General features: G+C 55.9%; 54 protein-coding genes, 1 rRNA gene and 1 pseudogene (1 of these 56 running past the window's edge). 27 read left to right on the top strand and 29 right to left on the bottom strand.

Translation table 11 applies throughout. From position 1 onward, the window contains the following. Window positions 1-119 carry the beginning of a CDP-alcohol phosphatidyltransferase family protein gene (locus F6Y09_RS11450; protein ID WP_152207073.1) on the bottom strand. Its footprint begins 439 nt before the window's first position, so 119 of the gene's 558 nt are visible here — the first part of the coding sequence; the start codon lies at window positions 117-119; the stop codon falls past the left edge of the window. 27 nt (window positions 120-146) lie between these two features. Beyond that, entirely contained in the window at window positions 147-1,460 is a 1,314-nt protein-coding gene (locus F6Y09_RS11445) for a DUF2066 domain-containing protein (protein WP_246180502.1), read from the bottom strand. A 198-nt stretch (window positions 1,461-1,658) separates the two neighbouring features. On the opposite strand from F6Y09_RS11445, the gene purM reads away from it, so the two are divergent. The 3 genes from purM (at window position 1,659) to F6Y09_RS11430 (ending at window position 4,311) form a co-directional block, all read left to right on the top strand. After that, window positions 1,659-2,723, top strand: coding sequence for a phosphoribosylformylglycinamidine cyclo-ligase (purM, locus tag F6Y09_RS11440; RefSeq protein ID WP_152207072.1), 1,065 nt, complete (start codon window positions 1,659-1,661; stop codon window positions 2,721-2,723). After that, entirely contained in the window at window positions 2,720-3,400 is a 681-nt protein-coding gene (purN, locus tag F6Y09_RS11435; protein WP_152207071.1) for a phosphoribosylglycinamide formyltransferase, read from the top strand. Before purM ends, purN begins: the two co-directional genes overlap by 4 nt. Window positions 3,401-3,525: 125 nt before the next feature. Then, window positions 3,526-4,311 carry a DUF3108 domain-containing protein gene (locus F6Y09_RS11430; protein ID WP_152207070.1) on the top strand — a complete coding sequence of 262 codons (786 nt, stop codon included), beginning with the start codon at window positions 3,526-3,528 and terminating at the stop codon, window positions 4,309-4,311. Here F6Y09_RS11430 and F6Y09_RS11425 read toward each other — a convergent pair. From F6Y09_RS11425 to dcd, 3 genes are read right to left on the bottom strand one after another with little or no spacing between them, the layout of a single operon-like run. Further along, entirely contained in the window at window positions 4,308-5,585 is a 1,278-nt protein-coding gene (locus F6Y09_RS11425) for a valine--pyruvate transaminase (protein WP_152207069.1), read from the bottom strand. The two genes, F6Y09_RS11430 and F6Y09_RS11425, sit on opposite strands and share 4 nt — an antisense overlap. A 45-nt stretch (window positions 5,586-5,630) precedes the next feature. After that, window positions 5,631-6,230, bottom strand: a complete 600-nt coding sequence (locus F6Y09_RS11420) for a YjaG family protein (protein WP_152207068.1) — start codon at window positions 6,228-6,230, stop codon at window positions 5,631-5,633. Window positions 6,231-6,274: 44 nt separating this feature from the next. Then, window positions 6,275-6,841, bottom strand: a complete 567-nt coding sequence (gene dcd, locus F6Y09_RS11415) for a dCTP deaminase (protein WP_152207067.1) — start codon at window positions 6,839-6,841, stop codon at window positions 6,275-6,277. A 447-nt stretch (window positions 6,842-7,288) separates the two neighbouring features. On the opposite strand from dcd, the pseudogene F6Y09_RS11410 reads away from it, so the two are divergent. The 5 genes and pseudogenes from F6Y09_RS11410 to F6Y09_RS11390 all read left to right on the top strand — a co-directional run. Next, window positions 7,289-7,582 (top strand): annotated as a pseudogene (locus F6Y09_RS11410) (outer membrane beta-barrel protein); the annotation flags it as partial. 113 nt (window positions 7,583-7,695) lie between these two features. Next, window positions 7,696-8,295 (top strand): paraquat-inducible protein A, encoded by a 600-nt coding sequence (locus F6Y09_RS11405; protein ID WP_152207430.1) that lies wholly within the window; start codon window positions 7,696-7,698, stop codon window positions 8,293-8,295. A gap of 29 nt (window positions 8,296-8,324) precedes the next feature. Next, entirely contained in the window at window positions 8,325-8,948 is a 624-nt protein-coding gene (locus F6Y09_RS11400; RefSeq protein WP_152207429.1) for a paraquat-inducible protein A, read from the top strand. After that, entirely contained in the window at window positions 8,938-10,614 is a 1,677-nt protein-coding gene (locus F6Y09_RS11395) for a PqiB family protein (protein WP_152207065.1), read from the top strand. Before F6Y09_RS11400 ends, F6Y09_RS11395 begins: the two co-directional genes overlap by 11 nt. Next, window positions 10,611-11,207: a PqiC family protein gene (locus tag F6Y09_RS11390; protein ID WP_152207064.1), complete on the top strand. Its 597-nt coding sequence runs from the start codon at window positions 10,611-10,613 to the stop codon at window positions 11,205-11,207. The genes F6Y09_RS11395 and F6Y09_RS11390 overlap by 4 nt, the downstream gene beginning before the upstream one ends. A 17-nt stretch (window positions 11,208-11,224) precedes the next feature. Here F6Y09_RS11390 and apbC read toward each other — a convergent pair whose 3' ends face one another. Then, on the bottom strand, window positions 11,225-12,325 hold the full coding sequence (gene apbC / locus F6Y09_RS11385) for an iron-sulfur cluster carrier protein ApbC (RefSeq protein ID WP_152207063.1): 1,101 nt from the start codon (window positions 12,323-12,325) through the stop codon (window positions 11,225-11,227). 144 nt (window positions 12,326-12,469) lie between these two features. Between apbC and metG the strand changes: the two genes are divergently transcribed. Genes metG through nth form a run of 8 tightly spaced genes read left to right on the top strand, consistent with a single transcriptional unit; the run spans window position 12,470 to window position 20,628 of the window. Next, a complete protein-coding gene (gene metG, locus F6Y09_RS11380; protein ID WP_152207062.1) occupies window positions 12,470-14,506 on the top strand; it encodes a methionine--tRNA ligase in 2,037 nt (678 codons plus the stop codon). Between the two features lie 17 nt (window positions 14,507-14,523). After that, on the top strand, window positions 14,524-15,105 hold the full coding sequence (gene rsxA / locus F6Y09_RS11375) for an electron transport complex subunit RsxA (RefSeq protein WP_152207061.1): 582 nt from the start codon (window positions 14,524-14,526) through the stop codon (window positions 15,103-15,105). A gap of 12 nt (window positions 15,106-15,117) precedes the next feature. Further along, on the top strand, window positions 15,118-15,696 hold the full coding sequence (gene rsxB / locus F6Y09_RS11370) for an electron transport complex subunit RsxB (protein ID WP_152207060.1): 579 nt from the start codon (window positions 15,118-15,120) through the stop codon (window positions 15,694-15,696). Continuing rightward, complete coding sequence (gene rsxC, locus F6Y09_RS11365; RefSeq protein ID WP_152207059.1) at window positions 15,696-17,513, top strand: electron transport complex subunit RsxC; 1,818 nt, start codon at window positions 15,696-15,698, stop codon at window positions 17,511-17,513. The genes rsxB and rsxC overlap by 1 nt, the downstream gene beginning before the upstream one ends. Window positions 17,514-17,546: 33 nt before the next feature. Then, on the top strand, window positions 17,547-18,599 hold the full coding sequence (gene rsxD / locus F6Y09_RS11360) for an electron transport complex subunit RsxD (protein ID WP_152207058.1): 1,053 nt from the start codon (window positions 17,547-17,549) through the stop codon (window positions 18,597-18,599). A 2-nt stretch (window positions 18,600-18,601) separates the two neighbouring features. Further along, on the top strand, window positions 18,602-19,228 hold the full coding sequence (rsxG, locus tag F6Y09_RS11355) for an electron transport complex subunit RsxG (RefSeq protein ID WP_152207057.1): 627 nt from the start codon (window positions 18,602-18,604) through the stop codon (window positions 19,226-19,228). Between the two features lie 25 nt (window positions 19,229-19,253). After that, window positions 19,254-19,970 (top strand): electron transport complex subunit E, encoded by a 717-nt coding sequence (locus F6Y09_RS11350; protein WP_152207056.1) that lies wholly within the window; start codon window positions 19,254-19,256, stop codon window positions 19,968-19,970. Window positions 19,971-19,983: 13 nt separating this feature from the next. After that, complete coding sequence (gene nth, locus F6Y09_RS11345; protein ID WP_152207055.1) at window positions 19,984-20,628, top strand: endonuclease III; 645 nt, start codon at window positions 19,984-19,986, stop codon at window positions 20,626-20,628. A 96-nt stretch (window positions 20,629-20,724) separates the two neighbouring features. Here nth and rpoS read toward each other — a convergent pair whose 3' ends face one another. The 16 genes from rpoS to F6Y09_RS11265 form a co-directional block, all read right to left on the bottom strand. After that, a complete protein-coding gene (gene rpoS, locus F6Y09_RS11340; protein ID WP_152207054.1) occupies window positions 20,725-21,729 on the bottom strand; it encodes an RNA polymerase sigma factor RpoS in 1,005 nt (334 codons plus the stop codon). A gap of 284 nt (window positions 21,730-22,013) precedes the next feature. Beyond that, window positions 22,014-22,823, bottom strand: coding sequence for a peptidoglycan DD-metalloendopeptidase family protein (locus F6Y09_RS11335; RefSeq protein ID WP_152207053.1), 810 nt, complete (start codon window positions 22,821-22,823; stop codon window positions 22,014-22,016). A gap of 282 nt (window positions 22,824-23,105) precedes the next feature. After that, window positions 23,106-24,077, bottom strand: a complete 972-nt coding sequence (locus F6Y09_RS11330) for a DUF368 domain-containing protein (RefSeq protein ID WP_246180500.1) — start codon at window positions 24,075-24,077, stop codon at window positions 23,106-23,108. Continuing rightward, entirely contained in the window at window positions 24,074-24,730 is a 657-nt protein-coding gene (locus F6Y09_RS11325; RefSeq protein WP_152207052.1) for a protein-L-isoaspartate(D-aspartate) O-methyltransferase, read from the bottom strand. Before F6Y09_RS11325 ends, F6Y09_RS11330 begins: the two co-directional genes overlap by 4 nt. Continuing rightward, window positions 24,730-25,479 carry a 5'/3'-nucleotidase SurE gene (gene surE / locus F6Y09_RS11320; RefSeq protein ID WP_152207051.1) on the bottom strand — a complete coding sequence of 250 codons (750 nt, stop codon included), beginning with the start codon at window positions 25,477-25,479 and terminating at the stop codon, window positions 24,730-24,732. The genes F6Y09_RS11325 and surE overlap by 1 nt, the downstream gene beginning before the upstream one ends. A gap of 76 nt (window positions 25,480-25,555) precedes the next feature. After that, window positions 25,556-26,647, bottom strand: a complete 1,092-nt coding sequence (gene truD, locus F6Y09_RS11315; RefSeq protein ID WP_246180498.1) for a tRNA pseudouridine(13) synthase TruD — start codon at window positions 26,645-26,647, stop codon at window positions 25,556-25,558. Continuing rightward, the gene (ispF, locus tag F6Y09_RS11310; RefSeq protein WP_152207049.1) at window positions 26,644-27,123 is read right to left on the bottom strand and encodes a 2-C-methyl-D-erythritol 2,4-cyclodiphosphate synthase; all 480 of its coding nucleotides are present in this window, start codon (window positions 27,121-27,123) and stop codon (window positions 26,644-26,646) included. The genes truD and ispF overlap by 4 nt, the downstream gene beginning before the upstream one ends. Window positions 27,124-27,170: 47 nt before the next feature. Beyond that, window positions 27,171-27,887: a 2-C-methyl-D-erythritol 4-phosphate cytidylyltransferase gene (gene ispD / locus F6Y09_RS11305; protein ID WP_152207048.1), complete on the bottom strand. Its 717-nt coding sequence runs from the start codon at window positions 27,885-27,887 to the stop codon at window positions 27,171-27,173. Between the two features lie 23 nt (window positions 27,888-27,910). After that, window positions 27,911-28,183, bottom strand: coding sequence for a cell division protein FtsB (gene ftsB / locus F6Y09_RS11300; protein WP_152207047.1), 273 nt, complete (start codon window positions 28,181-28,183; stop codon window positions 27,911-27,913). A 105-nt stretch (window positions 28,184-28,288) separates the two neighbouring features. Continuing rightward, window positions 28,289-29,584 carry a phosphopyruvate hydratase gene (gene eno / locus F6Y09_RS11295; protein WP_152207046.1) on the bottom strand — a complete coding sequence of 432 codons (1,296 nt, stop codon included), beginning with the start codon at window positions 29,582-29,584 and terminating at the stop codon, window positions 28,289-28,291. A gap of 67 nt (window positions 29,585-29,651) precedes the next feature. Next, entirely contained in the window at window positions 29,652-30,497 is an 846-nt protein-coding gene (gene kdsA, locus F6Y09_RS11290) for a 3-deoxy-8-phosphooctulonate synthase (RefSeq protein ID WP_152207045.1), read from the bottom strand. Window positions 30,498-30,564: 67 nt separating this feature from the next. After that, window positions 30,565-32,202, bottom strand: coding sequence for a CTP synthase (pyrG, locus tag F6Y09_RS11285; RefSeq protein ID WP_152207044.1), 1,638 nt, complete (start codon window positions 32,200-32,202; stop codon window positions 30,565-30,567). Window positions 32,203-32,294: 92 nt separating this feature from the next. Next, entirely contained in the window at window positions 32,295-33,623 is a 1,329-nt protein-coding gene (gene tilS, locus F6Y09_RS11280; RefSeq protein WP_152207043.1) for a tRNA lysidine(34) synthetase TilS, read from the bottom strand. Continuing rightward, the gene (accA, locus tag F6Y09_RS11275; protein ID WP_152207042.1) at window positions 33,607-34,560 is read right to left on the bottom strand and encodes an acetyl-CoA carboxylase carboxyl transferase subunit alpha; all 954 of its coding nucleotides are present in this window, start codon (window positions 34,558-34,560) and stop codon (window positions 33,607-33,609) included. The genes tilS and accA overlap by 17 nt, the downstream gene beginning before the upstream one ends. Before the next feature lie 135 nt (window positions 34,561-34,695). Then, on the bottom strand, window positions 34,696-38,178 hold the full coding sequence (dnaE, locus tag F6Y09_RS11270) for a DNA polymerase III subunit alpha (protein WP_152207041.1): 3,483 nt from the start codon (window positions 38,176-38,178) through the stop codon (window positions 34,696-34,698). A 65-nt stretch (window positions 38,179-38,243) separates the two neighbouring features. Continuing rightward, on the bottom strand, window positions 38,244-38,663 hold the full coding sequence (locus F6Y09_RS11265) for a TlpA family protein disulfide reductase (protein ID WP_152207427.1): 420 nt from the start codon (window positions 38,661-38,663) through the stop codon (window positions 38,244-38,246). A gap of 170 nt (window positions 38,664-38,833) precedes the next feature. Between F6Y09_RS11265 and wrbA the strand changes: the two genes are divergently transcribed. Genes wrbA through tfpB form a run of 3 tightly spaced genes read left to right on the top strand, consistent with a single transcriptional unit; the run spans window position 38,834 to window position 41,632 of the window. Beyond that, window positions 38,834-39,451, top strand: a complete 618-nt coding sequence (wrbA, locus tag F6Y09_RS11260) for an NAD(P)H:quinone oxidoreductase (protein WP_152207040.1) — start codon at window positions 38,834-38,836, stop codon at window positions 39,449-39,451. Then, window positions 39,451-39,801, top strand: a complete 351-nt coding sequence (locus F6Y09_RS11255; RefSeq protein ID WP_152207039.1) for a DUF2069 domain-containing protein — start codon at window positions 39,451-39,453, stop codon at window positions 39,799-39,801. The genes wrbA and F6Y09_RS11255 overlap by 1 nt, the downstream gene beginning before the upstream one ends. Before the next feature lie 46 nt (window positions 39,802-39,847). Next, complete coding sequence (gene tfpB / locus F6Y09_RS11250; protein ID WP_152207038.1) at window positions 39,848-41,632, top strand: type IV pilus assembly ATPase TfpB; 1,785 nt, start codon at window positions 39,848-39,850, stop codon at window positions 41,630-41,632. A gap of 60 nt (window positions 41,633-41,692) precedes the next feature. Here the strand turns inward: tfpB and F6Y09_RS11245 are convergent, their stop codons facing one another. From F6Y09_RS11245 to smrA, 6 genes are all read right to left on the bottom strand, one after another. Next, window positions 41,693-42,706, bottom strand: coding sequence for a DUF3080 domain-containing protein (locus tag F6Y09_RS11245; protein WP_246180497.1), 1,014 nt, complete (start codon window positions 42,704-42,706; stop codon window positions 41,693-41,695). Window positions 42,707-42,796: 90 nt separating this feature from the next. After that, complete coding sequence (gene mtnC / locus F6Y09_RS11240; protein ID WP_152207037.1) at window positions 42,797-43,489, bottom strand: acireductone synthase; 693 nt, start codon at window positions 43,487-43,489, stop codon at window positions 42,797-42,799. After that, complete coding sequence (locus F6Y09_RS11235; RefSeq protein WP_152207036.1) at window positions 43,486-44,046, bottom strand: 1,2-dihydroxy-3-keto-5-methylthiopentene dioxygenase; 561 nt, start codon at window positions 44,044-44,046, stop codon at window positions 43,486-43,488. Before F6Y09_RS11235 ends, mtnC begins: the two co-directional genes overlap by 4 nt. Beyond that, window positions 44,043-44,669: a methylthioribulose 1-phosphate dehydratase gene (locus tag F6Y09_RS11230; protein ID WP_152207035.1), complete on the bottom strand. Its 627-nt coding sequence runs from the start codon at window positions 44,667-44,669 to the stop codon at window positions 44,043-44,045. Before F6Y09_RS11230 ends, F6Y09_RS11235 begins: the two co-directional genes overlap by 4 nt. Window positions 44,670-44,743: 74 nt before the next feature. Further along, window positions 44,744-44,935, bottom strand: coding sequence for a hypothetical protein (locus F6Y09_RS11225; RefSeq protein ID WP_152207034.1), 192 nt, complete (start codon window positions 44,933-44,935; stop codon window positions 44,744-44,746). 87 nt (window positions 44,936-45,022) lie between these two features. Continuing rightward, on the bottom strand, window positions 45,023-45,604 hold the full coding sequence (smrA, locus tag F6Y09_RS11220) for a DNA endonuclease SmrA (protein ID WP_152207033.1): 582 nt from the start codon (window positions 45,602-45,604) through the stop codon (window positions 45,023-45,025). A 143-nt stretch (window positions 45,605-45,747) separates the two neighbouring features. On the opposite strand from smrA, the gene F6Y09_RS11215 reads away from it, so the two are divergent. From F6Y09_RS11215 to F6Y09_RS11180, 8 genes are all read left to right on the top strand, one after another. Beyond that, on the top strand, window positions 45,748-47,661 hold the full coding sequence (locus tag F6Y09_RS11215; protein WP_152207032.1) for a putative nucleotidyltransferase substrate binding domain-containing protein: 1,914 nt from the start codon (window positions 45,748-45,750) through the stop codon (window positions 47,659-47,661). Between the two features lie 15 nt (window positions 47,662-47,676). Beyond that, window positions 47,677-48,384, top strand: a complete 708-nt coding sequence (locus F6Y09_RS11210; RefSeq protein WP_152207031.1) for a 3'-5' exonuclease — start codon at window positions 47,677-47,679, stop codon at window positions 48,382-48,384. Window positions 48,385-48,606: 222 nt separating this feature from the next. Continuing rightward, on the top strand, window positions 48,607-48,870 hold the full coding sequence (locus tag F6Y09_RS11205; protein ID WP_152207030.1) for a DUF4212 domain-containing protein: 264 nt from the start codon (window positions 48,607-48,609) through the stop codon (window positions 48,868-48,870). A 5-nt stretch (window positions 48,871-48,875) separates the two neighbouring features. Beyond that, window positions 48,876-50,642, top strand: coding sequence for a sodium:solute symporter family protein (locus F6Y09_RS11200; RefSeq protein ID WP_152207029.1), 1,767 nt, complete (start codon window positions 48,876-48,878; stop codon window positions 50,640-50,642). A gap of 94 nt (window positions 50,643-50,736) precedes the next feature. After that, window positions 50,737-51,240 carry a hypothetical protein gene (locus F6Y09_RS11195; protein ID WP_152207028.1) on the top strand — a complete coding sequence of 168 codons (504 nt, stop codon included), beginning with the start codon at window positions 50,737-50,739 and terminating at the stop codon, window positions 51,238-51,240. Between the two features lie 193 nt (window positions 51,241-51,433). After that, a complete protein-coding gene (locus tag F6Y09_RS11190; RefSeq protein WP_152207027.1) occupies window positions 51,434-54,952 on the top strand; it encodes a hybrid sensor histidine kinase/response regulator in 3,519 nt (1,172 codons plus the stop codon). Beyond that, entirely contained in the window at window positions 54,949-56,592 is a 1,644-nt protein-coding gene (locus F6Y09_RS11185; RefSeq protein WP_152207026.1) for a response regulator, read from the top strand. Before F6Y09_RS11190 ends, F6Y09_RS11185 begins: the two co-directional genes overlap by 4 nt. Then, complete coding sequence (locus F6Y09_RS11180; RefSeq protein ID WP_152207025.1) at window positions 56,585-57,304, top strand: sensor histidine kinase; 720 nt, start codon at window positions 56,585-56,587, stop codon at window positions 57,302-57,304. The genes F6Y09_RS11185 and F6Y09_RS11180 overlap by 8 nt, the downstream gene beginning before the upstream one ends. 252 nt (window positions 57,305-57,556) lie before the next feature. On the opposite strand, the gene rrf is transcribed toward F6Y09_RS11180, so the two are convergent. Continuing rightward, window positions 57,557-57,671: ribosomal RNA gene (gene rrf, locus F6Y09_RS11175) — 5S ribosomal RNA — on the bottom strand.

The following is a 57,671-nucleotide window of genomic DNA, read 5'->3' as shown; positions in this document are numbered from 1 at the left end:
AAAAAGACGATCAGAGCGACACGGTACTGGGTCTCAAGCAACGCCATGGCAAATGGAACGATCAGCAGCACCCGAAGAAACGTCAGTGCGTTTGGAATCCAGCGCCAATATGATGTCATGATCAGAGCTCCGCTCCGCTCATTGTTTTATCCATCCGTTGTTTGTTCCGGGGCTGCAACCACACCGCTCCCCTGCCACCGGTATCTTAAGGTCTGATAAAGCAATTCGAAGGCCTCTTTGGCAGCATTCTCATCGCCATCAATCTCCAGTGGCCGATACTGGAACGCCTGGCTGTCGTCATCTGCTTCCGCGGCGCTCGGAGCTGTAGTGGTATCGACAACCAGGGGATCATCCGCTGACACCTCTGCACCGGTGTCAACGCCGGATTGCAGGCTACTTGCTTCTTGGGGCGCCCCACTGTCACCAGGACGTGACTGACCCTCAACAAACCGGCCGTCAAGCTCAATGTAACGCTCAAGCTGCGACAACTCGCCCGAGAAAGAAACCCTGACTGTAATCTTGTCCTTGGTAACCCGCACGGGATTGGCCACCACCACCGGCGCCATTTCTGCCAGTGTGCGCTGAACCGAGGCATAGTCTTCCAGTGAGCTGACACCATCGACGACTACGTCTACCCGGGTCGCGTCCTCAACATCACCAGCGGCCACCGCGTAGCGTTCCGCCAGCATGTCTGCCCAGGCACCAACAATTGCCTGTGCCAACTGCCCCGGGCTGGAGCCGGTAACGGTTTCGTCACCGGTATCAAAACCATTGCCTTCGAGACGCCATGCACCTTGCCACTGATCGCCCCGCCGGTTGATCTTCACCACCGCCAGCAAATCATGGTCAATATTTTCCGACGCGTCTCTCACCGGTCCCATGAACTGGCCCCAGACTTCAGACAACAGCCGCCGATCAGCCCCACGGTCGGCCGACGGCAGCGCAAGCGGTAGTCCACGGTTGATGGCAGCCGCCGAAAACGCCTGATTCCAGGCCCTGTTGCTGCTGGCCTCATCGTCGCTCAAAAGCTGGCGGCCACCGCGGTCTTCAACAGCTACCCAAGCCAGTGTCAGGGGGCGGTTCGCACCCCATACCGGAGCCTCAAGGGATGCCAGGGCACGATTAACACCCACTGCACCGAAGGTCATGCTCAGACGGTCCTGGCCGTCACCAGCGGTTGATCGCAGAAACTGATAGGATTGAACCAGCGTCTGCGCCTCGTCCATCAATGTGGCTATGCCTTCGCGGTTCATGATATCGCGCTCGCCCGAAACCCTCAGCAGAACCCGACGAAGGCCATCAGCGTATCCGCGCTTCAAATCGTCCGGCGCAGAACCTGCCACAGGCACCTGGATGGTGTACAAACCGTCAACCGTGACCGCAGCAACAGGCGAGCACAACCCGGCCAGCAGTATGAGCATCAGACCCGCTTTCTGTTTCAGTTGCGCTGTTATAGACATTCGGCACCCTGGATTTCGCTGGAATGGCGCATAGGATACACCAAGCCATTTACCCTGAGTAGCAACCCGAGCCTATTGATGGCGGACAACACCCAAACCCGCAAATCCGGAAACATTCTTTAATCGGATTTGGAGCGACCTGGCGCACCTGCTAAAATCCAGCGCTTATTCTTTCAGGCCAAGGCGGTTAACCACACCATGAGCGAACAGAAGCCCTCCCTTACATACCGCGACGCCGGAGTCGACATTGACGCTGGCACCGAGCTTGTGAACCGCATCAAAAACACCGCCGCTCGCACTCGCCGGCCAGAAGTCATGGGAGGTCTTGGTGGTTTCGGAGCCATGGTATCCATTCCAACCGGCTATAAAGAACCGGTGCTGGTATCAGGTACCGATGGCGTCGGCACCAAGCTTCGGCTGGCAATGCAACTGGGCAGACACGACACCATCGGTATCGACCTGGTGGCCATGTGCGTTAACGATCTTGTCGTAGGCGGTGCCGAACCGCTCTTTTTCCTTGATTACTACGCCACCGGCAAACTCAATGTAGACATCGCCGCCAATGTGGTTGACGGTATCGGCAAGGGTTGTGAATTATCCGGCTGCGCCCTGGTCGGCGGAGAAACCGCCGAAATGCCCGGCATGTACGAAGGCGACGACTATGACCTTGCGGGCTTTTGTGTCGGGATTGCCGAACGTAGCGAGATTATTGATGGCCAGCGTGTACAGGCCGGCGATGCTCTGATTGCCATTGGCTCTTCCGGTCCCCACTCCAACGGTTACTCGCTGATTCGCAAGATCCTGGAGGTCAGCGCCGCCGATCTGACTCAGCGAGTCGGTGAAGCCTCACTGGCTGACGCACTGATGGAGCCGACAAGAATCTATGTCAAGAACATCCTTCAACTGATTAAAACCGTCGATGTTCGAGCTCTTTCTCACATTACCGGCGGCGGGTTGCCGGAGAATATCCCACGCGTCTTGCCAGCCGGTGTTTGCGCGGCACTGGACACCGGAAGCTGGTCGCTACCACCGGTTTTCGAGTGGTTAAAACAGGCCGGAGGTGTCGCTGATCACGAAATGTACCGTACGTTCAACTGCGGGATTGGCATGGTGGTTTGCGTTCCGGCTGACCAGGTCTCCCTGACACTCGACACCCTGAATGCTCTGGGGGAAAATGCTTGGCAGCTCGGTGTAATTGAACGCCTTGAGGATAATAAAGCAAAACCGGAAGTGCGTTACGCGGCAGGACTTTTGCAGGCATGATTGCACAGGATATAACCGAGCCCCGTATCGTTGTGCTGGCGTCAGGTAATGGCACCAACCTCCAGACCCTGATTGACGCAACAATAAGCCAGGCATTCCCTGGCAAGATTGTCGCGGTCGGCTGCAACAGGCCCCGGGCCTTTGCCCTTGAGCGTGCGGCACAAGCCGGAATTGAGACCTTTACAGTGGATCATACCGAGCATGACTCCCGGGAGAGCTTTGATGCTGCACTGGGGGCAGAGATCGACCGCCATGCACCGGATCTTCTGGTTCTCGCCGGATTCATGCGTATTCTGACCACCGAATTCGTGCGTCGGTATCACGGCCTCATGATCAATATTCATCCGTCATTACTGCCGAAGTATACTGGCCTCAAAACCCATCAAAGAGCACTGGATGCCGGTGACAAAGTGCACGGTGTTTCCGTTCATTTTGTCACCGAAGATCTGGATGGCGGGCCGGTGATTGCCCAGGCGGAAGTCGCGATCGCACCGAGCGACTCGGCCGAGATCCTCGCTGAGAGGGTACGAACCAAAGAACATCTGCTCTACCCGATTGTTGTACGCTGGTTTTGCGAAGGACGACTCAAAATGGAAGCCGATGTTGTCCATTTTGACGGTATGCCTTTGCCAAAACCGCTTTACCTCGCTGAAGAGAGCCAGGCTCCTGCCGACTGATTCCTCACTTTGACGCCGGGGCCATATGAACTGACGGTCATCCGCCAGCCTTTGGAATAGAAGTACCCGTTGGCCTACTGTCAAGTGCATCTGGCTCGTTATCTGTTGCTGATCAAAGGACTTTAATGAAAATATCCGGTTATTTTTACGCGATACTCCTAACCTCGCTCACCCTCACAGCATCCGGCACTGCGGTCGCATCGGCGCCGGAAAGCCACACCCTTAACGGGCAAATATCGGAGAAGGCCAACCCGGCAGCAATACCGAAGATTGAGCTGAACCCTCTGAGTTCGAGCTACAGCGCGGCTATTGACAAGGGTATCTCCATTAACGGTAGCGCAGTCCGGAGCCTTGAACCCCAATCGGATGGCACCTGGCTGTACCGGTTCGATGTGGATTCTTTTATTGCGGATATAGAGGAATCCCTACATTTTCGCTGGGAAAACAATCAGGTCGTCCCCCTGCGATATCGCTACAAACTATCCGGCCTGATGATTCCTGACCGCAAGCGCACCATCGATTTCAATCGGGACACTCAGACTGTCAGCGGTCACTTTGAGGGTGACAAGTTCCAGATGGATCTTAAGGAGAATGCTCTTGATCCCCTGGGGTATCAGCTGCAGCTGATGCAGGATCTCAAAGCCGGCAAGCGCGAAATGGTCTACCACGTGATTGATGATGGCGATTACGATGAGGACCGGTTTGCTGTGCTGGGAGAGGAAACCCTCAAGACCGCGCTCGGCGAGCTCAAAACCCTCAAGGCCGAAAAAGTCCGGGACCCGGGCAGCAAACGTGAAACATTGATGTGGTTTGCGCCGGAACTGGACTACTTGCTGGTCCGTCTGGTGCAAGTGGAGTCGGATGGAACCCGGTACGACATCGAGATCAGAGACGCTAATATCGGTAACTAATCGCAGTCCTGATCATACTCCCGCCAAACGGCTTTTACTTCTTCAGCGATAATCCGCAAGCCTTCTGCCACCCGGTCATCGTCCTGGGAGTAGGTCACTCTCAGGCATTCCTGCCGGTGACGCCAGCCGTCCTCCGGCAATCCCGGGAAGAAATAATGCCCGGAGACGACCAGCACGCCCCGATGCTTCAACCGCTGGTAGAGCTCGAAACTGGTGATCGGCAGGCCGGGAAACCACAACCAGAGGAACATGGCGCCTTCCGGTTTGTGGGCATACCACTGATAATCCTCCCCCATGGCATCGGTAAAGACCGCAACCGCCCGTTCCATCTTCGCCTTGTAGAAGGGGCACACCACGTCCCGGCTCAGCTTCAGGATATCCCCGCTGCGAACCAGAGGTTCCGCCAGCACGGCACCAAAACTGCCAGTCGCTAAATTCATAATGGCGTTAATGCCTGACAGCGCCTTGATAACCGGGGCGTCAGCAATAACAATGCCGGTTCTTGCCGCCGGCAACCCGAGTTTGGACAGACTCAGGCACAGGATGATCTGCTCGTTCCAGTGTGGAGCTGCATCCACAAATAGCAGGCTGGGAAACGGTGTGCCGTATGCCCCATCAACTATCAGGGGAATATCGTGGGCTCGCGCCAAAGCCTCGAGCCTGGAAAGTTCGCTGTCGGTAACGACGTTTCCGGTGGGGTTGGTTGGACGGGAAACACAAATTGCGCCGGTTTCCGCCGTCACTTCCAGCTTGTCGAAATCGACCCGGTATTTGAACTCATGGGCGTCAGTGAACGAGATCTCCGGCCGCACAGCACGGAACAGGTCCTGACCGATTCCGGCATCCGCGTAGCCGATGTATTCGGGAGCGAGGGGCAACAGTATGTGCTTGCGTTGACCTTGACCGTACTCGCCACCAAACATATTGAACAGCATGAAGAAGGCGGCCTGGCTGCCGTTGGTGAGGGCAATATTGTCGGCAGTGAGCCCCCAGTCATATTCCGAGTTGAGCAGTGTCACCAGCGAAGCAATAAAGCGCTTTTCACCCTGGGGCGGGTCGTAAACACCTACCAGTCTTCGCAATGCCTCGGGATCGTTAGCGATATCCTCCAAGATGCCCTGCAGCCGCGCCTGGATTTCAGGGATGTGTCCTGGATTTCCGCCACCCATCATGATCATGTCTTCGCCGGACGCCAGAGCGTTGCCCAGGTCATCCATCAGCGACGTGATACCGGATTCCGCTGTCATTTTCTGACCAAATGCAGATAGCTTCATCAGAGCAACCGTAACCTCAGGGAAGTCAGAACCTCATTGCCAGAGTCAGTCCTGGAGCGAGATACCGATATTGCTTACGCCAGCATTGGCGGCTTCGTCCTTCAGGCGTTCGACAAACTGCTCGGTCGGGGTCCGTTGGCGTTTGATCGATAGCAACACGTCCCGCTGAAAGGCCTTGTCGATCTTCATCAATTCGTGACGGTCCAGCAACCGTACCAGTTCATCTTCACTCATGCCCTCGGCTTCTGACACCTCAATAAAACTCATTACCGTGCCCGTGGCCCACTGGGAGGCTTCCGTCGCACGGTGACGCCCCGGATTCAGACGATTCAGAAGTGCCTGTTCCAGCAGCCGGCAACAATCGAAAGCTGGAAACACGCCATAGACATCGTATTGCTCTACATCGGGAGAGAGACTTTCAAGTCTGGCGAGCATAGTTGGAATGGCGGATTCTGAGGGTTCTTCCTGCAACATGGCCCAGGCTTGGTCAAGGAGAAAACGCATCTTGCCACCGCCTTTCATGCCAACGGCATCGGAAAACAAGGCGTAATTGGGAAAACCCCGTTCAGCGAGAGCCAGCAGGAATGCGCACTCGCGCCAACCCTGAAGCTGTTCAACCGCTTTTAAAAACTGGTTAGCATTCAAGACTACCTCCCTGAACTTTAATGGGTTTGAACAATGGCCGACTGTCAGGTGCGTGGCAGGGTAACGCCCGTCTGTCCCAGGTATTTGCCCCCGCGATCCTTATAGCTGGTTTCACACACTTCGTCGGATTCAAAGAACAACATCTGTGCGACACCCTCATTGGCGTAGATCTTTGCAGGCAGATTGGTGGTATTGGAGAACTCCAGCGTCACCTGGCCTTCCCACTCAGGCTCCAGTGGCGTGACATTTACAATAATGCCGCACCGAGCGTAAGTGGATTTACCAAGACAGATCGTCAATACGTTTCTGGGAATACGGAAGTATTCCACCGTACGCGCCAGAGCAAACGAATTAGGTGGAATAATGCACACATCGCTGGTGATGTTGACGAAGCTGTTATCGTCGAAATTCTTGGGATCCACGGTGGCCGAGTGCACATTGGTAAAAATCTTGAATTCATTGCTGCAGCGAACATCGTAGCCATAGCTCGACGTGCCGTAGGAAATGACCCGCCCTTTGGAAGACTCCCGAACCTGGCCTGCCTCGAAGGGTTCGATCATGGCGTGGCTCTCGGCCATGCGGCGGATCCATTTATCGGATTTTATGCTCATCAGTGCAGTCTCATCATGAATTCAAAAGGTGCCGCCTCTAGGCGGAGGCGTATCTTAACGCCAGTGCAGATCGAATACAAAATGTGTAGGCGATACCGGCATTGCTAACGCAACGCACTTTCAAGCGGCCAAGTCCTATACGCAGCACCAAACGCGGAAAGTTTGAGCAAACAGAATTCAAACTTCACAAACATAACCCATGTTTATATTTAACAACTATTAATAAACAGAAGAGTAAATCTTGAATAAACACTGAATTAGCGGCCCTGGTTAATAGTAACTAAATATTAAACGTATGTATTTATAGTTTAATTCAAACTCGAAATTTTCAGGGTAATATTGTCGTCAGTCATTTGATTTGTATTGCTTATGCAATCAAAACAGACGGGCTTATTTGCTGATCTTTTATAGCAAACTGTTTGTTGAACGAACCACAGGAAAGGTCTCGGTCTGTCAGCACGCGGTCGGCTGCCGATTACCGAAAGCTTTGGTGTGTATGCAAAAGCCGGTGCGTTCGTCTCGGCATTTGACGTCGATGCCTTTGACGAAGATGAGTCCTACGACGATGTATCACCTTTCGTTGGTGCAGGTATTGATTTCCGCGTCTCCCCACAGTTGACGGCGCTCGCGGAATACGACCGCTACAACGTTGACATCGACGAAAACGATTTCAACAGCCAGATCACCAACGACGGACCGGAATTCGATACTGGCCGGGTTGGCGGACGCCTGCTGTTCTGAGCAGCGTTGAATACAATGCCATTGCAGCATTAACGGCAGTATGCACCACGCTGGACAGGAAGTAGCGATTCACCCAAGCTGATGGCACTTCATCAGTAGCAGGAATCCGCGTGGTGCACGACCCGACACAACTCATCATTTGCGACTATTGCGATTCGGTTTATCACCGGCCCGCACTAGCCAGCCACCAGCAAGCTCGTTGCCAGCGGTGCGACGCGATACTCGCCCGTCACCATTTCTTGTCTCTCGATCAGTTACTGGCCCTTACCGTGACTGCAGGGATGTTGTTGTGTTTCCTGCTGTTTTATCCGGTCCTCCTCGTCCAGACCCGTGGCCAGACCCACTCGGCTACATTGATCGAATCCGTGGTCGCTTTGATTCAGGGGCCCATCAGCATTATGGCCATTGTTACAGCGTTTGCGATTTTGGTGGTGCCTGCGATGCAGATTTTCCTGCTGCTATGGATATTGATGTATTCACGTTTTTCACGGCGTGCGCCCGGCTTCCGATATGCCATGCTGACCCTGACCGCGCTGCGTCCGTGGAATATGCTCGAGGTCTTTCTGCTCGGTGCGGTAATCGCCATTGTGAAGTTGACAGGACGTCTTGAGGCGATGCCTGCTGCCGGTTTATTCGCTCTTGGAGGCCTCAGCCTGCTGCTCATCGGCATTGCCGGTCGTGACCTGCACCTGCTTTGGGAAAAGCTACCGTGACCCCCCCGACAGCCCGTGAACTCCACCTGATGCAATGTCATCGCTGCCGGCTTGTCTGTGCTCGCGCTAGCGTTAGCGACAATGCAGAGCATAGTGCCCAATATAACTTCCGGCAGAGTTGCCAGCGATGCGGAACCCGTCTCCACGCACGCAAACCCAACGCCATAGCTCGTACCTGGGCCCTGATGATTGCCGCTCTTATTTTTTACATACCTTCCAACCTCCTGCCTATTTTACACACCAGTGCCCTGCACCATGACTCGACCACCACTATTCTTGGCAGTGTCGTGGCGCTCTGGCGGGCAGATGCCTGGGATATTGCCGTTATCATTTTTATTGCCAGTGTCGGAGTACCGGTCACCAAGTTCCTGGTGCTGGCTTTACTGCTGATTACCGTTCAACTTGGCAATACCCGCTCACGCAGAGAACGGACAAAGCTATATCGACTGCTCGAACTGATAGGCTACTGGTCTATGCTGGATGTTTTTGTCGCTGCGCTGCTAGCGGCCCTGGTGCAGTTTGGTGCATTGGGGGCCATTGAACCAAAGGCGGGAATTCTGTTTTTTGGTCTGGTGGTTATCCTGACCATGTTAGCCACACTGAGTTTTGATCCACGACTGATATGGGATTCACAGCCAAAAAATGAGCAATAACCCTGCAACAAATGAGCCCGGCGAGGCGGATATTCGTTCCCGTCGAGTTGGTTTATCCCTGGCCTGGCTGGTGCCGATCGTGGCCGCCCTGGTCGGACTTTCAATGCTTGTGGGTTCCTGGCGCGACGCGGGCCCCACGATTGAGATTACCTTTGATACTGCCGGCAGTCTCACGCCGGAGAAATCCCCGGTTAAATACCGGAACGTCGCTATCGGCGAGGTCAGAACAATTACACTCAGTAAGGATCAGCAGAATGTCGTTGTCGCCGTAGATCTGAATAAAGATGCCGAAGCTTTCGCCCGGGAAGACGCCCGCTTCTGGGTCGTGAAGCCCCGCATCGGTGCAGGGGGCGTCTCGGGACTGGACACGCTGCTCTCAGGAGATTTTATCGCTGCCATCCCCGGCACTTCCGAGACCTCTGCAAACAACTTCAGGGGACTCGAAACGCCGCCACCCATTACCTACGACGAACCAGGTAAGCGTTTCCGACTGAGAGCCCCTGATCTGGGCTCCCTCGATATCGGGTCGGCGGTCTACTACCGCAAGGTAAGGGTTGGCGAGGTGGTCTCCTACCAACTGGACCCATCCGGCGAATGGGTCAACCTGGGAGTTTTCATTACCGCCCCACATGATCAATATGTTACCTCCAACAGCCGATTCTGGAACGCGAGCGGTATTGACCTGGGCATCACCACGGATGGAATCCAGCTCGATCTCCAATCCCTGACATCGGTACTGGCAGGCGGTATCGCTTTTGAAACGCCCGCCCGTGCGCCCGCGGCAAAGGCCGCCAGCACCGACAGGAAATTCACTCTGTACAATGACAGAACCTCGGCAATGGCACCTGACAAAGGCCCTGCCCATTCAATTCATATGCGTTTTGGTCAATCACTGCTGGGTCTCAAGCAGGAGGCACCGGTTTACTTCATGGGTAATGAAATTGGCGAAGTAACCAGCGTAACCCTGGATTACGACGCCAAACAGCAAACCTTTCCCGTGGTGGTGGACGCCAGGATTTATCCCCGCCTGATGGGCCAGGCTTATGACCAGTTGCTCGAAACCGTTGGCGACGAGGCGGACGTCGACACCAGCAAGTCACCCATGGCAACACGACTGTTCAGGCAACTGGTCGACCATGGCTTGAGGGCTGAGGCGCGCACCAGCAACATTCTGACCGGGCAGCTTCACATCGCGCTGGAATTCTATTCGGGGGCTCAAAACGCCCAGGGCTCCATCACGCCGGACAATCCGGATCAAATCCTGATTCCGACCCAGGCCACCAACCTCGACAAAATGCAGGACCAGCTTACATCCTTACTGGAGACACTGAATTCTCTGCCACTCGCTACCATTTCCAGCAATCTGGAGGGCAGTCTGGCAGAGTTGCAACAGACACTTGGGGCGATCAATGATGAAGCACTACCAGCAACCGTCAACATTTTACAGGGGATGGAGGAGCTCATGAACAGCATGTCATCAACCCTGACCTCGGCCGAAGCAGCCTTGTCGCCCAACTCGCCGGAACGCCAGCGCCTGGGCTTGGCTCTGGACGAGGTAGAGCGTATGTCACGATCCGTCAGGGAGCTTTCGGATTATCTGCGCCGTCACCCGGAGTCGCTGGTGCGGGGCCGGGATGAGCAGGGCCGGGGTGAGTTCAGCCAATGAAGCTATCACTCATTAACCAGCCTCGGTTCAGGCCCGAATTCAAGGGACTTCTATCACTCCTTCTTCTGGCTGCCTTGTCTGCTTGCAGCAGCCCACAGATTCGCACTCACACCCTGGTGCCACCGCCCCAGATAAGCGAGACAGGCAACAATACTGGCGCGATAGTGGTGGCGCATGTGAGAGTCCCACCCCAGCTCAACCGCACCGAGTTGGTTGTTCGTAAAGGTGACAGTCAGCTTCTGATACTGGAATCGGACTGGTGGGGCGCGCCGTTGCCGGAGGAGATTCGCAGCGCCCTGGACGCTCGGCTCGGCCAGGCAGCAGGCGCAGATTACCCGACGCAGGTCTGGGTAACAGTGACGCGATTTGATGCCATACCCGGTCAAGGGGTCTGGCTGGATGCGGACTATCGCCTGGCCGGTAACCCGAAGCTGGCAACCTCCGGGCTGACATGCAACACCCGCAGCCGCAACGAGGCAGGCACCACCGTTGATTCACTGATCCGTGCACACCAATTGAACGTTGAGGCGCTGGCAGAGGATATTATTGAGACGGTGCGAAATCTCAACGCCGGCAACCCGGGCTGCCCCTAACCGGCAACAGCCCGTGTTCAGTCGTCACTCATGGAGATACTCGGAATCGGTGAGCTCAAGTTGCGGGCTCGTTGAGACAGGATCGCCCCGATCCGGCGAGCAATGTCACGGTAGCGTCGCGCCACTTCCGAATCCGGCTCCGCCATCACCGAAGGCGTGCCACCATCGGTCTGTTCCCGGATCGTTATGTGCAACGGCAACTGGCCGAGCAATGTGGTGTCGTAGTCGTCTGCCACGCGCCCACCGCCGCCTTCACCGAACAGGTGTTCTTCATGGCCGCAATTGCTGCAGATATGCACGCTCATGTTTTCTACCACACCCAACACCGGAATCTCGACCTTACGAAACATCTCGATGCCCTTCTTGCAATCCAGCAGCGCGATGTCCTGGGGGGTGGTGACAATCACCGCCCCGGTAACCGGCACCTTCTGCGCCAGAGTAAGCTGAATATCGCCGGTGCCTGGTGGCATATCCACCACCAGATAGTCCAGATCATCCCACAGGGTCTGGGTCAGTAGCTGCTGGACCGCGCCACTGACCATTGGCCCCCGCCAAACCATCGGGGTCTTGTCGTTAACCAGAAACGCCATCGACATCGCCTGGACACCATGAGCGGGTACCGGAATAAAGTACTTGCCTCCCTTCGTATCCGGTTTCTGGCCCTCGGGAATACCCAACATCATGCCAACACTGGGGCCGTAGATATCGGCATCCAGTATGCCAACCCGGGCGCCTTCCTGACTCAGGGCCAGAGCCAGGTTAACGGCCGTGGTTGACTTGCCAACGCCACCCTTACCGGACGCCACCGCGATAATGTTCTTTACCCCGGCAATGGACTGCAGATTGCCCTGGGCCTGGTGCGCACGAATACGCTGGCTTACATTCACCGTGGCGGCGGTCACCCCCGGAACGTTCTCTAGGGCGTTACGGACAATTTCCTTCAACGCACCGGCAATTCCTCCTGACGCGTAAGGCAGCTCAACGGTCAGCGTGACCTGGCCATCGTTACCGGCGACCAGGGACTTGACCGCATTCAGCTCGTAAAGATCCTGCCCGAGGTAGGGGTCCCGGTATTGGCTGACAGCGGTTTCAAGGGCTTGTTGGGAAATTTGAGTCATCGAACTCTCCACACGATTAAAATTCAAAAAAAGCGGACCAAAGCGACGAAAACAGGGCTGGCCAGATGAAAAAAAAGTGTCTGGAAGGTATCATCTGTGCCCGCTTCTGACCATAACCATTCTTGATCAAGGTTCGGACCTAAAATGACGCAAGCGAGCTCTCTGAAAAAGCGCGATATTCTGGTGACCAGCGCCCTGCCCTATGCCAACGGGCCCATACATCTGGGGCACTTGCTGGAATACATCCAAACCGACATCTGGGTGCGCTATCAGAAGATGCGTGGCAACAACTGCTACTACGTGTGCGCCGACGATGCTCATGGTACCGCCATTATGCTACGGGCGGAACGTGAAGGCATTACCTCCGAGCAACTGATTGCTCGCATCAACAAGGAGCATCAGGAAGACTTCAGCGGCTTCCAGGTGAGTTTCGACAACTACTACTCGACGCACTCGGCGGAAAACCAGTCCTTTTCCAATTACATCTACAAGCAGCTGCAGGACAACGGGCACATCGCCACCCGCAAGATCACCCAGTCCTACGACCCGGAAAAGCAGATGTTTCTGGCGGACCGGTTTATCAAGGGCACCTGCCCCAAGTGCAAAACCGAGGACCAGTACGGTGATAACTGCGAGGCCTGCGGTGCCACCTATACGCCAGCGGAGTTGATCAATCCCCGTTCGGCGGTATCCGGTGCCACACCGATCGAGAAGGAATCCGAACACTATTTTTTCCGCCTCCCTGAGTTCGCAGACTTCCTGCAAGCCTGGACCCGCAGCGGCACCCTACAGCCTCAGGTTGCGAACAAGCTTGCCGAATGGCTGGACGCTGGTCTGCAGGAATGGGATATCAGCCGTGATGCGCCTTATTTCGGTTTTGAAATCCCCGATGCGCCCGGCAAATATTTCTATGTCTGGCTCGATGCCCCGATTGGCTATCTTGCCAGTTTCAAGAACCTGTGCGACCGGGAAGGGATTGATTTCAACCATTTCTGGAAGCCGGATTCCACCGCCGAGGTTTACCATTTCATCGGCAAGGACATCATCAACTTTCACGCCCTGTTCTGGCCTGCCATGTTGTACAGCGCCGGCTACCGCACACCCAGCGCCATTTATGCCCACGGGTTTGTCACAGTTAACGGCAAGAAGATGTCCAAATCCAGGGGTACATTCATCATGGCCCGCACCTATCTGGACCACCTCAACCCGGAATATCTGCGCTACTACTTCGCCGCCAAGCTCACGGGCAGCGTCGACGACATGGATTTGAACCTCGAGGATTTCGCGTTCCGGGTCAACTCCGACCTCGTGGGCAAGGTAGTCAACATTGCCAGCCGCAGCGCCGGCTTTATCACCAAACGCTTTGACGGTAACCTCGGCCAGGTGACCGAAACCGATCATATGAAAACCTTTATCGATGCAGGTGACGACATTGCCGGCTTTTATGAAGCTCGTGAATTCGGCCGTGCCATGCGCCGGATCATGGAGCTGGCGGATATCGCCAACCAGTACGTCAATGACGAGCAACCCTGGGTGATCGCCAAGCAGGACGGTCAGGACGAGAAGCTCCAGGCCATCTGCACCAACGCCCTCAACATGTTCCACCTGTTGATGACCTATCTCGCGCCGGTGCTGCCGAAAACCGCTGAAGCATCGGAAGCGTTTCTGAATGCCAGACTTGACTGGAACGATCGCGCACAGCGCCTCGAAGACCATGCCATCAACAAGTTCAGTCCGCTGATGAGCCGGGTCGAGATGCCCCAGATTGACAAGATGCTGGAGGCCTCCAAAGAGGAAATGCCTGCCGCTGTGGGCGATAAGGCACCGGCACAAACAAAGGCAGAGCCCATCGCTGATGAAATCGAATTTGGTGATTTCGCCAAAGTGGATCTGCGGGTAGCGGAAATCGTCAGGGCCGAGCATGTGGAAGGCGCCGATAAACTGTTGCGGTTGACCCTGAATATCGGCGAAGGTGAACGCAACGTGTTCGCCGGCATCAAGTCCGCCTACACACCCGAGCAGCTCCAGGGCCGGATGACGGTCATGGTCGCCAACCTCAAGCCCCGCAAGATGAAATTCGGCATGTCCGAGGGCATGGTGCTGGCAGCTGGTCCCGGTGGTAAGGATATCTTTATCCTGTCACCGGACTCCGGCGCCACACCCGGCATGCGGATAATGTAAGACGAGAGCAACCCACGATGGCGGAATACCTGCTCATACTGGTCAGCACCATTCTGGTGAACAACTTCGTGTTGGTCCAGTTTCTCGGCCTGTGCCCGTTTATGGGTGTATCCGGGAAGCTGGAAACCGCCATGGGCATGTCTCTGGCCACCACCTTCGTGCTGACCCTCGCCTCCATCTGCAGTTATCTGGCATATACCTACCTGCTGGCACCGCTGGGTCTCGAGTTCCTGAAGACCATTACCTTTATCCTGGTCATTGCGGTCGTGGTGCAGTTCACCGAGATGGTGGTGCGCAAGACCAGCCCGTTACTCTATCGGGTGCTGGGTATCTTCCTTCCGCTGATCACCACTAACTGCGCGGTGCTGGGAGTCGCATTGCTTAATCTCAACCGCCAGAATAACTTTGTTGAATCGGCTTTGTATGGTTTTGGCGCGGCGGCTGGCTTCTCCCTGGTATTGGTGATGTTTGCGGCCATGCGGGAGCGTATAGCCGTGTCCGATGTGCCGGTGGTATTTCAGGGTGCCTCTATCGGGCTGATTACCGCCGGTCTCATGTCGCTTGCGTTCCTGGGCTTCACCGGCCTGGTCAGCGTGTAAAGGAGGCCCGCCATGTGGACAGGTATTCTGATTGCTGTTGCAGTTCTCTTTGTGCTGGCGCTCATCTTCGGAGGCGTTCTCGGCTACGCGGCGGAACGCTTCCGGGTCGAGGGCAACCCGCTGGTTGAACGGATTGACGCACTGCTTCCCCAGACCCAGTGCGGCCAATGCGGCTTCCCCGGCTGCCGCCCCTATGCTGAGTCCATTGCCAATGGGGGTGCCATCAATAAATGTCCGCCCGGTGGTGAAAGCACCATCAAGGCCCTGGCGGACCTGTTGGATATCGAACCCCAGCCACTGGACACTGAACACGGCACCGAACAGGAAAAGCGTGTCGCGGTCATTCGCGAAGATGAATGCATCGGCTGCACCAAGTGTATTCAGGCCTGCCCGGTGGATGCCATCCTGGGCTCCGCGAAACACATGCATACAGTGATCGAGAGCGAATGCACCGGCTGCGATCTTTGCGTTGAACCCTGCCCGGTCGACTGCATCGATATGGTGACGATCGAGCCCGACATCCGGAACTGGGCGTGGAGCCCTCCCGACAAGTCGATTATTGCCACCGATCGTCAGGGGGCAATGGCCTGATGCGCAAGCTGTGGGATTTCCCCGGCGGCATCCATCCGCCTCAGCACAAGAGTCAGTCCAACTCACAGCCCATCCGCTTTGCAGGGCTTCCGCAAAAGCTGATTCTACCCTTGCAGCAACACATCGGCTCCCCTGCTGAAACTCGCGTAGCGGTAGGTACTACCGTGTTGAAAGGCGAGTGTCTGGCCGCGGCTATCGGCACCCTGGGGGTCCCGGTCCATGCGCCAACCTCCGGTAAAATAGAGGCAATTTCACGACAGCCAGTTCCTCACCCCTCGGGCATGGTGGACTGGTGCATTACCCTGATACCGGATGGCTTGGACACCTGGTGTGAACGCCGTGCAATGCCGGACTACGCGCATCACCCCCGCCCGGAGGTGCTCGCTCGCATTCGGGACGCAGGCGTGGTCGGCCTGGGGGGCGCTGGCTTTCCCATCCACATCAAACTGCAGCCGCCAGAACGCGACAAAGTCGAGACCCTGATTCTCAACGGTGCTGAATGTGAGCCCTATATCACCGCCGATGATGTGCTGATGCGGGAACGCGCAACGGAGGTGGTCGAAGGTCTGAACATCATGGCGTGGCTGCTGGAACCGGCGCATTGTGTGATTGCCGTGGAAGACAACAAGCCCGAGGCCATCGCCGCCCTGCGCGCTGCCGCAGAGGATACTCTGATCGAGATTGTCGTCATCCCGACCAAATACCCCTCTGGCGGCGAGAAGCAGTTGATCCAGATCGTTACCGGCCTGGAGGTACCCCATGGCGGTATACCGGCCGATATTGGCACCATGTGCCAGAATGTGGGCACTGCCGTGGCGGTCTATCGAGCCATTCATCATGGTGAGCCGCTGATCAGTCGTATTACCTCGATTACCGGTCATGCGGTTACCACCCCCGGCAACGTGGAAGCCTACCTTGGCACGCCGGTGGCAGACCTGCTGAGGCAAGCGGGTCTTCAGACCGACCGCCTCGACCGGCTGATTCTCGGTGGCCCCATGATGGGCTACACACTGCAAAGTGCCGATGTGCCGGTTATAAAGACCACTAATTGCGTCATTGCAGCCGCCCGGGGCGAATTGCCAGAGCCGCCGCCGGAGCAGCCTTGTATCCGATGTGGCGCGTGCTCTGAAGCTTGCCCGATGGAATTGTTACCGCAGCAATTGTTCTGGTACGCCAAGGCCGAAGAATTCGAAAAAGCAGAACACCAGAACCTGTTCGATTGCATCGAGTGCGGCGCGTGCTCTTACGTGTGCCCCAGCAGTATTCCCCTGGTGCAGTACTATCGTTTTGCCAAGGGCGAAATTCGCGCCCATAACGCCGAACAACTGAAGTCCGACCGCGCACGGGAGCGCTTCGAGGCCCGCCAGGCGAGGCTGGAAAGGGAGCGCGGCGAGAAAGAGGCTCGCCGTGAGGAGCGGGCCCGCACGGCTGCCGAAGCCCAGGCAAAAAAAGCGGAGCAAAGCGGTAACAGCGACGGCCCCGCACTGGACGACCGCGCGGCAAAAACCGCCGCTGTCCAGGCAGCGCTGGCCCGCAAAGAACAGAAGGCCCAGCAACCCCTGACAGCGGCGCAGAGCCCGGACGAAACCACCGAGCCTGACATCGCTAGCCTGGAAAAACAGCTCAGCCAGGCTCAGGATAAACTCGCCACCATGGTCGCTATGCTGGAAGAGGCACAAACCAGCGGCGCGGACAATGCCGATAAGCTTGAGCGCGCGGTGGCCAAGAACACCGAGCGGGTCAAGCGGGCCGAGGAAGCGTTGAGCGCTGCACGGAATGAAGCAATTCAACCTGAAACCACACCACCGTCCGGGTAACTCCGGATTCACCAGGATGTAACGGCAACACTGATGACACTCAGGCAACAATCTTCACCCCACACTCGCGGGGCCCGCTCAACCGCCCACATTATGCTTTGGGTGATCGTGGCGACCCTGCCGGGCCTGATCGTGCAAACCATTTTTTTTGGCTGGGGCAACCTGATCAATGTGGCGTGGTGTATTGCGCTGGCCATTGGGGCAGAGGCCGCTGTGCTCAGACTCCGTCAGCGTCCCCTGAAGTTTTATCTGTCTGATAACACCGCCGCCCTCACCGGCCTGCTGCTGGGTCTTGCATTACCACCGTTCACTCCCTGGTGGGTTTCAGCTGTCGCTGTTATAGCGGCCATTGTAATGGCCAAGCAGCTATACGGAGGCCTGGGTTCCAACCCGTTCAACCCGGCAATGGTGGGCTATGCGCTGGTGCTTATTTCCTTCCCCGTCGCCATGACCACCAACTGGGCTGCGCCCGCGGGCCTGTTCCAGGGCGCTCCGGGGTTCCTGGAGACGCTTGGCCTTATTGCCGCCGGCAAGCAAACCGCCATTGACGCCTACACCATGGCAACGCCCCTGGACGTCTATAAACATGACATTGGCGCCCTTGTTGCGGAGGAAGTGCGCCAACATCCCAGTTTCGGTACTGGCGTAGCCAAGGGCTGGGAATGGGTCAACCTGGGGTTTCTGGCTGGCGGTCTCGTTCTGCTCTACCTGAAAATCATCACCTGGCATATTCCGGTCAGCGTGCTGGCCGCGCTCGTCGTTATGAGTCTTGCGTTCGGCAGCAACCAGGATCTTTATGCGCCGCTATCTCTGCACCTGCTGGCCGGCGCCACCATCCTGGGGGCCTTTTTTATAGCGACGGACCCGGTCTCGGCCGCCACCAGCCATCAGGGCAAACTGATTTACGGGGCCGGTATCGGGTTGCTGCTGTATGTTATCCGTACCTGGGGCAGCTACCCCGATGCGGTCGCCTTCGCAGTGCTGTTGATGAACTTTGCTGTGCCCTTCATTGACCATTACACGCCACCCCGAACCTACGGCCACAACAAGGCTCGCCGCGGCATTGCAAGCAAGAGTGCAGGATAACCATGGCAGCCGTCAGACAGTCCATTGTACGCAATGCCATCGGCCTCGGGATGTTTGCCGTCATTACCGCCGGGGTAATCGCCGTTACCCAGGCGGTGACAGCGGAACGCATTGCCGACCAGATTCGCCGAGCGGAAGCCGCGGCCCTGTTCGAGATCATTCCCGAACAACAGCACGATAATGACTTGCTGACGGATACCGTCGAACTGGCTCCGGACCCAAGGCTGGGCAACCGGAAACCTGTTGACGCCTGGGTCGCGCGCAAGGAGGGTAGGCCTGCGGGGGTTATCATTCCGGTAACCGCTACCGAGGGTTACTCCGGGAACATCCGACTGCTGGTCGGTATTGATCCGGATGGTGAAGTGTTGGGGGTAAGAGTGACGGCGCACCGCGAAACACCCGGTCTCGGCGACAAGATTGAACTCCGGAAATCTGCCTGGATTCTGTCCTTCAATGGTCGCTCCCTGGGCAACCCCGAGCGGGACGAATGGACTGTAATCCGGGATGGCGGTGTATTCGACCAGTTTACCGGCGCCACCATAACCCCCCGGGCAGTCGTGAAAGCGGTCCGCCAGACCCTCGACTATTTCCGGGATCATCAGCAACTGCTTCTGGGTGACGACGTTTAACCAATGACTGGACACAGGTAATTCAATGGCAACCAAGACCAGCACTGAGATCATCAAGGATGGCCTCTGGACCAACAACCCGGCGTTGGTGCAGGTGCTGGGTCTTTGTCCGCTGCTGGCGGTCACCAGCACCGTGGTCAACGCCATCGGGCTCGGGCTCGCCACCCTGATGGTTCTGATCGGCTCCAACCTGGCAGTGTCGCTGATACGCAATTTCGTGCAGGAGTCTGTCAGGCTGCCTGCCTTCGTAATGATCATCGCCTCCTACGTAACCTGTGCGGAACTGTTAATGCAGGCCTACGCCTATGAGCTTTACCTGATTCTTGGCATCTTCATACCGCTGATCGTGACAAACTGCGCGATTCTGGGTCGTGCCGATGCATTTGCCTCCAGGAATGCTCCTGGTCCGGCCATTCTGGACGGCGCCATGATGGGCATTGGCTTCCTGTTGGTGTTGATCGTACTGGGGGGCTTCCGGGAACTGCTTGGCCAGGGCACGCTGTTTGCCGGCATGGATCTGCTGCTGGGCCCGATGGCGGCTGACTGGGTTATCCGGCCGTTCGAGCAGTATCCGGACATGCTGTTCATGGTCCTGCCGCCCGGCGCCTTTGTCGGTCTCGGTTTGCTCATTGCCATCAAGAACGGTATCGACCGTCGTATCAAGGCGCGGCAACAGGCAAATGCTCAAGAGCCTGCAGCGTCGGGGAGCAAACGAGTGCGGGTAACAGGTCACGTCTCGTGAAGGTAACAACGCCATGAACAAACAGAAGCGCATTGAAATCTTCGAGCGCCTGCGGGCGGCGAATCCAACACCGACCACAGAGTTGGTCTACACCTCTCCATTTGAGTTGCTGATTGCAGTGATCCTCTCGGCGCAGGCCACCGATGTAGGCGTAAACAAGGCGACGGCCAAACTCTATGCCGTTGCCAATACGCCGGAGGCCATTCTTGCTCTGGGTGTGGATGGCCTGAAGGAATACATCAAAACCATCGGCTTGTTTAACAGCAAAGCCGAGAACGTGATCAAAACCTGTAGGGCACTGGTCGAGCAGCACAACAGCGAGGTACCGGGCACCCGGGAAGAGCTGGAAGCGCTGCCCGGCGTCGGGCGGAAAACCGCCAGCGTGGTACTGAATACGGCCTTCGGCCAACCGGCCATGGCGGTCGATACCCATATATTCCGGGTCTCAAACCGCACCGGCATAGCGCCCGGGAAAAATGTGCTGGAGGTGGAAAAACGGCTGTTGCGGCTGGTACCTGAGGAATTTCTGCAGGACGCCCATCACTGGCTGATACTCCACGGGCGCTATACGTGCGTGGCGCGCAAACCGCGCTGCGGAGCCTGCATCATTGAGGACCTGTGTGAGTTTCGTAAAAAGCGCGACTACCTGAATGACTGAATTGGGGTCACAAGCTCCGACTTCTCTCTGGAGGCCTGCGATAGTGGCCGGTCAGGATTGCTGACCAGCTTTTCAGGAGATTTCCCCGGGATGCGGTTACTTGAACAGCATTGTGCCTGAGAGCCCTTCTTTTTCAAGAATTTCCCGCAGACGTCTCAGCGCTTCCACCTGAATTTGCCGCACCCGCTCGCGGGTCAGGCCAATTTCCTGGCCCACTTCTTCCAACGTGCTGGTCTGGTAACCTCTCAGCCCGAACCGCCGGGAAAGGACTTCCTGCTGCTTGTCACTGAGCTGGTCAATCCATTTTCCTATGCAGGCGCGCATATTATTATCCTGCAGCAGGTCTGCAGGGTCTGAGGCAGCTTCATCAGCCACCGTATCGAGCAAAGACTTTTCTCCACCACTGCCAATGGGGGTGTCAACCGAGGCCACCCGCTCGTTCAGCCCCAGCATCCGTTTTACATCAGATACCGGCTTATCAACCCTCTGGGCTATTTCTTCGGCAGACGGCTCATGATCAAGCTTCTGGGTGAGTTCCCGGGCGGCCCGCAAATACAGGTTAAGTTCTTTCACCACGTGAATCGGTAGACGGATCGTCCGGGTCTGATTCATGATCGCCCGTTCAATGGTCTGACGGATCCACCAGGTGGCATAGGTCGAGAACCGGAAGCCTCGCTCGGGGTCGAACTTTTCGACAGCGCGAATCAGACCAAGGTTGCCCTCTTCAATAAGATCAAGCAGCGTCAGGCCGCGATTGACATAACGCCGCGCAATTTTTACCACCAACCGAAGGTTACTCTCGATCATGCGTTTACGACCGGAATCTTCGCCTTTGCGAGCAAGACGAGCAAAATAGACTTCTTCTTCAGGCGTCAGGAGGGGGGAGAATCCAATTTCATTGAGGTATAGCTGGGTGGCATCCAATTGCTTGGATGCCCCGAAATAGCGTCCGGTTGTGTTTCGGGATGGGAAGGCTTTCTTGTCGTCGGTCGCATCTGCTACCGGCGTATCTTTTTCTTCGGCCTCTGCTGTCACATCATCATCTGAATCTTCGACATCTGATACACGATCAATAATGAGTTCTTCATGATCTACTGTCATATTCCTTGCCCCGCCTTTCAATGACCCTGTTTTTTTCGCTCACCGGATTTTTATTATCGTGAGCGCCTGCTGCGTTCTTATTAATGCTTTCTTATATCAGGACATTTTCTTTCCGGGCCAGCCCTTGTGCGACTGACTTGTTATTTTTTTGATCAACCTCAATTCTCGTAGTGCTTTTCTGAAAGTATTTCTATTTTCTGAACGTGGCGTCCTAAAAGTACTCCTCTAAAAGTACTCCTCTTGAATTACATTCACCAATCGATTTTCACTCTGCTTGCCGGTCATCACTTGCGCGATGGTAAATAAGGCAGCGGGTTCACAGGGTTTCCATTTTTGCGTATCTCAAAATGCAACTTGTCGCGATCCGTTCCGCTACTACCCAACTCTGCAATCGTCTCTCCGGCCTTTACGCTGTCGCCCTCCTCCACCAGAATTTTCCGTGTGTGCGCATAAGCGCTCAGGTAATTCTCATTGTGATTTACAATAATCAGATTGCCATAACCAAGCAGACCGCTCCCCGCATACACAACGTTACCGGATGCTGCCGCCCGAACCGCGTCACCAGCATTTCCGTCAATATCAATGCCTTTATTGACTTTCCCAGACGTTGAAAAACCTGCAAGTACGGTGCCAACGTGGGGCCATCGCCAATCTATGCCGGACACTGTCTGGGTCTGGTCAGGCAGAGGTGCACTTCGAACAGGGGCGCGTTCAACTCTCGGTGCTGGCTGGGATTTTGACGGGGCAGCCGTTCGGGATGCGGGCGCGCGAGCCGCAGGGGTGGGCATTGAACTGGAGCCAGACCCGGCCACTACCTTGCCGCGCAAATCGAGCCGCAGGACCTGACCGGTCCGAATATCATAAGGTGGAGATATCCCGTTGGCGTTGCCCAGCTCGCGGTGGTCACGGCCATAACGCCAGGCAATGCTGAACAGGGTTTCACCGGATTTCACTACGTGACGGCCCCAGTAAACCGGCGGGTTATAGCGATCATCCTGATATATCGCAGTGGTATTACAGCCACTGAGCAGCAGCGCACAAATAATCGGTAAACTCAGAAGGCGGACAACCCAACCCCCGCGGCCGGACCACATGAAACGCGCCGACTGCTCGTTGCCAGTCAGGCCGGCAAGCGAGTCGTCATGGCTACTACTGCGCAACGTTAGAAGAAATATATAGGTCGCCTTTTTTATAGAAAATTCATATCAAAAATGGTGCGGCTTATAAAGTAAGTTCGATAACTTGCTAATATATTGCACGTTTTGCGTGCAAATCCAAGTTACCTTTGCACCATGAGTGTTACTCTCGGGAACAACAAACATAAACAAAAAGTAACACTGATTCACAACACCGGTGTGAACCCTGACCCATTTTGCTCACGACCGGACAGTTCGTCCCTTGAACGCTGAAGCCATCCATTCGACGAGCAGCACCAGAAAAAAACCAGCCAATACCGCCAGGAAAGCTCCCAGCAATTCTGGGGCCGCCCCGGTCAAGTCCGCGTACTGCACCGGTGAAACGCTGATTTCCGCCATCGGTACTTGTTCGCCTGCGCTGTTGGTGCGCCAGCTCAATGTCTGCTTCCATGGCCAGACCTTATTGAGCGCCCCGATCATGAAGCCGATCAATAAAGCCAGCATAGTGTCGTGGAAGCGTTGAACCGCCCAGGTCAGCAATCGGGCAATCGACAGCAGGCCGACCACACAACCGGCGGCAAATATGACCAACGTGCCCAGTTCTACGCCTTTTATGGCCGCCAGAATGGGCGCGTACATACCCAGGATGACCAGAATAAAGCTGCCTGAAATGCCGGGTAAAATCATCGCACAGATGGCAAGTGCGCCGGAGCCAAAAATGGCGAGCGCTGAAGGGTCGACCTGCCCCGGCGACAAGGTTGTAACCCACCACGCGAATATCACCCCGGTTAGCAACGGTAACATCAGCACAGGCCGCGGAGCCTTGATCACACGCCCCACATGCCAGACCGATGCCACAATAAGTCCGAAGAAAAAACTCCACAAGAGTATCGGGTATTGAGTCAGCGCATGACTGATTACCGAGGCCAGCGTGAAAACGCTGATCAGGATGCCGGCCAGCAGCGTCGCCAGAAAGCGCCCGTCTGTTGCCTGCCAGAATTTGCTGACCTGCCCCCGGCAGAGTTGCCGTACAAAGGCTGAAGGAACGGCATCAATCGCCGCCAGCAAACGAAAATAGATCCCCGTAATAAAGGCTATGGTGCCGCCGGAAACCCCTGGTACTATGTCGGCGGCACCCATTGCCATACCGCGCAGAAAAATGCCCAGCGGATGCTGGGCTTCTCGAGGTGTGTTGTAATCCGGTTCATTCATCGGACAACTCCCCCCAATAATGGTACGAACCGGACTGGCTCAATATCCGTGATGTCAAAGTCCTCGCCCCGCCGAATCACCTGAGTCAGCATCTGTGTTCCCTCACCCACCGGGATGACCATTACCCCGCCGTCAGCCAACTGCATCATCAGGTCTCTTGGCAACTCCTTCGGGGCAGCAGTAACAAGAATACCATCGAATGGACCTTGTTCTTGCCAACCGATGCCGCGATCCGCAAGCCGAAGCATCACGTTTCTATAACCCAGTGTTCTGAGACGTTCCCTGGCCCGGTCTTGTAAAGGCTTGATCCGCTCCACGCTGTACACATCTTTCACCAAACGCGCCAGAATTGCAGTCTGGTAACCGGACCCGGTGCCCAACTCCAGCACGCGACCAGGGTTATGGCGCATCAGCACTTCCGTCATGCGGGCAACAATATAGGGCTGGGACAAGGTCTGGCTGTGGCCAATGGGCAGGGCGGTGTCTTCATAGGCCCGATGCGACAGAGCCTCATCGAGAAAAATATGCCGCGGCACCTCCTCCATAATCGCCAGCAAGCGTTCATCACCAATGCCGGACTCTCTCAGACGCTGAATCAGGCGCGCGCGGGTACGCCTCGAGGTCATGCCAATACCCTGCAGCTCAGGCACCATCAAACCACTCCCTCGAGCCACTCCCGCAGTGCAGGAAGGCACTCGTGACGGGTCATATCAACCTGTACCGGCGTAATGGAAACATATCCTTGGCTGATCGCATAAAAATCGGTGCCGGCACCAGCATCACGTCCCTGGCCGGCGGCGCCAATCCAGTAGCGCTCCGTTCCCCGAGGGCAAGTAATCGGAACGGCGCCTTCCGCCCGGTCTCGGTGACCTAGTCGGGTAATCTGGAAGCCCTTGAGCTCATCCCAAGGCACATCTGGCACGTTCACATTCAATATACAACGGGCGCCGAGAGGCACCGGCGTCTCATACCGCAACAGGGTCTGCACCACACGTGCGGCGGTTTGATAGTGAAAATGCCCGTTATTGACCAGTGATACGGCGATAGCAGGCAGTCCCAGATGTCGACCTTCGGTCGCAGCTGCGACGGTCCCCGAATAGATCACATCGTCGCCAAGATTGGCATGAGTATTGATGCCAGAGACTACCCGGTCGAAACCCTTTGGATAGAGGCCGTTAACCGCGAGATGGACGCAATCACTGGGTGTGCCGTCAACAGACCGAAAGCCGTTGGAATGTTTTACCACCGTCAACGGACGGTTTAGCGTCAAGGAATTGCTGGCGCCGCTATGATCGCGGTCAGGTGCGACAACAAAAAGCTCCCCCAACTCACCCAGGCCATCGTAAAGGGCTCTGAGGCCGGGGGAATGAACGCCATCATCATTGGACAACAAAATACGCACAATTGTCTCCGCTAGGTTGCCAGCGTCTTCGCGCCGCCTTTATTCTTTTGAGACCAGCCAGAAGCGATCAGTCCCGTCACTGTTTTGATTTAATATGCCCTGTTTCGGACTTTGCTGCGAGCCCCGCCTGACTGGATCCATCCGAAATATCAAACAGCTCCTGCAACACCGCCGTGGCGAACTGACCTGGCGCCAGCTCGAAGCTGAGGAGCAAATCGCCTTTGGCCGGCCAACGCCAGGTAAACGCTGCTGGCACAAGGGCAAGACTGCGGCGCTCCGGCTTCATTCTCGTTTGCGAGAACACCGCTGCCATATCCGGATGTCGAGCCACCACCGCCCGCTCCAGTTCGCCCTGAACTTCAGTGGCAGTGGTGCCGCCATCGCCCCAGAGAGGACCGGTTACAGCCTCTGCCACTGGCTCACCCGGGAGAGGCTGCAGCCAGTTTCCGGCGACGACGCGCTCCGCCAGGATTTCGTTGAAAAGCCACGACCGGGCCGCCGAAAAATACAGGCCGTCGCGGCTATTCTTTCCACGTCGCTGGCGCGGATTCATCCTCACCGCCTGGGCCAGATTGTTACCCGCCCAGCCAAAACGTTGGGCACCGAAATAATTGGGGCAGCCCTGTACGGCTATCCGTTTGAGGGCAACCTCCACATCCGGGGAGGCGGCCTCAAGCCCCGACACCAGGATTTCAAAGCGATTTGCCCGGTGTTCACCACGCCGCAGTTTACGAGGGACGCGGTGAGCGGACAGTACCGACCATCGCTCCCGCACACTGGCAATGAAGCCTTCATCACCGGTCATCATGCCCGGCCGGTAAACGCTGAGCCACTGGCGCGTCACCGCATGCCGGTCCTTGAGCCCACACAGCCCGATATCGTGAGGCTTGCAGCCGGACAACAGCGCCAGCTCCCGGGCCACGTAGTCGGTGTTATCACCGCACTTTTCGATCCTCAGACACAGATGCTCCCCTGCCCCTGAGACAGCAATCGGATCAGTGTCCCCTTGCGTCCGATGCTCCACATCGGCCTGGTCAACACCCGGCAGCCCCGGGAGCATCAGCTGCTCGTCAACAAAGAAGTGCCGGGGGCTGGATTTGATATTTGCCCGACCCAGACGTAAACCACCGGCAGCAGGCCAGTCAAGACGCCAAGGGCTGGTATTCACGAGCCCACCTTGTTCAAAAGGCATATGGCCTGGCAGGCAATACCCTCGCCACGGCCGGTAAAGCCCAGCCGTTCCGTGGTCGTTGCTTTTACCCCTACCCGATCCGTTGAAATACCGAGATCTTCCGCAATATTGATCTTCATCTGCTCGATGTGAGGCGCCATTTTGGGCGCCTGGGCGATGATCGTGGTATCCACATTACCGACTTCGTAGCCGTGCTCTGCTATCCGCTTCATGACTTGTCTGAGCAGGTCGCGGCTGTCAGCGTCCGCCCAGTCATACGAAGTATCCGGGAAGAAATGACCGATGTCGCCAAGCGCCAAGGCGCCCAGTAACGCATCTGACAGGGCATGGAGCAGCACATCGCCGTCTGAATGCGCCACCAGGCCTTGCATGAAGGGGATGTGAACACCACCGATGACAACGTGATCACCTTCGCCAAACCCGTGAACATCAAACCCCTGGCCAATGCGCATTGTCATACTCCGGTTGTTTTATCAGTATTGATCAGATTCGGGCCAGATCATGACGCTTGCTCATCGGGCAACCGACCAAGCAGGAAGCCGGCCAGGGTCAGATCCGAGGGCACGGTGATCTTGATATTATCTGAACGACCTTCCACCAGTCGCGGCATCGCGCCAGTGTATTCCATAGCTGAGGCGTCGTCTGTAATTGAAACTCCACCGCGAACCACGCTTTCGATCGCCGCCTTCAGCGCGCCAAAACGAAACATCTGGGGCGTCAGGGCCCGCCACAGGCGGCTTCGGTCTACGGTCTCCGACACCCCGTCACCATCCATCCCGGCCCGTTTGAGGGTGTCAGTGACCGGAGTGGCCAGGAGCCCACCTACCGGGTCTGACTCCAGTGTGGTCATCAGCTTCCGGACATCCTCGCATGCTATGCAGGGCCGCGCCACATCGTGCACCAACACCCAGTCCTCATCCGAGGCTTGTGCTGCCAGCGCCCGAAGTGCGGCCAACACGGAAAGATGGCGCTCCGCCGCGCCGTCACAAACCTGCACCCTCGGATCACGATGGCTTGTGGTGGTCGGCCACCATCGATCCTCCCGATGAAGCGCCACCATACAACCATCAAACGGGACGCCGCCAAGAAGGCGGGAAAGCACAATATCGACAATGAAACGATCGTGGATGCGAAGATACTGTTTGGGGCAATCTGAATTCATGCGCTGGCCAATACCCGCGGCGGGTACGACGAGCCAGTTTCGAGGTTTGGTCATGGGGCAGTCACAAGGCTTGCGGTTTAAGGCTCAACCACCAGGAAGAAAGTCTCATCATTCCGGATAAGACCCAGATTCATGCGAGCCCGTTCTTCGATCGCCCCTTCTCCGCTACGGAGATTGCGTACTTCGGCATAAAGGCGCTCATTCCGGTTCGCGAGTTTGGCATTCTCCTGGCGTTGCTCTTCAAGGGTATCTTCCATCGCCCAGACCTGCACAAAGCTGCCCTCCCCGACCCACAGGCGCACCTGCAGCAGGAGAATCAGTACCACTAAAACAGCCCAAAGCAACTTCATCCAACCTGTCCTTGTGTACCCGGTAAACCAGAAAAGGATGCTGGAAAGCCTCCGGCTCTGCAGCATCCCGAGAGTTTAGCCCACCGGCAGGCAATTGGCGATCCTTCAGCCCTGGCCTTTAATCTCTTTCAAGCCTCGATACGGTGCGCTACCTGCCAATTCTTCCTCAATACGCAGCAGCTGGTTGTACTTGGCAACGCGGTCTGACCGGCACAGGGAGCCTGTTTTGATCTGCCCGGCGCAGGTCGCCACCGCGAGATCGGCGATAGTGGTATCTTCCGTTTCTCCGGAACGATGGGAAATGACGGCGGTGTAACCTGCATCCTGCGCCATTTTGATAGCATCCAATGTCTCACTCAGGCTACCGATCTGGTTGAACTTGATCAGGATGGAATTCGCAACGCCCTCGTCGATACCGCGCTTGAGAATTCTGGTATTGGTCACGAACAGATCATCGCCAACCAACTGCACCTTGGCGCCGATTTTCCGGGTCAGTATGGCCCAGCCGTCCCAGTCACTTTCGTCCATGCCGTCTTCAATCGAGACAATGGGATAGCGCTCGGAAAGACCCGCCAGGTAGTCTGCAAAGCCTTCCGAGGAATACTTTTTGCCCTCGCCTGCCAGGTCGTACTGCCCATCCTTGTAAAACTCTGAAGCCGCGCAATCAAGTGCCAGTGTGATGTCTTTCCCCAGCACGTAGCCTGCCTTCTCGACTGCTTCCTGAATAACTGCCAGGGCAGCTTCGTTGGATGGCAGATCCGGTGCAAATCCACCTTCATCGCCGACCGCCGTACTCAGGCCTTTGGCGCTGAGAACCTTTTTCAGGCTGTGAAATATCTCGGCGCCAATGCGCAGGGCTTCGGCGAACGATGAGGCCGTGACTGGCTGGATCATGAATTCCTGGATGTCGACGTTGTTGTCCGCGTGCTCGCCACCGTTGAGGATATTCATCATCGGCACCGGCATGGAAAACTTGCCGGAGGTCCCGTTCAGATCAGCAATGTGTTCGTACAATGGTTTGCCCAATGAAGTGGCAGCTGCTTTTGCAGTGGCCAGCGACACCGCCAGAATGGCATTGGCACCCAGATTGGCTTTGTTCTCGGTGCCATCCAGGGAGATCATGATGGCGTCGATATCCCGCTGATTGGCCGCGTCTTGCCCCAATAACGCTTCGCGAATCTGACCATTGATGGCGCCGACAGCGTTCAGCACGCCCTTCCCCAGGTAGCGACTGGCGTCCTTGTCACGCAGTTCAAGCGCCTCGCGGGAACCGGTGGAAGCACCGGAGGGTGCACAGGCGCGGCCTAGAGTGCCGTCTTCGAGGATAACATCGGCCTCAACGGTGGGATTCCCGCGAGAATCCAGCACTTCACGGGCTTTGATGTTGGCAATCTTGGTCATGCTATCGGGTCTCCAACGTAGTCATGTTGCATCGGTTAAAAATCAGTTTCTTGCACGGCTATCAGAATTAGGCCGTATCCAGTGGGGCCAAACCCTTGACCAGGTCATCCACCGCCTTGGCCTGGGCCAGGAACGGCTCAAGCTGACTGAGCCGCAATGCGCAAGGGCCATCACACAGTGCCGCATCCGGATCGGGATGAGCCTCGAGAAACAACCCTGCAATGCCCTGGGACATTCCGGCCCGGGCCAGATCGGCAACCTGCGCGCGACGTCCACCGGCTGAGTCTGATCTGCCACCCGGCATCTGCAACGCATGAGTGACGTCGAAGAACACCGGGTGTTGGAAAGACTTCATGATACCGAAGCCAAGCATATCCACGACCAGGTTGTTGTAGCCGAAGCTGCTGCCGCGCTCACACAGGATAATTCGGTCGTTCCCGGCCTCTTCACACTTGCGGATGATGTGCTGCATTTCCTGAGGCGCGAGGAACTGCGCCTTTTTGATATTGATGACCGCGCCGGTTTTGGCCATGGCCACCACCAGATCGGTTTGCCGGCTCAGAAAGGCCGGCAACTGGATGATGTCACAGACCTCGGATGCCGGTTGTGCCTGCCAGGGTTCGTGTACATCCGTGATAATGGGAACCCCGAAGTGACTCTTGATGTCCTGCAGGATCTTAAGCCCCTGCTCCAGTCCGGGCCCACGAAACGAGTTCACCGAGGAGCGATTGGCCTTGTCAAAAGAGGCCTTGAAAACATACGGAATACCGAGCTTACGGGTGACCTCCACATAGGCTGCAGCAACTTCGAACGCCATCTCTCGGGATTCAAGTACGTTCATGCCGCCGAACAGAACGAAGGGGCGATCATTGGCAATCTTGAGGTCGGCGACCGTAACGGTTTTGTGTTCCATGGGAGCTCTCTTTCCTGTCATGCAATCCAAAACGCCGATTCAGACACTCCGAACCGGCGCTCGATTGCTATTTCCCGGTTTTCTGTTTCTGGTGCACCAATGCAGCCTCTACAAAGCCCTTGAACAACGGATGCCCATCCCTCGGGGTAGAGGTAAATTCGGGATGGAACTGACAAGCCACAAACCAGGGATGATCCGGTACCTCGATAACCTCGACCAATGCGCCGTCCGTTGAGCGGCCAGCTACCCGCAATCCGGCGTCTTCAAGCTGCGGAACAAAATGATTGTTCACTTCATAGCGATGGCGATGGCGCTCACGGATGACCTTGCGGTCATAGCAGGCGGCAATGGTGGAGCCTTCGGTCAGCACACAATCCTGCCCGCCAAGGCGCATGGTGCCACCCAGGTCCGACTCGGTGGTGCGTTCTTCCCGGGCTCCGCTATCATCCAGCCATTCCGTAATCAACCCGACTACAGGCGCCGGGGTATGCTCTCGAAACTCGGTACTGTGGGCGTCCTTCAGACCAGCCATGTTGCGGGCGTACTCGATAACAGCAACCTGCATACCCAGGCAGATACCCAGGTAGGGAATCTTGTTCTCACGGGCATACCGGACCGTTCTGATCTTGCCTTCGACGCCCCGCTCACCAAAACCACCCGGAACCAGGATGGCATCTGCATCTTCCAGCACGCGGGTACCTTCATGTTCGATGTCTTCCGAGTCAATGTACTTCATCACGATTTTGGTGCGGGTTTTAATGCCCGCATGCAGCAGAGACTCAATCAATGACTTGTAGGCGTCCAGCAACTCCATGTACTTGCCCACCATCGCGATGGTGACTTCGTTCTCGGGGTTGAGTTGCGACTCGATAACGGCATCCCACTCACTCAGGTCAGCCGGTCCGGCGTCCAGGTTGAAACGCTCGATAACGATCTGGTCAAGCCCGAAGCTGTGGAGCATACGGGGGATTTCGTAGATTGAACGTGCATCCTGCATCGGAATAACCGCACGCTCTTCGACGTTGGTAAACAAGGCAATCTTGCGGCGGGAACCCAGATCGACTTCATGCTCGGAGCGGCACAACAATATATCCGGCTGCAGACCAATCGAACGCATTTCCTTGACGGAGTGCTGGGTCGGTTTGGTTTTGATTTCGCCGGCGGTTGCAATATACGGCACCAGGGTCAGGTGCATGAAAAGCGCCCGCTGGGAACCGACTTCAACCTTCAACTGGCGGCAGGCTTCGAGAAACGGCAGCGACTCAATGTCGCCTACGGTGCCGCCAATCTCGATCATGGCCACATCAACACCAGCAGCGCCCTCAACCACGCGACGCTTGATCTCATCGGTGATGTGGGGAATGACCTGCACCGTCCCGCCCAGATAGTCGCCACGGCGCTCTTTGCGAATAACTTCTTCGTAGACACGGCCAGTGGTGAAATTATTACGGCGGGTCATTGGTGTGCGGATATAGCGCTCGTAGTGACCCAGATCGAGATCGGTCTCGGCCCCGTCTTCGGTGACAAACACTTCACCGTGCTGGAACGGACTCATGGTGCCGGGGTCCACGTTGATGTACGGGTCCAGCTTGAGAATGGTAACTTTTAAGCCGCGTGCCTCCAGGATCGCTGCCAGAGAGGCGGATGCGATACCTTTCCCCAAGGAGGACACAACACCGCCGGTGACGAAAATATAACGCGTCATGCAGATTCCGTGTGGTTAGTCTGGTTCGGTTTTAAGGAGGGAGATTGTCATCTCAAGATGGGAAGTCAGGCTACCAGAAAGGCCCTGCCTTCTCAATTAAAATCCCGCTCCGCCCGGATTCGCCAGCCGCTCACTGGCGCCTCCCCCGAGAACCGCGGGGAAAGCCACAAATCAGCTACGCCAACCACATTTCCCGCTTCCCAGAGCAGGGGCAAACCCTGTCGTTGCCAGGGTGGAACGGCTGTTTCCTGCAGCCAGGTCTTCAGTAATCGTGACGGCCCGGTCGGATCGGGGCGAATGCGCTCGCCGCCAGCCCTTGCCTTTACTTCAAGCTCGGGCGCTGCGGTCTCAGCTTGCCCGGCAGTCTCCAGGCAGAACCGGTATGACCCCCATTCCACCGGACAGGACGCCGATAAAATCCTGGTCCCGGTTGGCACCGCTTCCGGTTCAGCCACCAGGTAAAGCGCATCACGGTAGCGCCGGATGGAGAACCCGTCACCCTTAATCTCTGGTGCACGGTCCTCCTTTGCCGTGGCCATTTGTACCAACGCCTGATCCCAGTGTTTTACCGACGGGAGCGTCCAGCCGCGCTCGAGGATGGACCATCGCAACAGGTTTTTCTGCTCAGCCAGACTAAGGAGGCGGAACTCCGCTAATCCGATAGCCCCCCTGGCGTCGGCACAGGATGCGTACTGCAGCTGAGCCAGACGATAGGCCAGCTGATCTGCCTCCCGGCAGGCCTCAACCGTGTGGCCCAGGCGCTGCAAAAGTGTGGGCCAGCGCAGCTTGAGCGGTTGCAAGATAGAGTGGCGCAGAAAGTTACGGTCGAAACGTTGATCGTCGTTACTCGGATCATCAATCCACTGTAAGCCCAGCTCGGCGGCCCAGCAGCAAAGCTGTTCGCGGCCAAAAGCCAGCAATGGCCGAAACAGGAAGCCTTCGCCCAATGGGCGTTGCACCGGCATACCCGCCAAACCCGCCACACCGGTCCCTCGCACCAGCCGGAACAGCACGGTTTCAGTCTGATCGTCACCGTGGTGAGCCATCAGCAGTGCTTCGTCAGGACCCAACCGTGTCTCGAACACGCGATAACGTTCATTCCGGGCCGATTCTTCAAGGCCGACCCCCTTAATCGCGCCAACATCAACTGCCTCAACAACCAGTTCGACACCTAATTCACGACAGACTGCACGGCAGTGAGTCTCGCACTCACCGGCATTGGGTTGAAGCTGGTGATTGATGTGAAGTGCCGCGATGTCACCATCGAAACAATGATGGGCAGCGTGCAGGAGAAGTGTGGAATCAAGGCCGCCGCTGAAGGCCACCCACACCCTTGGAGCGGGAGGGGTGGCACTTACAGCGGCGACAAGTTCTGACGGCCAGATAAGGTCAACCGGGCGGCTGTTACCGCCCGGTGTCATAGCGGGTCAATCGCTCATAACGGCGGGCGACCAGGTCGTCAGGTGCGAGCTTGCACAGTTCTTCCAACCCTTCGTTCAGATTCTTGCGCAATGCCTGCGCCATCTCCTCGGGTTTGCGATGGGCTCCACCCAGTGGTTCGGAGATCACCCGGTCCGCCAGACCAAGAGCCTTCAGGCGATCGGCCGTCACACCCATGGCTTCTGCTGCAGTAGCGGCGTAGTCCGCACTTTTCCAGAGGATGGAAGCACAGCCCTCCGGTGAGATAACCGCGTAGGTGGAATACTGCAACATGAAGAGCTGGTCGCAGACGCCAATGGCCAGAGCACCACCAGAACCACCCTCACCGATCACCGTGGAGATAATCGGCGTCTTGAGACGGGACATCACCGCCAGGTTGAATGCGATAGCCTCGCTCTGGCCGCGCTCTTCTGCTCCGATACCCGGGTAAGCCCCCGGTGTGTCGATAAACGTCAGCACCGGCATCTTGAAGCGCTCGGCCATCTCCATCAGGCGCAGTGCCTTACGGTAGCCTTCTGGCCTGGGCATGCCGAAATTGCGTTTGACCTTGTCGCGCACTTCTCGCCCTTTCTGGTGGCCGATCACCATCACCGGGCGGTTGTCCAGCCGCGCTGTGCCCCCGACGATGGAGAGATCGTCTGCGTAATGACGATCACCGTGCAGCTCGTCAAAATCCTCACAGATCAGATCAATGTAGTCCCTGGTATATGGCCGGCGCGGGTGTCGGGCCAGGCGGGAAATATCCCAGGGCGCCAGATCCGAAAAGATACTTTCGGTCAGACTGACGCTTTTATTCTTGAGACGGCTGATCTCATCGGTAATGTTGATTTCGGTGTCATTTCCAACCATCCGAAGCTCTTCAATCTTGGCTTCAAGGTCGGCAATCGGCTGTTCAAAATCCAGATAATTTGGGTTCATGATGTTCCGTCATTTTGTGCCAGGCGAGGGGGTGAATTGCTGCAGAGTCCCCCGCAAGTTCAGAATTTCGCTAAAAATAGCAGCGCAGTTTCCCAAGCAAAAGCGGACATTGGTATGAGTTGTCCATTCACATCCCTAATCATAGACCAGTTCAACAGCCTGGTCGCCCACCAGATATCTCAATTCGAGCAGCAGGGCATCGTCAGGCTGCACTCGCCAGCTATCACCGAGCTGAATACGCGTGCTGGCCTCAGGACCCTGGTAATCAATCCAGACCGGGCTGCCTTCACAGCGAAACGGTCGCAGGGTGTCATCAAGCCGATCCAGCAAGCCATTCTGCAACTGATCGGCCTTCAGGGCCAATTGAAGCCCGCGGCTGAATCGCTGGCGGGCGGCGCCAACATCCATGATATCGCTGACCCGCACTTTCATCTGACCAGAATAATCATCATGGCTGACCTGCCCTTCAACCACAATCACCTGATCTGACTGCAGCAACTCGCGGTTGGCGTAATACACTTCCGAAAACAGCGTCGCTTCGATCCGCGCGCTACGGTCATCCAGGGTAATAAAGCACATGGTCTGGCCAGTGCGGGTCTTCATGGTGCGCTGTGCTATCACCAGCCCTGCCAGCCGTTGCGGCGTGCGGGATGGCTTCAGGTCAGCAATAGACGAGCGCACAAAACGACGGACTTCACGCTCATACTCATCGAAGGGGTGGCCGGTCAGATAGAGCCCGAGGGTATCCTTTTCGCCCTTCAAGCGCTGTTTCTCCGGCCATTCCCGCACACTGGTCACATCATCGAACAGGTTGATGTCATCATCACCGCCAAGCATTTCCCCGAACATGTCCACCATGCCCACGGACTCATTCCGGGACTGCTGGCCGGCCTGCTGGATCGCCTTGTCGATGCTCGCGGTAATATGCGCCCGGCCCGGGCCAAGCTTGTCCATGGCACCTGAGCGGATCAGAGCTTCCATGGCTCGCTTGTTGAGCTTTTTCATGTCTACCCGGCGACAGAACTCAAACAGATCCTTGAACGGGCCGCCGGCTTCCCGCGCGTCCACAATGCTCTGGATCGGGCCTTCTCCAAGACCCTTGATGGCGCCGAGACCGTAGACGATCTGGCCGTCATCGTTGACTGTGAAGGTGTATTCAGAGGTGCTGACATCCGGCAACACCAGATCCAGCTTCAGGTGCCGGCACTCTTCCACCAGCGTGACCACCTTATCGGTGTTCTGCATATCCGCCGTCAGCACCGCCGCCATGAATTCCGCGGTGTAATGGGCCTTCAGCCAGAGGGTCTGATAGGACACCAGGGCGTAGGCTGCCGAGTGGGATTTGTTGAAACCGTAACCGGCAAACTTTTCCACCAGGTCAAAGATATTCTCTGCCAGGGTCTCGGTGATGTTGTTGTTTTTACAGCCCTCAATGAAGATCGCTTTCTGCTTCTCCATTTCTTCGGCTTTTTTCTTACCCATGGCCCGCCGCAGCAGGTCGGCGCCACCGAGACTGAAGCCGGCCATCACCTGGGCAATCTGCATAACCTGCTCTTGATACAGGATGATGCCGTAAGTCGGCTCCAACACCGGCTTGAGGCCTTCGTACTGGAAATCCGAGTGGGGGTAAGCCACCGGCTGGCGACCGTGCTTACGGTCGATAAAGTCGTCCACCATGCCTGACTGCAGCGGCCCGGGACGGAACAACGCCACCAGGGCGATCATATCCTCAAGGGTGTCAGGCTGAAGGCGCCGGATCAGATCTTTCATGCCCCGGGATTCAAGCTGGAACACCGCAGTGGTATCCGCTTTTTTCAGCATTTCGAACGACTTGCGATCGGTCAGCGGAATATCGTTGATATTCAGCTTCGATTCACCGCGCAGCTCGCGGCGCGGGTTGATCATGCCCAGGGCCCAGTCGATGATGGTCAGGGTCCGCAGACCCAGGAAGTCGAACTTCACCAGCCCGGCTTCTTCGACATCGTTCTTGTCGAACTGGGTAACCAGGCTGCCGCCTTCGTCATCGCAATACAGCGGCGAGAAATCGGTGATTTTGGTCGGCGCAATCACCACGCCACCGGCGTGTTTGCCCGCATTCCGGCAGACGCCTTCAAGCTTGAGGGCCATTTCCCAGATTTCCTGGGCTTCTTCGTCCTGCTCCAGAAACTCCCGTAAAGGCTCTTCCTGTTCCCGGGCCTTTGCCAGCGTCATACCTACTTCAAACGGGATCATCTTGGACAATCGGTCCGCCAGACCGTAAGACTTGCCCTGCACCCGCGCCACGTCCCGCACCACCGCCTTCGCCGCCATGGTGCCAAAGGTAATGATCTGGGATACCGCTTCCCGGCCGTATTTCTCGGCCACATAGGCAATGACCCGGTCACGGCCTTCCATGCAGAAATCGACGTCAAAGTCGGGCATCGACACCCGCTCCGGATTCAGGAAGCGCTCGAACAGCAAGTCGTATTCCAGCGGGTCGAGGTCGGTAATGGACTGGCAGTAGGCCACCAGGGAGCCGGCGCCAGAACCCCGACCAGGACCCACCGGTACACCGTTGTTCTTGGCCCACTTGATGAAGTCCATAACGATCAGAAAGTAGCCGGGGAACCCCATCTGGGTAATGATATTGAGCTCAAAATTCAGCCGGTCATAGTAGGCCTGGCGCTTCTGATCGTATTCCGGATCGTCTTTCGGCAGGGTTTTGGCCAGGCGCTCTTCCAGCCCCTCCTCGGAGACCTTCCGGAAGTATTCGTCCATGGTAAGACCGGCAGGAATCGGGTAGTTCGGCAGGAAATACTCGCCCATCCGCACTTTCACGTTACAGCGACGGGCGATCTCGACGGTATTTTCAATCGCTTCGGGAATATCCGAGAACAGCTCGATCATCTCCTCCGAGCTGCGCAGGTACTGCTGATCACTGAACCGCCGATCACGGCGCGGGTCATCCAGGGTGCGGCTCTCGCCAATGCAGACCCGGGCCTCGTGAGCTTCAAAATCATCGGCGTAGAGGAAGTGCACATCATTGGTGGCCACTACCGGGCAATCGAGCGCTTCCGCCAGTTCGACACTCAAATGCAGGCATTCTTCGTCGTTGATACGTCCGGTTCGCTGCAATTCCAGATAATAGCTATCCGGGAACAGGGTCATCCAGTACTCGGTCCGACTGCGAGCAAGGTCGGTTTTGCTGGCCAGCAAGGCTTTGCCGACATCGCCCATTTTGCCACCCGACAGCACAATCAGCCCTTCAGCACGTTGTTCGATCCAGCTTCGCTGGACAACGGGCCTGCCATAGCGCTGTCCTTCGGTGTAACCGAGAGAAATAATTTCAGTCAGGTGCAGGTAACCGATGTCGCTGGCGGCCAGTAACGTCAAACGGAATGGGCTTTCCGGCTCTTCCGGGTTATCCAGCCAGATGTCAGCGCCGATAATCGGCTTGATACCGGCTCCGATCGACCCTTTATAAAAGCGCACCAACGAACACATGTTCGATTGTTCGGTCAGGCCGACCGCGGGCATTCCGAGCTCGGCTACCCGCTTGATCAGGGGCTTGACGCGAACCAGTCCGTCCACCAGAGAGTATTCGGAGTGCACGCGGAGATGTACAAAGGTCGTGGCCATAACGTCAGGTTGTTCCAGTTTTTTCAGGCAATGAGTGCGCAGGGGGCAAGCTTGCCCCGAACGCGTCAGCGTTTGATCAGACCCAGCAGATCCTCTTCGGTCTGGGGGCCGAAACGGGCCTCAAGCAACTCGCCCTCAGGGTTAACTACGAATGTCGCAGGCAGAGCCACCGGTAATTTCCAGTCAAAAGTAGGGCCCGGATCCTCCGCCAGCATACCGAATCGAATATCCATCTTCGCCCCGAGATTCACCAACTCCGGACCCCGGATACCATCGAAATTGACGCCCAGTACGGTGATGTCGGGATTATCATCCAGCACGTTGAGTTCCGGAATTTCTTCCAGGCAGGGTTTGCACCACTCCGCCCAATAGTTGACCAGCACCCATTGTCCGCGCAGGGAATCCCAGTCAAGAGTCTGTCCGGAAGCCTGTTCGAACTCGATTTTCTCGCAGCCAGCCAACGCGAGCATCAGCGCGGCGAGCATGATCCTGGGGTACTTCAAGGACGAGCCTCCTGTTAGACTGTGGCATAAAGCCGGTTATTGTACCCTACCGCGAGTCGGCGCCAAGTAGGTGGACATTAACATTCCCGAACGTTCCCTGAGCTTATCCTGATTCACTTACGTACTGTCCTGAAACCAAATCGGAAAATGCCATGTCGGAAGCCAATAATTACGTGCTGGTGCTCTATTACAGCAGAACCGGCCAAACCGCAGAGATGGCCTCTCAGGTTGCCCGAGGGGTGGCCCGGGTGGGCGGCATGGAAGCGCGGGTCCGAACCGTGCCATCAGTCTCTCCGGATACCGAGGCCTCGGCTCCAGCGGTGCCCGACGCGGGCGCGCCCTATTGCAGCAAGGATGACCTGAAAAACTGTGCCGCTTTGGCACTCGGCAGCCCCACCCGGTTTGGCAATATGGCCGCACCTCTCAAGTATTTTCTCGACAGCACCGGCGACCTCTGGTTGAGCGGTGCCCTTGCCGATAAGCCTGGCGGCGCATTTACCTCCACCGGCAGTCTGCATGGCGGACAGGAAACTACCATCCTCAGCATGATGCTGCCATTACTCCACCACGGCATGATTCTGTGCGGCGTGCCCTACTCCGAAAACGCGCTCAACGAAACCACCTCCGGCGGCACGCCCTACGGACCCTCTCACTGGGCCGGCACCGGCGACCAACAACCGCTCACCGACCATGAGAAAGCAATCTGCCAAACCTTCGGTCAGCGCCTGGCTTCGATTGCTCTGAGACTTGCCACCAACAGGAATGCTTAATGCTGTATGCCCCGAAAGCGAAGATCACCCTGGTTTCCACGGCCCTGCTTTATCTTGCCGTCCTCGCAACACTTCTGATCACGACCTTCTACCCGGAACCCGTGGAGGACGTATCGCTGATTCTGATCCTGAGCGTCAAACTGATTCCGTTATTGTTGTTCATGGTACCGGTCTTCCGGGGCGACAACCGGGGTTACATCTGGCTGAGCTTTGTGGTTATTTTCTACTTCACCCAGGCGGTGGTGTCGGCATGGCTCAGTGAAGGTGATTTCGCCCCGATGCTGCTGGCAATCTTGACCTTTGCCCTCTTTACTGTTGCCATGATTCACCTCAAAACCAATCGGCCCTGAACCGACCTGAAACAACGCCTCCAACATACTGTCAAGGGAATGAACAATGGCCGCCACTCCGCTTCCGGCACCGCACCGATCGACACTCACCTTACGAGACGTGTGTTCAGCATTGGTGAGTAGTGGCGAGGTGGATCAGGAGGAAGCCGAGCGTATCCTGGCCGCCAATCTGGGAGCCGACAGTGCGTCCCGCCACCCACTGGAAATTGTGGGAATTGCCGCGCCGACCAGCCTGCAAAGCAAGCGCTCGCTGGACCTTGAGCGGCTGACTCATTGGTTAGCGGACTGGGCACAGCAACCCTACTACCACATCGACCCGCTCAAGATTGACACCCCGGCGATTGCCAAGGCGATGTCCTACGCTTTTGCCCAGCGCCACGGCATCCTGGCGGTGGAAATTCGCAGGGATGAAGTGCTGATCGCCAGTGCCGAGCCGTTCAAAAGTGACTGGGAGGCCAATCTTCGCCATGTCCTGAAGAAGGACATCAAGCGGGTGGTGGCAAACCCGGAAGATATCCGCCGTTACACTGTTGAGTTCTATCAGCTTGCCAGCTCCGTCAGCAAAGCCAGTTCCGGCCAGGGCAACAACGCTGGCGGCAACCTTCACAATTTCGAGCAGTTGTTGGATATTGGCGGTGGCAACGACCCGGATGCCAATGACCAGCATGTCGTCAGGATTGTGGACTGGTTGCTGCAATATGCCTACGACCAGCGCGCCAGCGACATCCACATTGAGCCTCGCCGTGGCGTGGTGCAGGTGCGCTTCCGCATCGATGGCATACTTCACAATGTCTATGAGTTCCCAGAGCAGGTCGGCGTTGCCGTTACCAGCCGCCTGAAGATTCTTGGCCGCCTTAACGTCGCGGAAAAGCGACGGCCCCAGGATGGTCGAATCAAAACCCGCAAGCCGGACAATAGCGAGGTGGAACTTCGTCTCGCCACCATGCCAACCGCGTTTGGCGAAAAAATGGTTTTGCGAATATTTGACCCCGAAGTACTGCTCAAAGGTTTTGAGCAACTGGGATTTTCGAAGGAGGACCGGGCCCGCTGGAAGGACATTACCGGCAAACCCCACGGCATCGTGCTGGTAACCGGGCCCACGGGATCCGGCAAAACCACCACCTTGTATTCCACCCTGAAACAACTCGCCACATCAGAAGTGAACGTCTGCACCATTGAAGATCCAATCGAGATGGTTGAGCCGGCCTTCAATCAGATGCAGGTTCAGTCCAACATTGAACTGACCTTTGCTGCAGGGGTGAGGTCTTTGCTGCGACAGGACCCGGACATCATCATGATCGGGGAGATTCGGGATCTTGAAACAGCGGAAATGGCGGTCCAGGCGGCTCTGACCGGTCACCTTGTGCTCTCAACACTGCATACCAATGACTCACCAAGTGCGATAACACGGCTTCTGGAGCTCGGCATACCGGCCTACCTGGTGCGCGCGACCGTTCTGGGGGTTATGGCACAACGACTCGTTCGCACGCTTTGCCCACATTGCAAGAGCCCGGGGCCGGTGGATGAAGAAGCTTGGGCCAGCTTGACCAGACCCTGGAAAGCGGCACCACCGAAACAATTCTACCGGCCAGTGGGCTGCCTGGAGTGCCGTAATACCGGTTACATGGGGCGCGCCGGGGTGTATGAAATCCTGCAACTATCCAGTGAACTGGTGGGACAGATCGACGAGCGGTGCGAGCTCGACCAGTTGCGGGTTAAAGCCTACAAGGACGGTATGAAATCACTTCGTCTGAGCGGGGCCCAGAAGGTCGCGGCCGGTCAAACCACTGTGGAGGAGATCCTTCGGGTAACACCGGAAAGCCAGCGTTGAGGCGACGCCTTGCTATTGCTTTCTCGCCCGTTCACGGTCTGGTTCTGTCATTTTCCAGGCCTACGCTACAGGCCTCATACCACATTGCTCCAACAGTGCCTGCCAGGCTTCGGTGTGCTGCTGCACCTCCAGATCCAATCGTTGCCACAGGCCATCTTCGGCAGTCACGCTCAACGTGTTCTGGTAGTAAGATTCAAAACCTGCGGGCATCACCTCACGCTGTTGCCGGGCAAGCTCGGTCAACGGCGTTACCAGGGCGTCCCGATGACGGCGAACGGAGGCCAGGTATGGCTGGATCTTCTCGATATACACACTGAAAAACATTGATTGAACGATCTTCGCCTGCGCATTGGGCTGGCCACCAATACACAGGGGTGTTGAGTCGAGGCGCTTGGTCATCAAGGCAGTCCCATCAGCGAGTCTGGCGATCAGCAACCGGGCACTGTTAATCAGCTGGCCCGCCTTGTGCTCTGACAGCCAGCGCTGATGCACAGCGCCCAGATACTCCAGATTCTGATCCAGGTTGCCATCGTTCAAAGCGGCAACCGTTTGATTCAACCGCCTCAGATCGTTTGTCAGCTCAGCACCAGCACGGGATTCCACCGGTAGCCTGCCCTTGGCCAGCGTAAACAACGACTCCATTTCTTCAACACCCCAGGTAGCGTTCCAGACAGCCAAGGGCAAGGATTGTTCTTTACTCTCGATCGCCTTTTGAAGATCCGATGCAAATTCTTCATTTTCAATGTCCGGCAGGCATTCACGGGCGGCTTCAATAAAACGGACTTCATAACGCAAGCGGTTCAACGGCTGCATCACCCGACCCATGATCGACGCCTTTTCACCCACCACCCGCTGGAGTTCGCAGCCATAGAGCGACAGAAAGTCGAGCATACCCAGCTCGGTAGCCGGGATCACCAACGTGCGATCCCGGGGTCGGGGGAAAGGTTCGACGGCAGGCAAATCAGAGAATTCCGCAGGCAGGTCAAGCACTCGGGCGACGCGTACTACATACTCCTCCATCATGTCATCAGGCGCGCCGAAGGGGTTACATCCCGCCAGTACTAACAGACACAAGAACCCAAAACCTGTTCGAGTATAAACCACGGCACCCCCGATGTTGATCAGAGAACCCTTTGCCGGTAAGCCAGTAGCCTCAGAAATCGCTCAGCGCGCTTTAAGCAGCTCATCAACTTCTGCAAAATCTCGCATCACCGGGCGGTTGGTTTTCGGCAACTCGCCCTCCCTGACCAGCCAGGCGGTCCTGATGCCCACCGCTTCCGCTGCCTCAAGTTCCGCCTCGACATCCGAGAGAAATAAAACCGTGGCAGGCTCGACCCCGAGCTCGTCAAGGATGTTCTGATACGAAGCGGACTCTTTCTTTGCGCCCATGCGCGTATCGAAATAACCACTGAAATACGGAGTCAGGTCACCAAATTCACTGAAACCGAAGATCAGTTTCTGGGCCTTGACCGAGCCTGAAGAATATACGTAGAGGCGCAAGCCCCGATCATGCCAGTGAGTAAGATATTCGGCCGCATCGGGATAAACATGGCCTTTGAAGGCGCCCTTTTGATAGCCCTGCTCCCAGAGCATGCCCTGCAGGGCTTTCAGTGACGTCTCTTTGCGGTCCTCACGAATCCAGCTCAATAATACATCCACCAGCTTGTCGACATCTTCTGGCGGTTGGCCGGATTGTCTGGCAACCGCATCCAGCTGCTCACGGACTGCCGGATTATCAGCGGCATTGTCCCTGACAAATTCAGCCATGTGCTCGGTGGCATAGGGGAAAAGCACCTCATGCACAAAGGAAATCGAGCTGGTGGTACCCTCGATGTCGGTCAGCACTACCCTGATCATCCAGCCGCCCCTGTCAGTTGTTCATAGCGTGGTAACCGGCTTGCGATGTCTTCACCGGAGAAATCTGCCACCCAACCCTCCGGATTGGTGAAAAGCCGGATGGCAGTGAACTCTGGCTCCGGCCCCATATCGAACCAGTGCCGGGTGCCATTCGGCACGCTGATCAGATCATTTTTCTGACAGAGAACGGCATATACACATTCGCCAAAATGCAGATAAAACGCCCCCTGGCCACGCACGAAAAAGCGCACTTCGTCCTCGCTGTGGGTGTGCTCATCAAGGAATTTCTTGCGAAAAGCCTCCTTCTGGGGATTGTCCGCACTGAGACTGATAACGTCGGCGGTCTGGAAGCCACATTCCGCTTTCAGGCCTTCCACTTCGCTCCCATAAGCTTTTAGCACTTCCTCCTGGCTGGCATCGGCGGGTAAATCGCGGGTTGGCCATTGCTCAAAACGAACCCCCTGCTCCCGCAGCAATTCGGCAATCCGGGACGGATCGTCCGTCACAGTCTCGGGCCGTGCCGGATCGCCTTCCCGGTAAATACTCAGTGTCGTCATCGCAGAACCCTCATGGTTTCCAGTTCACACTCGAATAAAAATTCAAAAGCTTCAATATGGCGCAGGCAGTCTGACATGGTGCGACCCCAGGTATAAAGTCCGTGACCACGGATGAGATACCCCGGCTGATCCGGGTGCGCTGCGAACCAGTCCCGCGTGGTTAACGCTAACTTATCAATATCCTGGGTATTATCGAATACCGGAATGGTCAGCGTGGACTCATGAGTATCCACCCCGTCAAAAGCCTTCTGCAATTCATAATCGTTCAACACCAACGGTTCCCCGGCGGGTGTTATACGGCTCAGGACGGTGGCTTTTACCGAGTGGGTATGCAACACCACGCCAACCTCGGGAAACACTTCATAAAGCACCGTATGTAACCGGGTTTCAGCCGACGCTCCGCATTCGCTCTGTACCGGGTTGCCCGCAAGATCCACCACCATCACGTCGCCAGCCGTGAGCTGGCCTTTATGGCGCCCGGATACCGTGATCGCGATATGCTCCCGGTCAATTCGGGCGGAATAGTTACTGCTGGTGGCCGGAGACCAGCCTCGCTGGTACAGGAACTGACCGGCCTCGATAATTGACTGGGCGACGGTGGCATAGCGGGTAACGTCAAACACTGGCTATCCTCTGAATACAGGCAAATGTGAATAGGCGATGGCTCTATTATAGGGTGGCTGATCTCGTCTGGTCTTTACTCAACAACCGGTTCACCGTCCGATTTATCCCAGATTTTTCGCTCACCACCCTCCATTTTGCCCTCTGAATCCCAGATTTTCCGGTCCTGAGTGGACTTTTCGACGGCTCCTTTGTCGTCCCAGATAACACGGTCTTTACAACCGACAAGCGCCAACGTCACCACGATCATCAATAGGAGTTTCTTCATTCTGCACTCCGTAAGTGTAGGGGTTGAGGAATACGAACATATTGGCTCAAATCTCATCGCGCCGGAAAGCAAGCTTTTTGCTACAGATCAACTGCTGTCATGAGCTTCGCGGTTAAGCTGCTTTTGATGGTCACTTTTACGGATCATCACATAAACTGCACCGGTGCCGCCGTGATGTTTCTGGGCGGAATGAAAAGCAAGCACGTCGTCCAGTTCCGGTAACCACTTGGCCAGGTAACTTTTGAGCTGGGCGATTTTGTCGGGATTTCGTTCCCCTTTGCCATGCAGCACCAGCACGGACCTTACTCCGTAACGAACACAGTCCTGAACAAAGCCAAAAACTTCCCGGCGGGCTTCATCAACGGTCATCCGGTGCAGGTCAAGCCGGGCTTCAATGGGGTACTGACCTTGCCGGAGCTTTCGGAACACTCCGTGCTGAATACCAGGCCGCTGCCAGCTCAGGATATCGTGGGCCGTAAGCGGCTCTACCGCATCAGCGGTCAACGGGTTGGTATCACGCCTCGGCTGATCCAGCGCCGCACGCTGGCGTTCGAGATGACCGGGCGTAAGCTCCCGCGGGGTTTTGATATCCGCGCGGTTGGGCCGCCGGATGCGACGGACGTCCTGCATCTCCTGCAAAAAATCAAGGCGTTCATCTTTAGTGGTCATAGCGGTATCTGATAGAACGTAAGAGCTGAAACCTTACCATTGGTTCTTCGGCCTATAAAGAAAACCGATTCCCAGGCCAAAAATGCTCATTTGTATTTCATGTCTGGACTACACTGCATGCAAAGTCCTGATTTGGCGGCACCATGGAAAACAATGACAAAAGTATACGCCCGCAGAACACACGGGCCATCATGGCATTTCTTCGCGAGCACGCGCCGTTCACCAGTATGGACGACAATCACCTCGCCCACTTCGCCGAACATGCGACACTGAAATATTATGCCGATGAAGACGTGGTGCTTTCGCCGGAGGACGGCACTGTCAAAACCTTCAACGTCGTCAAGCAAGGGCGTATCCGGGGTGAACGGATCAAGACTTCGGACGGCCAGACCGAGACCACATTCGAGATCAGTCAGGGGGAGTGTTTCCCATTGGCAGCTCTGATCGGGGAGCGTCCCACCCGGACACTGCACCGTGCTTCCGGCGATACCTTTTGTCTGAGCCTTGACCATGCGGGGTTCGTCACCCTCTTCTCTGAAAGTGAACCTTTCCGCGACTTCTGCCTGCGAGGGGTCAGTAGCCTCCTGGACCAGGTTAATCGGCATATCCAATCCAGCGCAATGGCATCCATTAGTCCAACTACATCGCTGGATACCCCGCTGGACCGCTTTGCTATTCGCAATCCTATCGTGTGCTCGCCTGATCTACCGGTGCGAAAGGTCGTCGCCCGGATGCATGAGAATAACGTTGGCAGCATGATCATCACCGATGATAACCGCCATCCCATCGGCATATTCACGCTCCGGGATCTTCGCACCATGGTAGCGGAGGAACAGGCAACCCTGGATGATCCGATAAGCAGGGTTATGACTCCTGCCCCTCGCTCCCTGCCCTCCACGGACCACGCCTTTGACGCCGCGTTACTGATGGCAGAGCACCACTTTGCCCATTTATGTGTGGTGGACACAGAAAATCGCCTGATCGGCGTTGTCTCCGAGCGCGATCTGTTTTCACTCCAGCGTGTGGGTCTTGTTAACCTGGCCCGCACTATCGGCACAGCCAATCATTTACGTACGCTGGTGAGCCTGCGCAGTGAAGTTTCGCGACTGGTAGACACCATGCTCGCCCACGGGGCTGATTCCGGCCAGATCGTCAAAATTATAACCACATTGAATGACGTAACGGTTCGACGGGTACTTGAACTGAATATCAAGAAGAATGACCCGGGCATTCCGTTTACCTGGCTGACCTTTGGCAGTGAAGGCCGACAGGAGCAAACCCTGCTGACCGACCAGGACAACGGCATACTGTTTGAAACGCCTGACGGGATGACCGAGGACCAGGTCCGGGAGAAGCTACTGCCGTTTGCCGACAAGGTTAACCACGAACTGGCCGAATGCGGCTTTACTCTCTGCAAAGGCAACATTATGGCCAGCAACCCCAAGCTGTGTCTGAGCAGCAGTGAATGGGACGAGTGGTTTATCCGATTCATCGATGCTTCCACTCCTCAAAACCTGATGTATTCCTGTATTTTCCTCGATATGCGGGCGGTATACGGCCCTGACAAACCGTTGGACATCCTGTTGAAAAAAATAGTGAGCCGGATTCAGAAAAATGGCCTGTTCCAGAAAATGCTGGCCGGGAACGCCGTCACCCGACGTCCACCACTCACCATGTTCAGAACGTTCCGCTACGCGCCCGATGGCGAGAAGAACACTCTGGACCTGAAGCGACAGGGTCTGGCGCCTTTTGTGGAAGCGGTAAGGGTGTTTGCGCTTGCCAATGGCATCGAAGAGCCCAATACGCTCGAACGAATGGATCGGCTGGTTGAAAAGGGTGCCTTTGATCGACAGGACGCGGGCGCCTGGAAGGAGGCATACAGTCTGATCCAGCTGATTCGCATGCGAACCCATCAGGAGCAGCTGGCCAAACAGCAACCTTTGTCGAACTATATCAATCCGGATGATCTGAACCCACTGGACCGGCGCATTCTGCGGGAGTCCTTCCGCCAGGCCCAGCGTCTGCAACAGAAACTCGAGACAGCCTATGTGCTGTGATAACCGGACCTCGCCATGCTCGACCAACTTAAAGACTGGATAAACCGGCGCCTGACCGGCCCCGCAGAACACCATGACCTGAAACACCTGCCAACTCCCAAGGTGGCTGGTGGGCAGCATCTCTCTGACTGTCGACTTATCGTTCTGGATCTCGAAACAACCGGCCTAAACTCGGCGAAGGACCAGGTTATAGCCATCGGTGCCGTGGCCATAGATGGACTTTCAATTCCGTTGCACGACCAGTTCGACCTGATCCTCAGGCGGCCAGAGCTTGACATCAGTGAAACGGTTCTGATCCACGGTATAACCCCGGAAGCACTGGTGCAGGGGCATGAAACGGAGGATGCCCTGCTATACCTGCTGGAATGGATGAATGGCGACCCGGTGTTGGCGTTTCATTCTGCTTTTGATCAGAAATTCCTGGAAAAATCCCTCAAACACACCCTGGGCTATACCCAGCAACATACCTGGATCGATGTAGCCGATCTCATGCCGGCGCTGTTCCCGGAAGCCGAGATGGACCGTGGCCGACTGGATAACTGGATCGACCATTTCAGGCTTGACATCAGTGCCCGCCATCATGCGGCGGCGGATGCCTTGGCAACAGCCGAGCTGACGTTAATGGCGCTCAGCCGGGCACTGAAAGCTGATATTACGACCGTGATGCAACTGACTGAAAAGCTACGGTTCTATCGGCGCCTGAAAGACATGAACCGCCACTAATGAATACCTTGTAGCCATAACCTCCAACTCCGTCACATAAATTTGCTCGATTTCACAGTAACCCCTGAAAAATTAGACCTTTTGCCAATATCTATAAAGTTGTTGCGCGGTAAAGTCTTGAAGGTAACAAGTCGGAGGAGAACATGAAAAAAATACTTTCTTCCACCAACAACATCCCTCTGAAATGTCATAAGTGCAAAATAACAACACTGGAGAGCTGTTATGTCGGAACACGCTGACAACGCTGTGAAGTACTGGAAGGCGAATCTTCGCCTAATTTTGGGTTGTATGATCGTTTGGGCATTCGTGTCATACGGTTGCGCTATTCTCTTCCGTCCTCTGCTGGCAGGTATCCAGTTTGGCGGTACAGACCTCGGATTCTGGTTCGCCCAACAGGGTTCCATCCTGACGTTCATCGTTCTGATCTTCTTCTACGCCTGGAGAATGAACAATCTCGATAAACAATTCGGCCTGGAAGAGGAGTAAGCACCATGAGTCAATTTGCCATCAACCTGATGTTTGTGGGCGGGTCATTCCTCATCTACATTATGATTGCGATCTGGGCGAAAGCCGGAAGCACCAAAGACTTCTACGTAGCCGGCGGCGGTGTTCACCCCATAACTAACGGTATGGCTATCGGTGCAGACTGGATGTCAGCTGCATCGTTTATCTCCATGGCCGGTTTGATTGCAGCAGGCGGCTATGCCAACTCCAGCTTCCTGATGGGCTGGACAGGTGGTTACGTACTGCTCGCTATGCTGCTGGCTCCCTACCTGCGTAAGTTCGGCAAGTACACCGTACCCGAGTTTATCGGTGACCGGTTCTACAGCCGGAATGCACGCTTTGTTGCGGTTGCCTGCCTGATTGTGGCCTCTGTTACTTATGTAATCGGCCAGATGGCCGGTGCCGGTGTAGCCTTCTCACGGTTCCTGGAAGTAGATTCAACAACCGGTCTGATGATCGCAGCAGTAGTAGTTTTCATCTATGCAGTTCTCGGCGGCATGAAAGGTATTACCTACACCCAGGTGGCCCAGTACTGTGTACTGATTGTTGCCTACACCATTCCTGCGGTCTTCATCTCGTTCCAGCTGACCGGCAATGCGCTTCCTCCTTTGGGGCTGTTCTCCACTCACATCGACTCTGGCGTGCCACTGCTCGAAAAACTGGATGAGGTTATTACTGCCCTGGGCTTTCGCGACTATACCGCTGATGTAGACAACAAGCTGAACATGGTTCTGTTCACCCTGTCCCTGATGATCGGTACCGCGGGTCTGCCACACGTTATTATCCGCTTTTTCACGGTACCAAAGGTTGCTGATGCTCGCTGGTCAGCGGGTTGGGCATTGATCTTCATCGCCCTTCTGTACCTGACAGCTCCTGCGGTTGCATCCATGGCTCGCCTGAACCTGATGACCACCATCTACCCTGACGGTGTTGAAAATCAGGCTATCGAGTACGAACAACGTCCACAGTGGGTGCGGGAGTGGGAAGTCACTGGCCTGATTCAGTTCGAAGACAAGAACAACGATGGTCGCATCCAGCACTACAACGACACACCAGCATTTGCTGATGAGGCCGCTGCGCGTGGATGGGAAGGTAACGAGTTTGTCTATAACAACGATATTCTCGTTCTGGCCAATCCGGAGATTGCAAACCTGCCAGGCTGGGTTATCGGCCTGATTGCAGCGGGCGGTCTTGCAGCGGCATTGTCAACGGCAGCAGGCTTGTTGCTGGCAATATCGTCGGCTGTCAGTCACGACCTGATCAAAGGTGCCTTCAAGCCGGATATTTCGGACAAGGGGGAGCTACTGGCAGCACGTATATCGATGGCGGTAGCCATAGTGGTGGCCACTTATCTCGGCGCAAATCCTCCCGGGTTCGCCGCGCAGGTGGTTGCCCTGGCCTTCGGTATCGCGGCCGCATCGCTGTTCCCGGCGTTGATGATGGGGATATTCTCCAAGCGGGTTAATAACAAGGGCGCCATCGCAGGTATGCTGGCCGGCCTGATTTCAACCCTGGTCTATATCTTTGTCTTCCTGGGCTGGTTCTTTATTCCTGGCACCAACAACCTTGCCAACACGCCGGATAACTGGCTGCTGGGCATTTCGCCGCTGTCCTTTGGCGCAATAGGTGCGGTGGTCAACTTCGCAGTTGCCTTCGTTGTTTCTAATGCAACAGAAGCGCCACCGGTTGAGATTCAGGAACTGGTTGAAAGCGTTCGTTACCCACGTGGCGCTGGCCAGGCAACTGATCACTAAGCAATAATAAAGCCTTGCGCAGATAATCATCTGCAAAGGGTTGATCCAAAGCGGGCTTCCTCATTGAGGAGGCCCGTTTTTTTAAGGAAACATTATGTTTTGGGATTTGGTTGCAACGGTTTTTGCCGGGCTGGGAGCTGCGGGTATAGCCTACGGTATTCGCGGTCTGACAATGAAGAAGGCCCCCAAGTGGATTATTCCCGTTTTTGCCGGTCTTGGCATGATGGGCTATCAAGTCTATATCGAGTACACCTGGTTTGAGCACATGCAGACCCGCCTGCCTGCTGATACCGAAGTGGTCAGCACCGTGGAGGACCAGGTATTCTGGCGCCCCTGGAGCTATGCCGCGCCACAGATTACCCGCTTCACAGTGCTGGACAAAGCCAGCATTTCACGAGATGTGGTTGGCGATGACGTAGTGCAGTTTGTTCTGTATCGATTCAAAAGCAGCTATGGAGATCGGGTGGCCGAAAAGGCCTATCTGCTGAATTGCCGATCAAGAGAACTGGTTCCACTCAGTAAGGCCGGCGAGCCAGAGATTCCGGGCATGAAGCTTTTACCTTCGGGCAATAAACTTCTTGTTGCGGCCTGTCGCTAATCAGCCGTTATCTTAATGTTGCTGGACACCATCCGGAGTCCAGCAATCTTCATACAAGACTCACAATTCCCTACGTTGCCCCTGTATTGTTTCCGCTACACTGTTGGCATCATTGAACGGATGTAACTCTGATTCCTACATTGAATAATAATACCGGTGACATTTCTCACCCGCGTTGCGAGAAAGCCTGTTTATGCTGAGCGTCTGGCTGCTTGTTCTGATTTCTATTGCTTACATTTCCCTGCTTTTCGCTATTGCATGGGCTGGCGACAGGCACCCTACCCTTTATCGCAAGCGGTTTGCGCGCACCCAGGTATACGCGCTCTCGCTGGCCGTATATTTCACGTCATGGACCTTCTACGGGGCTGTCGGCCGTGCTACCCAGGAAGGACTTGGTTTCCTGCCCATCTACCTGGGGCCATTGCTGATCTTCGTCTTCGGTGCGCCACTGCTTCGCCGTATTATTTTTATCAGTAAACGTAGTAACAGCACATCCATAGCGGATTTCATCGCCTCCCGCTATGGCAAATCCCAATCCCTGGCGGCCATGATTGCGTTTATTGCACTGGTCGGTAGCGTGCCGTATATCGCCCTGCAATTGAAAGCCATAGCTATGGGTTTCAGCATACTGTCTGACTCGGGAATCGCCACTGGCGAACTCAGTCAGGCCGCATGGGGTGACTCAGCCTGGTACATAACCATCGTGTTAGCGGTATTTACGGTTCTGTTCGGTACCCGCCACCTGGAATCTACTGAGCATCACCGTGGCATGATCCAGGCCGTAGCTTTCGAGTCTGTCATCAAACTGGTGGCTTTCGTTGCAGTCGGGCTTTTCGTCGGTTTCGGGCTGTACAATGGTTTTGGTGACCTGTTCTCCAAGATTGATGCCGCCGGCTTGATGGGCGTGTTGACGACAGACACTATTGAAGCCCCGGCTTTTATCACACAGACGCTGGTGGCCATGCTTGCCATCATTTGTCTGCCCCGTCAGTTTCACGTGATGGTGGTGGAGAATACGGATCACCGGGATTTTGAAACCGCCCGCTGGGCCATGCCCGCCTATCTCATCATCGCCAGCGCCTTTGTGATTCCCATTGCCGGTGCAGGTCTGATGACACCGGGAGCAGATTTGACCAATCCCGACACTCTCATTCTCAGCCTTCCTATCCTGGCTGGCGAGCACTGGCTGGCAATACTGGCCTTTCTAGGCGGGGGTTCAGCTGCGGCTGCAATGGTCATTGTATGCTCGGTGGCGATCGCCACCATGGTGAGTAACGAAATCGTGATGCCTGCGCTACTCAAGTTTTTCCGTCCACGGATGAACAGACGTGATGATTTGAGCTTCCTGTTGTTGACCATACGCCGTGTGGCCATTTTTGGCGTTCTCTTGACCGCCTATGGCTTTTACCGGCTGGCTGGCGCTAATTACAGCCTGACGGCGTTCGGCCTGCTCTCATTTGCTGCTGTTGCCCAGTTCGGTCCAGCGCTGATTGGCGGCATCGTCTGGCGACGAGGCAATCATACGGGCGCCGTCTGGGGCCTGGCTTTCGGTTTTGCACTCTGGTGCTACACCTTGTTGATTCCGGCCATGACATCGACAGGGTGGCTGTCAGACACGCTTCTCGACGAGGGCCTCTGGGGACTCGGCTGGACACGACCAACGGCCCTGTTAGGACTTGAAGTAGACCGGGTCAGCCATGGCATTATCTGGAGTCTCGGGGTAAATACCCTGCTGTACGTATCCCTGTCACTGCTTACCAGGCAGCGGGTACGTGAAAAAATTCAGATCGCCTCTTTCTTCCAGGACCCTCAACCCCGGTCTGAAACACCCCAGCAGCAAGCGTGGGAAGGCGAAGTACTGACCTCTGACCTGCAAGCTCTTGCGGACCGCTTCATGGGTGATGAACGTGCAGATGCTCTCTTCCGCAATTACGAGCGGCGCAATGCCATCAGGCTTTCGCCCCAACGGCCAGCCTCGACTCATCTGATGAAGTATATCGAACGGCAACTCGCATCGGTGATCGGTGCTTCCACCGCTCGAGTGGTACTTGAATCGACCCTCACCGGTCGGGACATGCAGATCGAAGACGTCGTCAGCATCGTGGATGAAGCCTCCCAGGCTATGACCTTCAGCCGGGAATTGCTGCAATCTGCCATAGAAAATATCAGTCTCGGTGTTTCGGTAGTCAATCATCAGCAACAACTCGTGGTCTGGAATCAGCGTTACCTGGAGCTTTTTTCCTATCCACGCGGGTTTGTAAGGGCGGGGCGAGCTGTTGAAGACCTGATGCGCTACAACCTGATGGCAGCTAACCTTCCCGCGAGGAAAATCGACGACATTGTTGCCGATCGCTGCCGCGCCATGCGCAAGGGCGACCCCATGTCCTATGAACGCTATCGCCCCGATGGCACGGTTCTGAAAATCGAGGGCAGCCCGATTCCCGGTGGTGGCTACGTAACCACCTTCCAGGACATTACCGCCATGCGCCGCACCGAGCAGGCGCTGAAGGAAACCAACATCTATCTTGAGCAACGGGTTAAGGAGCGCACCCAGGAGCTCCAGGTAATTAACGAACAGATGCTGAAAGCCAAATCCGTGGCGGAACAGGCAAATCACAGCAAAACGCGCTTTCTGGCTTCGGCGAGCCATGATCTTCTGCAGCCTCTCAATGCTGCCCGGCTATTTACCTCGGCTCTATCCGGGAAGGCGCAGTCCGGTGAAGTCCGGGAACTCGTGGAGCACATCGACAGCTCACTGGGTGCCGCAGAGGAGATCATCAGTACGCTGCTCGACATTTCCAAACTGGACGCAGGGGCACTTGAGCCCCAAATCAGCTGCTTTCCGGTGACAGACATGCTCAGCCACCTGTCTACCGAATTTTCAGCAATCGCTGCAGATCAGAAGCTTGTCCTGGACCTGGTACCCAGCAGCGCCTGGGTCAGATCGGATGCCAAACTGCTACGACGCGTGGTACAGAATTTTCTTTCCAATGCCATACGCTACACCCCTAATGGCAGAATCCTGCTGGGTTGCCGGAGGCTTAACGGATACTTGAGAATCGAAGTATGGGATACCGGGCCGGGCATTCCGGAAGATCAGCTGGAGCGTATCTTCGAAGAGTTCCGCAGACTTCAGCACGGCCGTGACAAGAAAGGACTAGGCCTCGGTCTTGCTATCGTCGATCGTATCAGTGGCATGCTTAATCATCCGGTAAACGTCCGTTCTGTTCAGGGTCTGGGCAGTGTTTTCGGCATCACTGTGCCTTTAACACCGGCAATAGTTTCTGAAGAGTCAAGCACCAAACCCGCACGTAGCACTCGCGGTTTATCCACTCTTAGCGGCTTGCACGTGTTATGCATCGATAACGATGCCAACATTCTCGACGGGATGAAGGCGTTGCTTGGAAACTGGCATTGCCGGGTAACTGTAGCGGAGAGCCTCGAGCACGCTGACGAGCAACTGAACGGTACACCGCCCGATATCATACTTGCCGACTACCAGCTTGACGAAGGCAAGAACGGACTCGATGCCATGGATGCTCTGCGCTCCAATTTCGGCACCAGACTGCCCGGAATACTGATTACCGGCTACATGGGAACGGAAGTTCGTGACGATGCCGTGGCACGAGGTTATCAGATACTTTATAAACCCGTGAAACCTGCGGCGCTCAGGGCGCTTGTCAATAAACTGCTTAAGCCTAAACGTTCATGATCAGCCCATTCGAAGAAAAAGCCTCTCAGGGCTTCCACAAGCTGCGCTATCTGATCATCGATGACTTTGAAAATTTCAGAGTCTCCATGCGTCAGATTCTCCGTAGTTTTGGTGCCGATAAAGTCGGAATGGCCTCCAACGGGAACGCGGCTATCCAACTGTGTACCTATGAACATTTTGATGTGGTCTTGTGCGACTATAATCTCGGTACCGGAAAAAATGGCCAACATATCCTCGAGGAGCTTCGACACCGCAAGCTTCTGAAGCGGTCCTCGCTGTTCCTGATGGTGACCGCAGAAACGTCGAAAGAGATGGTCATGGGCGCCCGGGAATATCAGCCCGATGCTTATCTGGCCAAGCCGGTAAATCGTGCAATGCTGGAAAACCGGCTCGGAAGTCTGATTGTACAGCGGCAAGCTTTGCTGCCGATTAACAGAGAAATCGACCTGGATAACTTGCCTGAGGCAATCTCGCTCTGTGTCAAAGCGATCCCCGTACAACCACGTTACAAATCCTGGCTGATGAAGACTTTGGCTGATCTTTACATCAGGGTGGGCGACTACGCCCATGCAAGAAAAATATATGACAACGTGCTGGCGCAGCGGGATATTTCATGGGCCCAGCTAGGAAAGTGCAAAGTGTTGTTAGCCGAACAAGCCTATGAGGACGCCATAAAAGAGCTTCAGCACCTTGTCGCTAAACATTCGGATTTCATGGAAGCGTATGACGTACTTGCGGATACTCTGGCTCGAGGTGGCAAACCTGGTGAAGCGCAACGAATCCTGGAGAAAGCGACTGAGCTATCACCGAACGCAATGTTGAGACAAAAAAGCCTCGCAGAATTGGCGACATCTAACCAGGATATCGATACCGCAACCTCGGCTTGGCGTCGCACCGTAAGACTTGGAGATCACTCTATCCATGACAACCCAGACAATTATCTGTCTCTTGGACGCACACTTTCTGAACTGAGCGAAGGTGATGTCACAGACATCGGAAGAAGTCAGGCCGATGAAGCGATCTCTACTCTGACGAAAATGGAAAAGCGCTTTTCGGGCGCCGCTGACATAGAAGTCCTGAGTTTGCTTATCAAGGCCAGAGTATACCAGGGTCAAAACCGTTACAAAGACGCCTGTGAGTGCCTTGCTCAAGCGGAACCTGCTATTGACTATGACACCATGAACGCAGAGGTGGGTTTGGAGCTGGCTAGAACGCTCTTTCATCTGAACCACCCGGAACAGGCAGAAGAGGTCTTGAAAACGCTGGCTCAGCGATTCGAATCAGACCCTGTCACAATGCAAAAAATTGAGAACCTGCTCGATGAACCCGTTGGCTTTAAACAAAAACTTCGGGCCCGCTCCCTCACTCGCCAGGGAATAGAAGCTTTTGAGGCCGGATCGCTGGGTGAAGCAGTCGAGGCGTTCAAACAGGCACTGGTGATTGTTCCTTTTCATGCTTCCCTGAACCTGAACCTTGTTCAGGTTCTTATGAAGCAGTTATCAGAAGGTGGAGCACGCCAGGAAATAATCGAGGAATGCCAGCGATGCCTTTCGGCACTGGCGAACCTCCCTGAGCAACACCGACAGTATCGTCGTTATCTCGCATTGTGGACAAAACTGGAGGGTATGCGTCATGCCTGAGGATCGAAAATCCATCGAGGTCAAAGGGGCAAACCAGGAGCCCCGGATCGACTTTTCATTAGTGATTGCCTCAGCTGTGCATGATATGAAGAACTCACTGGGCATGCTGCTTCATTCGATCGATGAGTTGCGACAGGAGTATGCTGAAACCCTGTCAGTCTCAGCTCGTTTTAATACCCTGGAATATGAAACCGAACGTGTTCACAGCGACCTGGTGCAACTGCTGGGCATCTATCGCCTGGGGGAGGAAACGCTGTCCGCCCACACCGAAGAGCACTTTGTTCCAGACTTTCTGAGCGAGCAACTGGCCCGCCATCAAGCGCTACTGAATGGCCATAGCATTCAGTACAGTATTGAATCCGACGACATCACGGGCTTTTTCGATGAGGATCTTTTGACAGGGGTGCTTAATAACACCATAAATAACGCCATTCGCTACACTCGCGGGAAGCTATTGTTCACTGCACGTCAACGGAACAGCTATCTTGTAATCGGTGTAGAAGATGACGGTGAAGGCTATCCGACACACATGCAAGAAGCAGGCGGCCCCATTCCCGGAACCCTTGATTTTGATAGTGGCAGCACGAGCCTCGGGCTATATTTTGCATCGTCTATTGCTCGCTTGCACCGTGACGGTGACCGTTTCGGTTTCATAAAGCTTCACAATCAAGGCCGGTTCGGCGGAGGAGTTTTTGAAATCTGGCTGCCTTGAATTTTCTTTTCCCACTAAAAAACCCCCGCCAGTCTCCTGGCGGGGGTTCGGGTATTAAGAGCCTGACGATGACCTACATTGCTCAGGCCTTACGGCCTTCTCCCTTCGGGACCGTCGTCACTGCGTTCCGACGTCCTGCGGCGGGCGTTGCCCGCCTTGTCACATGGGGGCCTTGGTAGTGCACAGCAGATTATCGTAGCCGAAACAACAAAACCCCGGCAGCTTACGCTGTCGGGGTTGTCTTATTTAAGAGCCTGACGATGACCTACTCTCACATGGGCAGAAGCCACACTACCATCGGCGCTGATCTGTTTCACTGCTGAGTTCGGGATGGGATCAGGTGGTTCCAGACCGCTATGGTCGTCAG

Origin of the sequence: Marinobacter changyiensis (assembly GCF_009193265.1) — a bacterium.
GTDB classification, from domain to species: Bacteria; Pseudomonadota; Gammaproteobacteria; order Pseudomonadales; family Oleiphilaceae; genus Marinobacter; species Marinobacter changyiensis.
Note: the sequence above shows the minus strand (reverse complement) of the source record. Positions and strands in the feature narration are given on the sequence as shown.

Bases quoted from the DNA above. Each gene is read 5' to 3' on its own strand.
- F6Y09_RS11445 (WP_246180502.1), bottom strand. From the start codon at position 1,460: ATGTCTATAACAGCGCAACTGAAACAGAAAGCGGGTCTGATGCTCATA.
- purM (WP_152207072.1), top strand. From the start codon at position 1,659: ATGAGCGAACAGAAGCCCTCCCTTACATACCGCGACGCCGGAGTCGAC.
- purN (WP_152207071.1), top strand. From the start codon at position 2,720: ATGATTGCACAGGATATAACCGAGCCCCGTATCGTTGTGCTGGCGTCA.
- F6Y09_RS11430 (WP_152207070.1), top strand. From the start codon at position 3,526: ATGAAAATATCCGGTTATTTTTACGCGATACTCCTAACCTCGCTCACC.
- F6Y09_RS11425 (WP_152207069.1), bottom strand. From the start codon at position 5,585: ATGAAGCTATCTGCATTTGGTCAGAAAATGACAGCGGAATCCGGTATC.
- dcd (WP_152207067.1), bottom strand. From the start codon at position 6,841: ATGAGCATAAAATCCGATAAATGGATCCGCCGCATGGCCGAGAGCCAC.
- F6Y09_RS11400 (WP_152207429.1), top strand. From the start codon at position 8,325: ATGCAATGTCATCGCTGCCGGCTTGTCTGTGCTCGCGCTAGCGTTAGC.
- F6Y09_RS11395 (WP_152207065.1), top strand. From the start codon at position 8,938: ATGAGCAATAACCCTGCAACAAATGAGCCCGGCGAGGCGGATATTCGT.
- F6Y09_RS11390 (WP_152207064.1), top strand. From the start codon at position 10,611: ATGAAGCTATCACTCATTAACCAGCCTCGGTTCAGGCCCGAATTCAAG.
- apbC (WP_152207063.1), bottom strand. From the start codon at position 12,325: ATGACTCAAATTTCCCAACAAGCCCTTGAAACCGCTGTCAGCCAATAC.
- metG (WP_152207062.1), top strand. From the start codon at position 12,470: ATGACGCAAGCGAGCTCTCTGAAAAAGCGCGATATTCTGGTGACCAGC.
- rsxA (WP_152207061.1), top strand. From the start codon at position 14,524: ATGGCGGAATACCTGCTCATACTGGTCAGCACCATTCTGGTGAACAAC.
- rsxB (WP_152207060.1), top strand. From the start codon at position 15,118: ATGTGGACAGGTATTCTGATTGCTGTTGCAGTTCTCTTTGTGCTGGCG.
- rsxC (WP_152207059.1), top strand. From the start codon at position 15,696: ATGCGCAAGCTGTGGGATTTCCCCGGCGGCATCCATCCGCCTCAGCAC.
- rsxD (WP_152207058.1), top strand. From the start codon at position 17,547: ATGACACTCAGGCAACAATCTTCACCCCACACTCGCGGGGCCCGCTCA.
- rsxG (WP_152207057.1), top strand. From the start codon at position 18,602: ATGGCAGCCGTCAGACAGTCCATTGTACGCAATGCCATCGGCCTCGGG.
- F6Y09_RS11350 (WP_152207056.1), top strand. From the start codon at position 19,254: ATGGCAACCAAGACCAGCACTGAGATCATCAAGGATGGCCTCTGGACC.
- nth (WP_152207055.1), top strand. From the start codon at position 19,984: ATGAACAAACAGAAGCGCATTGAAATCTTCGAGCGCCTGCGGGCGGCG.
- rpoS (WP_152207054.1), bottom strand. From the start codon at position 21,729: ATGACAGTAGATCATGAAGAACTCATTATTGATCGTGTATCAGATGTC.
- F6Y09_RS11335 (WP_152207053.1), bottom strand. From the start codon at position 22,823: ATGTGGTCCGGCCGCGGGGGTTGGGTTGTCCGCCTTCTGAGTTTACCG.
- F6Y09_RS11330 (WP_246180500.1), bottom strand. From the start codon at position 24,077: ATGAATGAACCGGATTACAACACACCTCGAGAAGCCCAGCATCCGCTG.
- F6Y09_RS11325 (WP_152207052.1), bottom strand. From the start codon at position 24,730: ATGGTGCCTGAGCTGCAGGGTATTGGCATGACCTCGAGGCGTACCCGC.
- ispF (WP_152207049.1), bottom strand. From the start codon at position 27,123: ATGCGCATTGGCCAGGGGTTTGATGTTCACGGGTTTGGCGAAGGTGAT.
- ispD (WP_152207048.1), bottom strand. From the start codon at position 27,887: ATGACCAAACCTCGAAACTGGCTCGTCGTACCCGCCGCGGGTATTGGC.
- ftsB (WP_152207047.1), bottom strand. From the start codon at position 28,183: ATGAAGTTGCTTTGGGCTGTTTTAGTGGTACTGATTCTCCTGCTGCAG.
- eno (WP_152207046.1), bottom strand. From the start codon at position 29,584: ATGACCAAGATTGCCAACATCAAAGCCCGTGAAGTGCTGGATTCTCGC.
- kdsA (WP_152207045.1), bottom strand. From the start codon at position 30,497: ATGGAACACAAAACCGTTACGGTCGCCGACCTCAAGATTGCCAATGAT.
- pyrG (WP_152207044.1), bottom strand. From the start codon at position 32,202: ATGACGCGTTATATTTTCGTCACCGGCGGTGTTGTGTCCTCCTTGGGG.
- tilS (WP_152207043.1), bottom strand. From the start codon at position 33,623: ATGACACCGGGCGGTAACAGCCGCCCGGTTGACCTTATCTGGCCGTCA.
- accA (WP_152207042.1), bottom strand. From the start codon at position 34,560: ATGAACCCAAATTATCTGGATTTTGAACAGCCGATTGCCGACCTTGAA.
- dnaE (WP_152207041.1), bottom strand. From the start codon at position 38,178: ATGGCCACGACCTTTGTACATCTCCGCGTGCACTCCGAATACTCTCTG.
- F6Y09_RS11265 (WP_152207427.1), bottom strand. From the start codon at position 38,663: ATGCTCGCCGCGCTGATGCTCGCGTTGGCTGGCTGCGAGAAAATCGAG.
- wrbA (WP_152207040.1), top strand. From the start codon at position 38,834: ATGTCGGAAGCCAATAATTACGTGCTGGTGCTCTATTACAGCAGAACC.
- F6Y09_RS11255 (WP_152207039.1), top strand. From the start codon at position 39,451: ATGCTGTATGCCCCGAAAGCGAAGATCACCCTGGTTTCCACGGCCCTG.
- tfpB (WP_152207038.1), top strand. From the start codon at position 39,848: ATGGCCGCCACTCCGCTTCCGGCACCGCACCGATCGACACTCACCTTA.
- mtnC (WP_152207037.1), bottom strand. From the start codon at position 43,489: ATGATCAGGGTAGTGCTGACCGACATCGAGGGTACCACCAGCTCGATT.
- F6Y09_RS11235 (WP_152207036.1), bottom strand. From the start codon at position 44,046: ATGACGACACTGAGTATTTACCGGGAAGGCGATCCGGCACGGCCCGAG.
- F6Y09_RS11225 (WP_152207034.1), bottom strand. From the start codon at position 44,935: ATGAAGAAACTCCTATTGATGATCGTGGTGACGTTGGCGCTTGTCGGT.
- smrA (WP_152207033.1), bottom strand. From the start codon at position 45,604: ATGACCACTAAAGATGAACGCCTTGATTTTTTGCAGGAGATGCAGGAC.
- F6Y09_RS11215 (WP_152207032.1), top strand. From the start codon at position 45,748: ATGGAAAACAATGACAAAAGTATACGCCCGCAGAACACACGGGCCATC.
- F6Y09_RS11210 (WP_152207031.1), top strand. From the start codon at position 47,677: ATGCTCGACCAACTTAAAGACTGGATAAACCGGCGCCTGACCGGCCCC.
- F6Y09_RS11205 (WP_152207030.1), top strand. From the start codon at position 48,607: ATGTCGGAACACGCTGACAACGCTGTGAAGTACTGGAAGGCGAATCTT.
- F6Y09_RS11200 (WP_152207029.1), top strand. From the start codon at position 48,876: ATGAGTCAATTTGCCATCAACCTGATGTTTGTGGGCGGGTCATTCCTC.
- F6Y09_RS11195 (WP_152207028.1), top strand. From the start codon at position 50,737: ATGTTTTGGGATTTGGTTGCAACGGTTTTTGCCGGGCTGGGAGCTGCG.
- F6Y09_RS11190 (WP_152207027.1), top strand. From the start codon at position 51,434: ATGCTGAGCGTCTGGCTGCTTGTTCTGATTTCTATTGCTTACATTTCC.
- F6Y09_RS11185 (WP_152207026.1), top strand. From the start codon at position 54,949: ATGATCAGCCCATTCGAAGAAAAAGCCTCTCAGGGCTTCCACAAGCTG.
- F6Y09_RS11180 (WP_152207025.1), top strand. From the start codon at position 56,585: ATGCCTGAGGATCGAAAATCCATCGAGGTCAAAGGGGCAAACCAGGAG.